We start from the raw sequence: 43,651 nt of genomic DNA on the forward strand, positions 1-43,651 counted from the left end.
GTGGAGCTTTTTCGGAGGAATTCCTTTCTCACAGTGTCGGGTGGAAAATAGACATTGCCTTCCAAAAGAATAACTTTGTCTCTTTTAGCCTCAGCAATAATTTCTCCATTCCAAATAGCTTTAATCATTTTATTCATCTCCAATGTAAACTTTGCATGAATTGTTAAGTAAGTTTTTATTCCCAAATGAGAAATTTAAGAAGAGACAGTTTACAACGTGAAAAAGATAATGGGCGAATCGCCCGAAATCACTCAAGACTTATTCCAGCCTGTTCAAGAGCAGCCTTAACAGCTTCGTCCTCAGCACCGCGTTCGATGGCAATCTTTTCTGGAAGAGGCTCAAGGTGCTTTATGTTCATCCTTCTTCTCTTAACCTTGTTAAAGCCAGCACCAGTCACAAGGACGAAGTTTTTGTCAATTATATCCACAACAACTACTTTTTGTCCAGCTCTTCTTCCAGCAATAACAACGGCTAATCTTCCAATGTCAATTGCAGGCATTCATCCCACCTCCACTATTTTTATTTCCCCGTGTCACCATCGGGGTACAGGTGGTCGATGGCGGCCTTCACAATTTTGAAGACCCCATCGGGACCCCATTTAGCGGTATTAATTGTTAAGTCATAAATCGAGAGGTCGTTAATGTCGACCCCATATAGGTTTAAATACCTTTTCCTATTCTGCATTTCCCTTTCAGCAATTTGCATGAAAGCTTCTTCAACACTTACACCTTCCCTTCTCGCTACGCGTTGGGCCCTCACTTGAATTGGTGCATCGAGCCATATTTTTAAGTCAGCTGTCTTTACCATCCACCCTGCTAGACGGCCTTCTATGACAACATTGCACTCTTTTGCTGCCTCTACTTGCCTCTTGTCAACTTCTCTATCTATTTCGGGGTGCATTTCTGCATATTCTTGGAATTCTTGCAGACTCATACCTCTCTCTTTTGCCATTTGGCGAAAGATCAAGCCTGCGTAAATATGCTTAAATCCATAATATCTAGCTAAGTTCTTGCATAGAGTGGTTGTACCGCTTCCCGCCAAGCCACTTACTGTTATTACTAGACATCCCTTTGGCATATTTCATCACTTATTCGACCTATAATTTTAAAGAGCAGCTCTTACCTGGGCTTTTATAACCCTACGCATACAGGTTGGACAAAGATTTGGCATTGGTCTCTCTGGTCTCTTCTTTGTTTTGGGCAATTTTCTGAGTTCACTAGGTCTTCCCCTAGGAACCCCATTGAGGGGCTTTCCACAAATTGCACAGTGTGCTACTTTTGGTTTCTTCCTCTCGAAGTGTATTACAGTCCTCCCTCCAGGAGTCCTAACATATTTCCTTCTCCATGATCTTGATCTGTACATTGGCTTCATATCTCTCCACCTCGCTTAGCTTTTTTGCAGAGTATTTTTAAATTTAACTATTTTTTGTTTATCCTCTAAGTACGATGCTAAACTTCTTTGAAAAGGTATCGAAGAGATGAAAAAGAAAGTTGAAAACTTTAATCATACTTCTTACGAGTCTTCTCATCACATATTATATGTTCTAAATATTCCTCCCACTCTTGAGAATCCCACGTGCCCAAAGCTTTATGAATCGTATAATACTTCTGGGGAACTGGATGGGTACCAAAAACGACTTTTAATCCATACTTTTCCTCAATAAAGTTCTTAAAATAATCTATCCATGGACATGGTGGGTAACCAACTAAGAATCCTGTTGCAAAGTGAACAACTTCTACTCCGTTGTTCTTCATTTCTGCTGGAGCGTATTCGATATTCCCTCCCGGGCAACCTCCACATGTAGTATACCCAACGACTTCAACATCTTCATCTTTGTAGAGGCTGAATGCCCCTTCCCTCTCTCTTATGGCTTTGAAGCATTTTCCTCCTGCACACGTTCTATAACGGTCACAAATTATAATTCCAATTTTCACCATTTCATTATCCCCTATATAATGTTCAACATTATTTACAATGTTTACCTAACCTTAAATTTTTTGGCAATCGTATAATAAGACTCAGAACCTTAAGACTTTCCCAGAGTGAAGCTTCTCAAAATTCTTCCCAAATTCCTTTAGAAACATTGCTTCAGCTTTGAGCCCTGTACAGTGCCCAGTATAAATTTTCTTAACCCCTAAATCCCTAAGTGCTTTTATCGTGTTTTGAATCCTCTCATCATTAGCACTTATTAAATGAAATCCACCTATAACAGCGTATACATCAGTGGTTCCTGTTATTTCAATAGCTTTCTGCACCATGCTGACTATTCCCGGATGAGAGCATCCCCCAATAACCACTAATCCTTTTTCAGTTACTATTCCCAGTCCTATCTCATCTTCAACTTCATCCTGAACTACTCTGCCATTTTCAAGCTTTTGAAGGTCTATTGTAACCTCTCTCTCAAAATCAACCTTATTTTCTTTTTCAATTTCTCCAAGCGTGAAAATTCCCGACATTATTCTTATTGGGTCTCTGCTTAAAATCCATATTCCTCCAAGTTTTTCGATTTCTTTTTTTCTTATGGGTGGAATCCCTGCATATATGAATTCTGGTTCTGTAGCAAAGCTCACTTTAAAGATATTTGGATGAGCGAATATTGGTGCCTCCTTTCTTATTTTTTTCATAATGCCTAAAAGTCCCCCAGTATGGTCAAAATGACTGTGAGAAAGCACTATTAGGTCGATAGTTTTTGGATTAATTCCCATAAGCCTCATATTGAAAAGAATAGGTTCTGCATAGGATGCTGCATCAAATAATATTCTACGAACGATACCATCAGATTTTGCTTCGATCAGGAATGAAATACCATGTTGAGCCCAGAATTGACTGTTGTATCCGGCATAATCCTCTGCTAATATATAAATCTCTAATTCCTCAATCTCTCCAATCTCCATATAGCATCGCCTTCTTTTAGGAAAAAGAAAATTATAAAACAAGACTAAACCGAATCGAGGAGTTTTCTCAATACCTGACCAACAGCCATTGAAGTTAGGATATACCATCCAATGTAGCCAAGCTCATTGGCCTGAAGAGACGAGTGATAGAACCCATGGAACAAATCAAAGAGGAAAAAGTTGAAGGGTGACTTTACAATTGCAGTCTCAACGTACCATCTCCTCATCCAACCAAAGAAGATAAAGAATATCGGCATTGTGAAGAGCATTGGCTTAAACATCGAGTCTTTCATAACTTCGTTTTGGAGCTTTAGTAGTTCCATTTGTTTTTGCTGTAACTTTCTTAGTTTCTTTTCATCTTTTGCTTTTTGAGCTTCTTTCCACTCTTTTTGGAACTCCTTGCTCATCTTTTGAAGTCTCTTCATTTTCTCTTGGTCAATTAAAAAGTGATTTACTAAAGTGAAAAATCCTCCAAGTATGGCACCTGAAATTGTTACTACCCACATTGGATGAGCATTCATTACCAACGGCCCGAACAACTTATCCAGAGCCAAATAAATTCCCTCAAGCATCTTCTTCCACCGCCAGATCCAGTATTTTTACCAACTCATTAACAGCTTCTTCCAATCCTTTGTCTTCATGATTCTCAATTATCTTTATAAGTGCATTGGAATGCATTGCATAGCTGATTGCAGCAGCCCTATTTAAATCTTGGTGTCTTTGAATTTGCTCTTCAGTTTCAACATCCCTGTCTCTTTTTAGATCTCTCAAACGTCTGCCAAGTATCTCACTTGGATTAGCCTCTATTATGACCATAAACTTTGGATTTATGACCTCAATAACTTCCTTTGGAAATCCTAACATGTAACCTAAGGGAGTCTTAATTGTAGCATGTGTATCAAGTAGTACTGGTTCTTTTCGAGATATTTCCAAGATTCTTTGAGCCGCTTTTAATTGAAGTTCTCTCTGAGTTTTTAAACTTAATCTCCTCATTTCATCTCTATGGGAAACTAAATTAGCCCTAACTGCCTCCTCAAACATTATGTCTCCAAAGTTAATAACCCTAAACCTTGCTCGAGTCCTCTGCAAAGCCAGTCGTGTGATTGTACTTTTTCCTACTCCCGGAATCCCTGTAATAACCACCACAAACGGCATTTTATATCACCTTGATGAAAACTCGCGCTCCAAACACTACAAAGAGAAATTGGTTTATAAGGTTTTTTGGGAATAAGATGGAAAAAAGAAAATCATCCAAAGAATCTACGCAATGCTGGGAACATCTCAGTTGCCTGTTCTCTTGCTATTTCTTCGTAGAATCTATAGAGAATACCAACGGTAAGCAATATACCAGTTCCAGTTCCCAGGGCACCAAGGAAATCTGCCAATACTGCCACGACCCCTAATGTAAAAGCTCCCCAGAACGTGACATAAGGAATATATCTTTGGAGAACCCTTTCAAGTATTCTTGGATCCCTTCTGAATCCAGGGATCTGGAGTCCAGCCCTTTGAAGCTGTCTTGCAATGCTTCTTGCGTCTAACCCTGTGAGCTCAACCCATAGAAATCCAAAGAACAATGAAAACGTTATTGTCAACAAGGCATAAACCAGAGCCCTTATTGGGTCTGCCATTACGCTGAATATATCTCTAGGTGGTAAGACATATCTAACAACTCCTGAAATTACAGCTCCACTTTCATCAAATGTTCCAAGTATTGGATAGCCTATTCTCTGAAGAAGCCTGGCCCAGAGTTGTATATTTGCATAGAGAGCAAAAGTAAGGATAATTGGGATATTACTAACATACATGAATCTAATTGGATATCTTCCCCTTACAGTTACTCTTCCATAGCTAAGAGGTATCTCCACGCGCATGCTCTCGAGATAAACAACTATTAGAAATATCACTACGGTAGCTAGAACGCTAAGCATGTCTGGCATTCCCCTTCTATAAAGAGCTCCCATGAGATCTCCTTGAATTATATGTTGAATAAAAGCAGGTATAGCTCCAATTATTGCAGGTTCACCTGTAAGGGGATCAATTGCAGCACTAGTTGTGAGAGGATTAAGAGATTGAGTCACAATTGTCTGAGAAACTCCAGCAGCAATGAAAAGACTTATACCACTCCCAATTCCCCATTTGCTTACAAGTTCATCCATGATCATGACCATTATTCCACCAAATGCAAGCTGAAGCATTAAGAGTAGCTTAATTGTAAGTGTTGGGTTTCCAAAAGCTCCTGCAAATACATACACTCCAGCTTCAAAGAAACACATGAAAACTGCAAAAACCTTCTGGAGTGCCTGATAGAACCTTCTATCGTCTGGGTTTGAGAGGTCAAGTTTTATGATCTCTGAACCAACTAGGAGTTGCATGATAATTCCAGCTGTGACTATAGGTCCAATACCCAATGTCAAAAGGCTACCATTTCTACCTGCAAGAACAACTCTTAATGTTTGGAAGTAATCCTGAACTGTTTCTGGTATTCCAAAAAGAGGAATCTCCGCCATAGCAAAATACAACAGTAATGCAACTACAGTCCAAGCAAATTTCTCTTTCAACGGAACATGTCTTTTTGGTCGATCAATTTCTGGAAACGCATGTTCTATTTTATAGATTATATCCCTTGCTCCCATGGATTACACCCCAAAAATATTAATAATAAAAAATCAGGCAAGGAGGGCCTCTCCACCAGCTTGAACAATCTTTTCTTCAGCTTTGGGGGAGAATGCCCTGGCCTTGATAACGAGAGGTTTAGTTAACTTTCCGCTTCCAAGGACTTTGTCTGCAAACTGGGTTGTGTCAACAACTATTTTTCCTTCTTCCTCATAAGCAATGCCAAGCTGCATAAGTTCATCCAAGTGTTCTTCTATAAATCTAAGATTAACTGCCATTATCTCCCTCTGTGCCTCAACAGGTCTTTTAAACCCTCTCTTACCTAGGTGATCTGGCATATACTTGATGACCCATGTCCACTTCGTCTTCTTTCTCTTTCCTGTTCCTGCCATACCTCTACCGCCTTTGTGTCCTCCACCACGGTGCTTCTTTTTACAACCCCATCCGTGAGTGTGGGAACCGCGAAGCTTTCTCACTTTTTTCTTTCTTCTAATCATCTCGCACACCTCATAGCATTCTCTCTATAAGCTCGTTAATAGCCTCTCCTCTATAACCTAAAGCGCCACCCTCTTTGAAGGTCCTCTTCTTGCTCTTGAATCCTCCTCTTGGTGGGTGCATCCTGAAGACTGGCTTAAGACCTGGTAAATCACTAAGCTTCATTTCCCCTGCTATAACTTTTTCTGCAAATTCCTTGATGCTCATTCCAAGTTTTTCTTGAACATATTCTTCTGTTACACGTCTGTTTCCAGATAATCTTCCTCTTTTCTCAATAAGCTTTGCTAAAGTTTCTGCAGTTATCTCTCCCCAAGTTATGTAGTCCTTGACTTTCTGGATCATCCCAGTATACGCGGGAGTTTCATCTATTATCACTAAGTGGTTTATCTTATGGAGTCTAAGCATGCCTAATGTATCCTTTACAGGTCTCTTTACATTTACTCTGCCTCTTACCCTAATCAATGCAAGTTTTGCCATTTAGCTCACCTCACAGTTCAAAGTTCTGTGGCATCTCTCTACCTATAACTATACCATAGCGCTCAATCATTTCAGGTTTTACAGCGACACTATTAGTGTTGTATAATGCCTCAAAAACTGCTTTTGCAAAGTTGACTGTTGTTCTTGTCTCACCAAGAGTCTGTGACCAAACATCTTTAACTCCTGCCAAGGCAAGTATCTTTTTACCTACATCACCAATAACAAGTCCAAGTCCTCTTGGTCCAGGCATGAGTCTGACTTTTACGCTACTGCTTTTACCTTCAACTGCAAATGGAATTGAGTGTGGTCTTCTGCACCTGCATTCCCATGAACCGCAACCTCTTTTTATTTCAATGATGTTCATCTTAGCATAGTTTATTGCCTTCCTAATTGCAATACCTACTTCCTTTCCATGACCGATTCCAAGTCCTACATAACCATCTTTGTTACCTACTGCCGCTAATACTCTAAATCTAACTCTCCTACCACTGTCAGTCATTCTCACTGTTAGAGCTATATCAAGCACTTCCTGGTTCTCCCTTGTGTTAACCTCTGGGAGGAGCACATCAACTATTTCTGGTTCTTTTATCTGGTAACCTCTCCTAAAGACTTCATGAATGTCAGTAATTTGGCCTTCCTTAACGAGCATACCTAGTTTTGTCCTTGGTTGCCATTCTTCTAAAACCCTTTGAGCGTACTCTTTCCACTCCTGGCTCATGCTCTCACCTTCTCAAATTTCTCAACGATTCTCGCTTTAACCTCTTCAAAGTGTTCAGGAAGCTTTTCAGGTTCAAGCCCTTTAACAAGGTATCCTCCAAATTGCTTTCTGTACTTTTCTTCATCCTCTTCTTTGAGCATCTTTGCATATCTAGCTATGTGTTCACCATTTACTCTATCTTCTCCAGGATAAATTTCTTCGCTATGAGGAACGTTAAGACCAGCATCAACTGCTCCTTTAAGCACGGCGAAGATGCTTGAACCTTTTGTAGGTGGGTGGAGCCCTATATCAAGTATTGCCTCTTCAATGCCCTTTTCTAATGCTTTATATCCAATCAATAGTCCAAGGAGATAGGCACTTGGAGTGTTCCCCCCATGACCTTTCCATCCAAAGTCTCTCATGAGTTCTCTTGTGTGAGCTGAAACAACCGTTTTGTCACCTTCTGGACCATAAAGGACTATCTGAGCGATATGATGATTAAGTGTTTTTCTCACGACTAATCTAGGCTTGCCCGATTTTAAGAGTGCAAGCCTCTTGTGATAGTTAGTCTTACCTTCCCTTCTTCTCCTAAATGGAACTCTATATCTTGGTCCGTGAGCCATTTATATCACCTCTTTAATATACCTCTCTCTTCCATGAACAGGTAAAGCTGGTGTTTGTTCTTAAACTGGCCACCTTTAGCCCTTATGTAAAGATTGCGGTATGTATGTTCATCAATTTTTTTCTCAGCTTTGAGCTTCCTGAGCTCTTTTCTAAGTGCTCTTATAGTCATTATCCACTTCTCCTTCTTACCCATTCTTGCTGTCTTTTTACCTTTTCTATTTCCATGTCCCCTGTGTCTACCTTTCTTCTTTGCCTCTTGCCTAACTTTTGCTCTGTATCTGCTTTGTCCCTTAAGGGGTTTTTTCTTGACAACCCCTTCATTTATCAATCTCCTAATGTCCTCCCTAGTGATTGCGGATTTAACGTCCTCAATCCTCTCAGGATCAATCCAAATTCTATTCTCGCCACACTTCAACAGTTCAGCTGCAATTCTTCTCTGCATCTTAAGCATGACATTCACCTCGCATTGAGCACCTTAATCCCCAATTCCTTAGCCCTCTCAATTATCATGATTCTCTTCTTCTTCCCAACGGTACTTGCGATCCTAGCTGCTTGTCTTGTTGGATCAACAGATTCAAGTTCTTTAACATTGTGGACAAGCACTTCTTCATATCCACTTGGATGAAGTCCTCTAACAGCCTTTGGTGAGCTCCATCCAATACTTGGAGATCTTGCTTTACCTTTCAGTTTAACTCTCATCTTGCTGTCAGTTCCTTTTGGCCTTCTCCATTTAGGATCATTTTTGAACTTTGGAAACCTCCACCACTCCTGTCTAAGGAATTTGGGTTTCTTTCTCTTGAGTTTAGCCCTTATTCTCAACAGTCTCGCTTTTTCGTTCATCTCTCACACCTCAGAACTTTATAGGTTTACCAGCTTTTTCCACAATGTAGATACCATCTTGGAATACTCTTCTATCTCTACCAACCACCTTAGTTGCTTGCTCGATGTTTGCTGCGGTTTGTCCTACCTTCTCTTTGTCGATTCCTTCTACAAGAATTTCTCCGCCTCTAACCTTCACAGTGACTCCCGGAAGTATCTTGGCGACCCTAGGAGCCTTTTCACCAAGGAAATTCTCAATGTAAACTTTGTCACCTTGCACTTTTACTGTTATTGGAAAGTGACTGTAAACCACCTTAAGCTTGTAAGTAAGGCCCTCCGTGACTCCCTTAACCATGTTTGTTATGTGTGCCTTGAAGGTTCTTGCGATTGCAATATCTTTTCTCCTTGGAAAGTCCTTGTAGATGACAACCTTATTGTCCTCTGCAAAGAGCTTAAAGCCAGGATAACTGAGTTCTCGTTCAACTTCTCCTTTTGGTCCTTTCACTTTTACAAGGTTACCATTTATTTCAACTGTAACTCCTTCTGGAATTTCAACTTCTTCCCTCACCCATGCATCAACTGGCATTTCTCTCACCTCAGTAGATGTAAGCTATTAATCTTCCACCAATGCCCTTCTCCAGGGCCTCTTTGTGAGTCATAACTCCTTGAGAGGTTGATACTACCAGTATACCAAATTCGAATGCAGGAAGGAACCTCTTTTCCCATTTCTCGTATTCTTTAGCCTTTACTGAGAATCTTGGCTTTATTGCGCCTGCTCTGTTTACTTTTCCTAAGAGTTGAACTCTGTAAATTCCCGCTCTACCATCATCAATAAACTCAAACTCTCCAATATAGCCGTTCTCTTGCATAACTCTTAGTACTTCTCCAATAAGCTTTGAAGCTGGTTTTATGTATACCTCTTTCTTACCAACTCTCTCGCTATTTGTGATATGTGACAATGCATTTGCCAAAGGGTCTAACAAAGTCATCTCATCTCACCTCAGTCGTATTTCTTAAATCCTAATTTTGGAGCTACCTCTCTAAAGCAGTGTCTGCAAAGCATCAGTCCATGAATTCTAACTATTGGTCCAAATTGCCCGCATCTAACGCATCTTCTCGCGCCTTTACCAAACTTCCTTGATTTTCTTTTATTGTAATCAGCCTTTGCCATAATCATCCCTCCACAATCTGGACTCCAAACTCTTCCTGCATAAAAACCATCCCTTCTTCTTTAGTAAGCTTGTGCTTTGTTGGAATGTGGTGTCTCCTTCTCTTCCTTATTGCTATTCTATATCCTGGCCTCTCTAGTGTTACACAAACGTCCATACCGAAGATACCTATCTCTGGGTCATACTCAACTCCGGGTATGTTTATGTGCTCGTCAATTCCAAAGCATACATTTCCATGTTCATCGAAACTTGAGGCTTTGAGTCTGTTATCAACGGCAGCGAGCAATCTCTTTAAGAGGTCGTAGGCTTTTTGTCCTCTGAGAGTTACTTTGACTGCAATTGGTTCTCCTCTTCTTATTCCGAAGTCCCTATTTGTTTTCTTGGCCTTCCTTCTTATTGGCTTCTGGCCTACCAGAGCTTCTAACATTGTCTCTGCCTTTGTCAATCTCTCACCACTCTCTCCCACACCAATGTTTATTGTTATTTTTCCAATTCTCGGTCTCCTCATGGGATGAGCTTCCCAATCAGCCAAGATTGCCTCTCTGTTAGTTATCATTCTCTTTCACCTCACGGTAATGAAATCTTTGGCTCTTCCTTACCCAAAACGAATGCATAATCTTTCAATGTATCGAATAGTTCTCCTTCTTTGTCTTCAATTGTGACCACATCGGGCCATCCGCCTGGGAATTGTCTCACTTCAACTATTTTCCCCATTCTTGCAACGTTTTTACCTTGTACAACAAAGACAAAAGCCCCTACATCAAATGGCAGGACTTCAACTATTTCTCTCTCTGGGACTTTTACTAGAACTGTATCTGCAGTTCTAAAGGCATCCTTGGTCTCATCTGTGAGTGAGCTGAGCTTAACTAAGTGGTTTGTACCATCATGGAAGTTAAGTTGCAGATTACCTCCTTTCACCATCCTCTTATTGCTTATCCTGAGAGGTTTTATCTTAGCCTCTTCTTCAGTTATTGGATGGAGAATTAATTTTCCAATTCTATTTGGAAGCACTCTGTAGTATTCTCCAGTTTCTGGAATTGAAACGACATCCATTATACCTACTGGGAATTTGTAGTCCTTTCTTACTTTTCCATCAACAAGTACTTTGCCTTCATTGAGGACTTTCCTAGCCTCTCTTCCTGTTCTAGCGTAGCCCAAGTAATCCCTAATTATGTAAATGAGAGGTATTGAAGTCCTCATAGTGTGAGGCCCTGGTGACGGTCTAACTGCCCATTTGAAAACTTTTCTTTCGATATACCATTGAGTTGGGGCAGCAAGTCTTTTAAGGTGTCTCTTAGCACCCTTCCTCGCCATGTTCAAGCCCTCCTCTCAATTATTTTCTTTCTTCTCTCATCTTCAAGGTTAAGATCAACAATCATAACATTTGATGGATGGATCGGATAGAATACTTCAGTTCCACTTACTTTCTTTACAGTAACTCCCTCGATATGAAGTCTATACCTCTTAAGATCTACTTCAATCACTTTTCCTTCATGACCCTTGAAGTCTCCTCTAAGTATCTTTACCTTGTCTCCACTCCTTATTGGCAAACTTCTAATACCGTACTTTTGTCTGAGTTCCCTTGAGAGTGTGGCACTAACGATTTTGTGCCTCAAATGAAGAGGAGCATTGTACAAAAACTTTCTTTGTTTTCTCGGTTGTTTACTTTTCAATCTCATTTATCTCACCTCACAATACTATGCTCGCAATACTTCCAACTCTAACCCACTTTTCAGCAGCCTCTCTTGCCACAGGACCTCTAATTTCAGTCCCTCTTGGAACACCTTCTGGTGTTGTTATAATTGCTGCATTGTCTTCAAACTTAACTCTCATTCCATCAAGCCTTTTGTATTCCTTTCTTTGTCTGACTATAACTGCCCTAACTACTTGATGTCTTATGTCAGGTCTTCCTTTCTTCACTGTTGCGATGACCATGTCTCCAACGCCTGCTGAAGCTAGTCTTCTTCTAACTCCCTTGTATCCAACTACTCCAATAATTTGGATAACTTTTGCTCCAGAGTTGTCTGCTACAGTGAGGTAAGCCCCAATAGGAAGAGCCCTTGTTGGTCTTACAGGAGATATACCTCTTGTAGCACCAGCACCCTTCTTTGCCATGTCTTATCACCTCTCCTCTGCCTTTTGCGTGACTGCAACTACTACAAAACTCTTTGTCTTACTAAGTGGCCTGGTTTCAGCTATAATTACTTTGTCCCCAGCCTTTGCATTAATGCATGGTGGATTGTGAGCATGAACTTTGCTTCTTCTAAGTTCATAACGCTCGTATTTTTTTAGATAGTGATAGTACTGTCTCTCAACAGTAACTGTATGTCTTGGCTTATCGCTAACCACTATTCCTTCGAATACTCTACCGTGCACTTTTATATGGCCATGCCAAGGGCATTTTGGGTCATCACACTTTTCCGCAGGAGGCTGTATTCTCAATCCAATGTCTCTCATGTCTTTCACCTCTTTTTCAATCTCATCTCGGGCCTTCCAACCAGTTCTTCTCCCTTTATTCGAATTTTTTTATCATCAACCTCAAATTCAAACTCCGCAACGATTTTGGGAATTTTCCATACTTTCCTTCCAAGGATTGTGAGGGTATTTTTAGTCTCGTCAATCACATATCCTTCAATTCCTATCAACCCTGGATGAGAGCTCTTCACCACTTTAACTTTCAGTCCTATGAGTTCATGGAGGAGTAGTGTTTTCCTTGTCATTCTACTTCTATTAAGTCCTCTGAAAATCCAAGTTCTGCCAATAAGCGCTTCACCTTTTCTCTGTGATCTCCTTGAAGCTCTATTCTTCCGTTTTTCGCTGTCCCACCGCATGCCAACTTCGCCTTGAGTTTTTTTGCTATTTCATCAAGGTTAAACTCTTTCTCATCAATACCCTCAATTATAGTCTTGAGTTTTCCATATCGGGCTTTTTCAATATAGACCCTTATTCTTTGTTGCTCCTTTAACACTTCTTTAAACAACATCTCATCCAGGGGATTCACAATCCTAGGCACTAACCATCACCTTTTACTCCTCAACTTTTCCTTCTTTATTGTTAGTAGGCGGGCAATATCCCTCCTAAGGTTCCTAATAACCATAGGGTTCTCCAAGGAGGTGCCCATAGTAAGCATTCCTCTCTCCTTCGCGAGTTCAAGTCTAAGTTCCCTAATTTTTGCTTCGATCTCTTCTACGCTCATCTCTCTAATCTCACTTGGTTTCATTGCTCGCTCACCTCTTCTTCAATTGGCTTCTCCACGATCTCAATTTCATCGGGAAGTCTTGCGTCCGGAGGCATGATTGATACTTTCACGCCAAGCACGCCAAGCTTTAGTAGTGCTTGTGCATATCCTCTTGAAACTAATGTCTCAGCTGGATTTCCAACCTTTGCAATGTATCCCTGATAAAATCTAACACTCTTAGCTCTTTCTCCTGTTAATTTACCACTAATTCTGATCTCTACTCCTCTTGCTCCGTTGTTCATTATGGCTCTTATTGCAGCATATGCTGCCCTTCTGAAGTGAACTCCTCTCTCTAATGCTTGAGCAAGTCTGGTTGCCTGAACTTTAGCATTAAAGTACGGATTTTTGATTTCTTCAACTTCTATTTGTGGATTTTCTAGATTAAATCGTCTCTCAAGAATTCTCGTGAGTTCTCTAATCTTTCTACCTCCCCTTCCAATAACAAAACCCGGCCTTTCAACAAATATGACGACCTTAGTTCCAAGGGGAGTCTTTTTAATGTCGAGTCCACCGTATCCTGCTCTTCTCAACTCCTTCTCAAGATATTCATCGATGAGCATCTCTTTTATGCCTTCCCTTATGAAGTATCTCTCGATCGCCATAGGCTCACCTCCTAATTTCCTCCACAACTATCTCAATGTGTGTTGTCTGTTCGTTGAACTGGGTGGCTCTTCCGAATGCCCTTGGAATATAACCTCTCAATACTGGGCCCCTGTGAGCTGCTACATGGATTATTCTTAATCTATCTGGATCTAAGCCTTTCTGTTCTGCATTATTTCTTACATTTAAGAGCAACTTCTTGACTTCTTTAGCAACTTTAACTGGATATCTTCCAGGACCAAAGCCTTCGCCTCTCTTGTGTCCCTGTGAGTCGTTGAACCTCCTTAAGTGGATAGGTCTTTTCTTAGCAATTACATCATCAAGTAGTTTTATAGCATCATTAAGCATCATTCCTTTGATTTCTCTGCAAACTTCTATTGAAAGCTTTGGTGAGATCCTCAAATCTCTCCCACTTGCTTTTGCCATTCTCTCAGGGTCAAAATTTTGGAAAGAGTAGGAAAACTTTGCCATTCCTAATCACCTCACTTGATTGCCACGAACATTGATGATCTTGTAGCACCAACACCAGGTGATCCGTGTTGGACCCTTCTTCTTGTTAGAGCAAATTCTCCAAGGTAATGGCCAATCATTTCTTCCCTAATCTCTATTGGGACGAATTCTTTACCGTTGTGGACATGAATTGTCATTCCAACCATTTCTGGGAGGATGACCATGTCTCTGCTGTGGGTTCTTATTGGCTTTTTATACTTACCCTTCTTTGCAAGCCTAATTTTCCTAAGGAGTTTCTTCTGCTCTGGTGTTAAACCGCGTTTAAGACTTCTCCTCTGCCTTGAAGGAAAGAGCTTGGCTAAATCCTCAAGAGACATGTTCGCAAGTTCCTCAAATGTGTAACCGCGATATTTAAATTCCTTTTTTCTTGCCATTCAAACCACCTCACTTCCTTCTCCCAGTTCTTCTCGCTCCTATGTGACCAACTTTTCTTCCAGGTGGAGCTCTCTTTGAAACAGTGCTTGGTTTACCAATGTGATGTTCCTTACCACCGTGTGGGTGGTTAACGGCGTTCATCTTGACACCTCTTGGCTTTGGCCAGAACCTGTTTCTAGCCTTCATGATGTAGTAAGCCTTACCAGCTTTAACTATTGGTTTCTCAAGCCTTCCTCCACCAGCAACTACACCTATTGTTGCCCTGCATCTGGGGTTAAATCCTTTAAGCTCACCACTTGGAAGTTGGACAATAACTCTATTCTTCTCCCTTGAGACTACTAAAGCATAGCTCCCTCCAGCTCTCACGTACTTTCCACCATCGCCAGGCGCTCCTTCAAGGTTGTAAACATAGGTTCCTTCTGGGATCTTTGCAAGGGGGAGTGTGTTTCCGATTGCAATTGGTGCTTCTGGACCAATATAGATCTCCTGGTCAACTAAAAGGCCTTCTGGAGCAAGGATAAGTTTCTCCAATCCATTATCAAACTTAACCCTAGCAACAGGGGCTGTTCTTCCTGGGTCATGCAGTATTTCAACAACCTTCCCAGCAAGAGTTTTCTCTTTAGTAAAGCTTAGTGGAACGTACTTAACAGCACCCCTATACCTATGAGATGGAGCTCTAAATGTTGTTGTTCCTTTTCCTCTCCTTTGTTGAATTAAACTTTTACCCATTCTCACTCACCTCAGAATAATCCTATTCTAGCAGCAACCTCACTTGCACTGTATTCAGGCTTCAATTTTACGTAAGCTTTCTTTTCTCCCTTCATAGTTATAATGATATTCACTTTTTCTACTTTTACATCATAAATTGTTTCAACTGCTTTCTTTATTTCCGGCTTTGTTGCTCTCTTGTCCACTATGAAAGTGAGTTTATTCTCCCTCTCTACCATTGAAATTGCTTTTTCTGTGACTACCGGCCTTACAATAACTTTATAGGGATCCATGTCTCATCACCCATAAATCTCCCTTAATCTCTCTATGGCTCCTTTTGTCCAGATAGTAAGTCTTCCAGGATGGGCACCTGGTGCTAATAGCTCTACACCTAAGTTATCAACTACAACTACATCGACACCTGGATGATTCCTTGCACCTTGAATTATTCCCTCATTCTTTGCAACTACAATAAGTGGACCCTTTGCCTTTTTGTATCTTCTGCCTCTCATCTTACCCTTTCCTGCTCTCACTTTGGTGTTTTTCTTTGCCCTTTCAATGTCGTTCCATACACCAAGCTTTTTGAAGATCTCTCTTGTCTGTGCTGTTTTGTATATCTTCTCAAGTTCATCCTCAACCACAAGAGGAACTTGAGGCAGGTTATCAACCATGTGCCCTCTAGCTTTTACAAGGTCATAGTTAGCAGTGGCAGCAATTGCACTCATCAAAGCAAGTCTCTTCTCCTTTTTGTTTATCCCTTCCCAGATTATTTTCTCAACTTTTGGTGGGTGTGCTCTTCTTCCACCTCTTGCAAAGGGGACAAATGCAGCAAACCTAGGGGAAGTCTTTATTCTCTCTACCCTTGCCATACCATGACCTTTTCCTATGTTCTCCGTAACTCTCCTCTTACCTGCCAAGGGATCTCTACCCTGTGGCTGGATTCTGTGTGTCCATGAAGCAATGACCGCTCTTTTAATAAGATCTGGTCTAAAGGGAGTGCGAAATACTCTTGGAAGTTCTATTTCCTCAATTGGCTCGCCATTGAGTGAAAATACCTTAACTTTCATAAATCCTCACCTCATTGCTTTGATTCTCTACTAATGTATGTGATTTGTGGAGCTTCAACAGGTGGTCTTTTTGCAGGTGGCCTTATTGCGGGCCTTACTCTAACGATCCTCTTTATTGCCCCTGGGATAGTACCAGCTACCATGAGGAAGTCATTTCTGACTATTCCATAGTGTGGGAATCCACCTTTTGGTGTGATCTCAATTTCCTCTCCATTGATAGAAAGCTTGCCGTTCTCTCCTATTCTCAAGAGTCTCTTGTTAAACTCTGTCCTGTGGTGGAAACCCATTTGACCAGCTCTTGGTACTGTCCACATGACTCTTGCTGGATGCCAAGGACCTATTGTTGCCACCTTTCTCCTACCTTTGCTGTCCTTGTGAGAAGTCAACTTAACTCCCCATCTCTTAACTGGGCCTTGTGTTCCTTTTCCTTTGGTCACGGCCACTATATCAAGAAGCTCTCCTTCTTTGAGAATCTCTCTGACTCTAAGTTCTTTCCCAAGTTTGTCTTTAATGAAACCAAACTTTTCTTCAATGTTAGTTCCACCAACAGCGTATTCCATAACTTCCGGTTTCTTCTTTATGCGGGCGAGCCATGGTTGGGTTGCTACTAATGCCCTGACCTCAACTATTTCGCCAGACTTCACTAGGTCCTCAAGCTCTCCAAGTTTTTGCTGGAAGACCTCTTCAGTGTAGTTCTTTGGAAGAGTCTTAATTCTTCTTCCAAGGAGACTGTAGAATGTAACATTTTTTGCCTTCTTTGATGGGTAGTTTTCAAGCTTAAAGTCTGGAACGATGACTTCAGTTGCAGTTTCTAGTCCGAAGTAACCCTTTCTATATGCTCTGACGCCGTATACTATGAGTGGCGGAGCTTCAACTATGGTAACTGGCATGAAAACTTCTTTTCCATTTGTGAGTCCAGGAGTGTCGTCAATCATGAGTACATGGGTCATTCCAACTTTGTATCCTGCAAATCCAAGCATTCTAACTTCTTGCTCTTGAGGCCAAGTTCTAATCTTTGGTACTATACTCTTTGCTCTTTTCCTTGGGGAATATGCCAATGAACCTCTTCTTGGTCTGCTAATTTTTCCCATTTCAATCCCTCCTTATGAAATTAAATATCGCCAATGTCGCCAACACAGCTTCCTCCGTTCTAACGGTCTTTGTCTTTTGATTTGGAATAGTATTGAGGATTAGATCAAAGGAATAATCCTCATTGAAGTCTCTCAGGATTTCCATTATCCCTTTCCGGGGAGATCCAAATACAAATCCCACTTCCCCCTCCAACGGAGGAAGGTTCACTTTTCTCACATCCTCACCCATTCGTGAGGTCGCGATTGCAAGGTTAAGCTTTGCCTTTTTAAGTGTTTTTGCCAGAGACCCCCTTGTTAGATGGACCCGATACCCCCAATACTCTTTGGGTTTTGTCGGCATCACTTTGAGAGGCATTGTAGAGATAATTTCAAACGTCATACGACCTTCTCCAGTTCCTTCGACTAGAGCAAGGTCATCAAGGCCGATATCTGCATACAATCTTTTACCCCTTTTGACTATAACGCCCTCTCGAATTTCTCCGATCTTTGGTCTTCCTTTTAGTTTGTGATGGGGTGTTCTTAATGGAGGTAAAACACCAGCGTATTTGAGCTCCTTGGTGAGGGGGATTAAGGCCTTTCGTAGATATTGAGGGGTCTCCATATATTCCAAGATGAGTTTGATGAACTTACCGTCTTTCCCGCCTGCTTTGTAAATCCAGATGTGTTCTACACCAAAGATTGCCGCTGCCCTGCCAATCTGGCCAACTTTGTATGTCCTTATTTTTGGATCCGATGTCTCCTCAAGGAGTGAATCTGGAATAAAGATATGCCACGCCATTTTAGTCATCCTTTACATTCCTATACTTTAAAGCTGTAGGGGGGTAAAAAGAATGTATTTAAAAGGCTTTCGAACTCTTCCACCCTTCTAGGCTTCCAAAAGTATACAAAATTTTTGCAAACTATTTCACAATTGACTCTACTATATTAATAATATTAGGAATACTAGTTTTCACCTCTTCACTAAGCTCCATGCCAAGATCAATCTCCTTAGCAACAACCCCAATAAAGTGGATTTCTGCCCTAGCAAGTCGCTTATCAATAGCCATTAAAAGCTTAAGTCCATCAACAGCCCCCATAAAGTGAGCACTCCTTATCTCAGCTTTTAATTTCTCAAAGACTTCATCTCCTTTTAGGTAAATCACTTTACCTGGCCCATACTCATTACTCAAAACAGCATCTATTATAACAATTATGTCTTCTCCATTATAGTACCGCTGTAACTTGAATATATCAGTTCCAACCTCAATTACATTATAACCTCTTTCAGCCAATATTCTACCAGCTTTTAATCCTACACCATCATCTTTCATAAGTTCATTCCCAAGGGCAAGGATCAACACTTTCATGGTTCTTTATCATCATAAAAGAATGTAAAAACTTTTTGCTAGAGATAGAGATCAATTTTGTAAATCTTTATGTTCAATTTCTTGAAAAAAAACAATGCAAATATTGATTAATATAAAATAAAAAAGTATAAATATTTGAATAAATTCTAAAAATATTGGGTGTTTGTGAAATGAGAAAAGTAATTGGTTTTATAGCAGTGGTTTTATTCTTTGGGGGGTTAACTTTTCCTAACTTTGTATGTGCAAAAAATGAAGACCCCTTCGAGGAATGGGCAAATGAGCATTCTGTGAGAGTTTTAGTTATAGAGAGATTCAGTTATCACAATGGTCATTTATTACATGAAGTAGTATATACAGGAAATGAACTAAGGACAAAATTTAATGTTGATAAACTCTCAAAAGAGAAAAAGATAGCAATGAGCATATACACTCTAAAGCTTCTTTTTCCAAATGAAGTTTATACTCTAGCCAAGGGGAGGAGTATAGAAAAAAGCCACTATAAGACAACAATCTTGACAACAAGTTATGAGCCATACCCATGGTGGGAAAATGAACCATATCTGCCAAGATGGACATGGGAATACATAGGAAAGGGAATATACGAGAAAGCTGATCCAGTAGATCTAGTATGGGAGAATACAAGAAAATATCGTGTTAAAAGAGTTCTCCGCAATGTTGGATGGCTAGACTACGTATTGTCAACTCCACAATATATTTATGACCCTCCAGAATATGGAGGGAGAGGGTGGGAAAAAGGCGATGATATAGCAACAAGCTTTATTGGAATACCTAGTAGGTACCATATGAGACTCTGGGTAATTTATAACAAAAAAATTGTTGGTGCTGCCCATTATGAAGAGTGGAATTGGCTTGTTTTCACTCATGTAATAGACTCCTATGAAATTGCAGAAGACAAAGTTGCAAGTTATTACACTAATTCTTGGAACGTGAATTTCGATTTTTATGAACTTGACAACTATATCCAAATCCCATTTAATGATGGGAGTGCCACAAAGATCAGCAAGGGCTGAAAGACATTTTTATTATTTTTGGATTTACCTTAAAAAGAGCACTTAATTGACGAAAAATATAAAGAAAAAGCTACAATCTCACAACGTGAACTGAACAGGAGATACACGGATCGTATGCTCTAACAGTCATCTCTGCAAGTAATTTAAGCTTTTCAGGATCATCTTGCCAGTGTTTCTCTGCCATCATTCTCACGTGGCGCTCCATAATTGCAAGGTTCATTGCGGTTGGGGTTATGATATCTGCATAGTTGACTTTTCCATCTTTGACTTCAAGGGCATAAACCAGTAATCCTCTTGGAGCCTCAGTGATACTTACTCCAAAACCATCCTTTAACTCGACTTCGTCTCTTTCTTTTATAGGCCATTTTGCGAGAATGTCATCAATTAGGTCTATTGCTCTCTCTACAAAGTATACAAGCTCTAATGCTTGAGCAAAGTTGTTAGCAAAGCAGTTGTCGTATCTTAGGAGATCTTTATATTGGTTGTAGAGTTCCTTTGCTTTTCCATAGAGAAGGTCAGCATTATTGACTATTCTTGAGATCGCACCAACCATGAAGGGTTTGTCCTTGTAGAAGGAATGCTTTGCAAAGCTGTGTTCAACTACCTTTTCCACTATATACTCCTTATAATCCTCCACAGGGAACTCAAACCCATCACTAACTTTAATGTAATCTCCGTATATCCCATAAACATCGTTTCTTGGTTTCACAGCCATGTGGACCATTTCCTCATCTTTAACTTCCTTATATTGCTCAAGTTTTGCAAATAGTTCTACTGTGTACTCTGCCATTGGGAGAACTTCTTTTAATTCTCTCTTAAGCTCTTCGAATTGGCGTTTTGTTGGAAGTTTTCCAAAACCGCCTAAGATAGCATTTTCTTGGTGTATTGCCCTTGAACCTAAGTAATCCATTGTCTTTGAGCCTATGTTTTTGAGAGCCATAGCATATTCTATTTCTTTTTTATATTTGTCAATCATGGCGAGAGGATTTGAGTAACCAAGATAGTCAGGAAGGACTAAGAGGTAAAGATGCAGGGCATGGCTTTCTATCATATCCCCGATATATAATAGATCTCTCAAATCTTGTATCTCAGGCCTTGGTGTGAAACCTACGGCTTTCTCAGCAGCCTCTAAGGCGGTGAGCTTATGAGCTGCAGAACAAAAAGAACATACTCTTGGATAAATTGCTAATGCCTCGTCTAGTTTCTTGCCTATGGTTATGGCCTCAAAAAACCTAGGACCTTCTATTATGTTGAGCTTTACTTCTTTAACCCCCTCGTCACTTGTTACTATCTCGATTCCGCCCTTTCCTTCCACACGGGCTATATGATCAACTGTAATCGGAATGTACATCATTCTCCCTCCTCAAATATCTTGTTAACCATCTCCTCAAGCTTGGGATTGTGAGCGTTGAATATTTTCATTCTCTCTAGTATTTCCTCCTTTGTTAGGCCTTTTTTCTTGAACTCCAATGCGAGTGAGTCGAACCATGCAACATCGTATCCCACAGCACCCCTACATCCAATACATGCAACATTGAACCCTGGACACCTTGCATCACAGCCGGCTACTGTCAATGGACCTAAACATGGCTCACCTTTTTCTATAAGGATACAAGGATTGCCCTTAATCCTGCACTCCACACAAACGGGATAATCAATATCCTCAGGCCATGAACCTACGAGGAAAGTCCCCAAGGCATAGAGGAAGTCTTTCTTCTCTGGTGGACATCCGTAGAGCTTATAATCAACTTTAATGTATTTTTCTACTGGTTCGGCCATTTTAGGTTCAAATTTAACATGAGATTCGCCATAAACCCTCTTCCAAAGTTCATTAAGTCCCTTATCCTTACCCCAGCTTTGCACACCACCATGAATTGCACATGAACCCACTGCAATTACTATCTTTGCTTTTTCTCTGATCTTTTTCACGAGCTCCACTTCTTCCTCTGTGGAAACGCTCCCCTCTATGAAGGCTATATCAACTTCTCTATCTTCATCACTGTCTCTCTCTACCATAAACCAGCATTCTATGTTTGCTTTATCTAAAAGTTGGAGCACTTCATCCATCATGGCAAATTGAAGCTGACAGCCATAGCATGAAGTTAAAGCGTAAAATCCAATTTTAACTTTCTCGCTCATTCTTCTCACCTCAGTCAAGCAATCCAGGTGTTGAGATTATGTCAAAGTACCCAAATACAGGTCCATCTTTACATATGTATTTCCAAGATGTGCTTGTTCCCACATTACAGTGTCCACACTTGCCTATTCCACATTTCATTTTCCTCTCAAGTGTCACATAGATATTCTCTGGGCGGTAACCATAGTTTATAAGTGACTCAAAAACTGCTTTGTACATTCTTGGAGGCCCACACACAGCTACTGCAGTGTTCTTTGGATTTGTATTGGCCTCGACAATAAATTGCTGGGGTCTTCCTTTTAGTCCTGGCCAATCTGGATCCCTAGTAACACTCTGGATTATCTTGACATTTTCAGCTTCAGCAAGGTCTTTCATTGCCTCTAACTCTTTGTAAAACAGCAAGTCTTTTCCATACCTTGCAGTATTTATGAACGTAATATTTCCGTACTTCCATCTGTTGTCCATTGCATAGAGAAAGACACTTCTAAGAGGTGCAGTTCCAAGACCTGCTGCTATAAGGAGCAAATCCATCCCTTCCCACTCATCAACAGGGAACCCATTTCCATAGGGGCCTCTAACTAGAACAGTGTCTCCAGGCTTAAGCTTATGAATTACTGCGGTTACCCTACCTGCCTTTCTGATACATAACTCAAAGAATCCTTTTCTCATAGCTGATGAACATATACTAATTGGAACTTCTCCAACTCCTGGAATGGTGAGCTGGACGAATTGACCAGGTTTGAAAGTCCACTTTTCAGCTAATTCTGGGTCTTCAAAACGGAATAGGAAGAGTTTCTCTGTCTCGGTTAATGTGTAAAGCTTAAGCACTTTTGCCTTATGAAGGACATAAGGGTTCTCCTTAGGCATCATAATTTCCTTAGGGATGAGTTCTCCCGGAGTGCTCATCATTCTTCACCTCCCATAGAACTGCCATAGGCAAATCCTCTCTTTGGCATCTCCTCCGCAACCTCAGGTGGACATGAATTGTCTTTTACTCCCAGGATAGTCCTCAAGTTTTCTACAAAGCTTATCTCTGCTGGACAGAAGTAAGTACACCTTCCACATCCAACACAATAGCTTATGCCAAGCTTCTCGTTGTATGAGTTCTTACATAGATACCTGTTCATAAAACGAGATTTTTTCGTTGGTCTAAAGTTGTGATTTCCAGCTACAAGGCCGTGACTTCTTAACTGACAAGAATCCCATCTTCTAATTCTAACACCTGTATCTCCATCAAGATTTGGAATGTCTTGAACCTCATAGCATCTACAGGTTGGACAGGTTAAATTACAATTACCACAGGCCAAACAAAGTTCACTTTGTTCATCCCACATTGGGTGTTCCATCTCCATCTCAAGCAAATAGCGAAGGTTACCCCAATCCTCATGGTACTTAAACTGCTGGTGCTTCTTGTTTTCAAAGTCTCTAAAGTTGCATACATCTTGACTTGTTACTTCCTCAAAGAGCTTGATATTTTTATCCACTATTCTGTGTCCTTTTGGGCTTCCCACCCTTACAAGCCAGCCATCTGGAAGCTCATGGAAGAACAAATCAAAACCATCGTCTGCAAAGTCTGTTTCCCTTAAGTTACAAAAACAATATTCGTCTGGAATACAGCTTATTCCTATTATTATGCCTTTCTCTCTTCTAACCTTGTAGTACTTGTCCGGAAGATCATCAAGGTATATTGTATCCATTATCTTGAGTCCAAAGATATCACATGCATGCACTCCAAAAATAATAAACGGTTCCACATTTTCAATAACTTCGTTGTATTCTGCCTTTGAGATGCTGAACTCAAATATTTTCTCTCTAGGTAGGAAGAAGAACTTTTTCGGTGGCATTATTGTTCTATTGTACTTGAACTCTATCTTTTTAACATCATCAACTTCTCTGAAGTCATAGAACTTTTCTGATATCTTTATGGGAGCATAAAGTGTTCCCCAATCCTTCAAACGTTCTAGGAACTCATAAGTATTCTCCTTTGGTAACTTAACGTACCTCAACTTTATCACCCCACCAATGTACACAAATACTATTAATGAACATTTTTATTCATCCTCAATGAAGCCTTGTTTTGTGTATAAAAAAGGATTTCTAAACCCTTAGCTTTTTAACCAAAGGTTAAATACACCAAGCTTGCCTTTGTAAAGTTATATAATCAAGTATTTAACCAACAGAAGACTACAACATGGTTTAATACATTCCATCAATGTAGACTTTTGTTCCCGAATGTATTAGTTAAACACTGGAGAACACGAAATGAAATCCTAATATCGGATCTTTTCAAAGGCCAGTATCAACATACTCACTAAATACATCCCTGAAATCGAGTAAAAAGCCCCTTCGTAACCTATTTTATCGATTAGAAAGCCTACAAAATACGGACCAGTCGTCGCTCCAAAGAATCCCATCATATTAACAAACCCCATAACAGTTCCAAGATTCTCCGGGGTTGCATGCTCACTGGTGTAAGCTGTTACTGCAGGACCCACTGAATAAAAAAACAAACCTAAAGGCAGGACTAGTGGCGGATAAGACGTTTTTACCAGAATGAATGACAAAATAGCATTAAAGGACAGAATACATACCAAACTAGCTTCCCTAATTTTATCGTATACTGTTCCACCTGCAATGGATCCAAAAATTCCAACAATGGAAAGGATAGAAAAATAGAATGAGGCTTCCTCTAAACTTCTGCCCTTGCTAACAAAGAAGTCAGGAAGAAAAGTCAATATTCCAAAGAACGCAGCTAATAATAGAAAGTTCATTACACTTAAGCCAAAAATATTCTTGGGAATCTGGAACCTTGGTCTTTCAACCCGTTTTACTTCCCCTTTAATAACGAACATTAAAGCAACTCCTATTGTGGCACTCATTAGAGAAAGGACTAAAAATGAATATCTCCACTCCAAAGTTAAGGCTATTGGAACCGCAATAGCTGGAGCAATCGCACTTCCCACGGGAGGTCCGATCATGAAAATTCCCAATGCCGAGCCTTTTCTTTCTTTGTAAATTTCACTTATTAATGCAGTAGATGGAGCATAGTAGAGCCCTGCAAAAAGACCATAAAGTGCTCTAACAGCCAATAAATGCCAGTAATCCCTTGCAAATAGCATAAAAGCACTTGCCAGTGAGTATCCTAATATACTCATTACAACAAGCCGTTTTCTACCGAGTTTATCCCCAAAATATCCCGCAGGTACTTGAATTAATGCATAAGGAAGCAAAAGAGATGTCATTAACAACCCTGCCTGAGCATTTGTTATACTAAACTCCCCTTTAATAATAGGAATAAGAGGAGGAATAGCCATTCTATGAGCATAGTTAAATATCCACCCAAGAGATAGCAGTATGAGAAGCTTTTTACGCATGTTTTAGGTGAATAGTTAAACGCTTAAAAATTTATCGAAGAGTTAAGTATAAAAAGGGGAGAAAGTAGGGAGAATGGGAGGAACATGGTAAGCAAACTTCTCGCACTTGAAGTCTATCCAAACTTGAGAGATCTCGATTTTAAGGTATTAAGAGGAGTAGAGTTGAATATGCGCCATTACGAATGGGTACCTCTAGAGAATATTGCAAAATTTGCAAAAGTTGATATTGAAACTGCTTCTCATCGATTAGGAAAGCTTGACAACTGGGGGCTCGTGAGAAGAAGAAGTGATATAGGCTATATTGGCTATCAGCTGACAATTCATGGATATGATGCTTTAGTGATAAGGGCATTTGCCCAAAAAGGAGTCATCAAAGCAATAAGCCAAACCCAGATTGGCGTTGGAAAAGAGGCCGATGTATATATTGGGATAACTCCCAGCGAAGAAAAAGTTGCGGTTAAGTTTAACCGAATTGGAAGAACAAGTTATACAAGAATAAAACTTTACAGACCCGATTTTATAGATAAAAGACATATTTCATGGTTATATATTTCTAGACTTGTTGCCCAAAGAGAATACGAGGCACTCCAGCTTCTAAACCCAATAGCAAAAGTTCCAAAACCGATTGCATGGAACAGACACGCACTTGTCATGGAGTTCATAGAAGGCGTTGAGCTTATAGAACTGACAGACACAGACCTAACGAGAGAAGAAGCCCTTGAAATACTTAATAAAGTTCTAGAAGAATACAAAAAGATAGTGGAATTTGGCATAATACACTCCGATATGAGCCTTTACAACATAGTCCTTAAAAGTAATGGAGACATATTAATAATTGATTGGCCTCAATATCTAACAACAGAGTTTCCGGATGCCAAATATTATCTTGAAAGAGATTTACAAGTGCTTTTGAACTCATTTAAGAAAAAATGGGGAGTAAAATTAAATTGGGAAGAAGTCTGGGAAGAATTCGAAACAGCCTTTAAAATGAGCCTTAGAAGGGAGTAACAAAGATGAAAAAAGAAGAACTTGCAGTACTGGTATTTAAAGATGCCCAAAAGGCTTTAAATAATAAACAACTAGAAACAGCAAAAGAAAAATTTAGCACCGTTATGGAATTAGCAAAGGGTTCCTATCCATGGTTATATTTTGAAGCTTGTTTTGGCCTTGTGGAGACCTATATAGAAGAAGAAAACTATAAAAATGCAATAGATAATGCTTTTAAAGCTATTCTATACGCTCCAAACCAAGAAATGTATTTCTTAGGATTAGAAAGACTCAAAAGCATTTTCATAATAATAAAGAAAAACAATAAAATAAGTTCTTTAAGTAGCAATTTTGGGACTGTAATAGAGAAGAAAAATGAAGAGTTGTATGACTTCTCAAGGGCTATAAATGCCATCGCAAGAGGTAATTACAGAGAAGCCCAATCAATCATGAGTAGTTTAAAAACAAATGAACTCAAAAACATAATTCGTTTACTTTTGGAATAACCCTTCAAGAACTTTATTTAAGTATTCTTTCTCTGGTTTTATAGGAAAGTTGTAGGGTTCACTGCTTGGTTTTTCGTTATAATACGGCCTATTACATCCTGGACATCCATGAGTCATGAAGGCTCCTTCACTAAGCACTTTGAAAAGCTCTTGTCGTGAAAGGTCAAAACTAACGAGCTTTCCATCTTTAAACTTAAAATCTTCAATCCTTTTTATTCCGTTCTTAATTAAATGGAGGCCAATCTGCATCAATCTATATCTTTCAAGAGCTGGGGGAGATCTTCCCTCTAGAGTGGTCCCCTTAACTGGAGTAAACGCAAAAATGGAAACTTCCGCCCCAATATCATATGCCTTTTGAATTGTGCCTAAAAATTCCTCTTCACTTTCACCTAACCCAAAGATTAAATGGATAAACGCTCTTCTTTCTCCAAAAATCTGTATAATGTTCTTTGCAAACTCCCACATTTCATCCCAAGTGTACATAGAGTCTTTTATCATGTTATAAATTTCTTCACTTGCGGCATCTAAACCCACTCCCACATAATCGACACCAAATTTCTTAAATTGTCTAAGATACTCCCTATTTACAGGAGTAATTGAAAGAGAAACCGGCAGCTCAACTCCAGAAAATGCCTTAAGAAGTACTAACACATCTTTCACAAGATTTGGATAGTCTATAGTTTGAAGACATATCCTTGCAAATTTCGAGTCTCCGAGTCTAGATACTACGTCATTTAAATCAAAGGCAGGCCAAGTTATTCTTGAAAGTTTCTCTACATCTGCTCTGCTTTCTCTTGCCTGTACACAGAAAGCACAATTATTGAGACACTTTCCTTCGTAATACGTCATAAAATAGGCTGTCGTGGGCCTTGCTAACATTCTGCCTCTTTTTAACCCCAACATTACTGCAGTTCCATAGGAAACTCTGATTTTCATTTTTTACTCCTCCTTACTACCTTAAGAATTATGAGACTTAGGAGGGATAAAAAGGTTAGGATTGGGAGGAAGAGGAATATCCTCTCATACCCCTCAAGCTCTGCAACGTACCCTAAAATTAAGGGGCCTGAAAGATAACCAAGATCAAAAAACATTGTATAAACACTTGATCCCATTCCACGTATATTTTTAGGCAAATTTGCTAAAGCCAGCATCTGCAGAGAAGGAACCGTTAGACCAAACCCTGCTCCAAGGACAATAGCACTTAGATATGCCTTGGGAGGTAGTAAATACGAAAGTAAGGCTAAATATGCTGAAGTTATTAAAATGATTCCTATCGAAGCTACTGGTACAGGCCCTCTCTTATCAGCTTCTCTGCCTCCAAAAACTCTAGTTAAGAGACTGAAACCACCCATAATACTAGCGTAGATACCAAAAACGCTTGTCCCAAGACCTGAAATTTTGTAATATGCAGGAAGGAATGTGTACATCCCACTATATGCAAAAACCATGAAAAGGAGTGAAAAAGACGCAAAAATGAATGGAGCCGTTATTAAATCTCTGTAAGATCCTTTGATTTCCTCCTGCTCTCTTACCTCTACTTTAGTTCTAACCTCTCTATACGCCTTTAGAACAAACAGAAATCCGACTAAAGAAATGATGATGGTGAATAAAAACGCTGACTGGAACCCAAGATAATCAGCCATAAACCCTCCTAATGCGGGACCTATAAGTTGGCTTATAGAAAACATCGTTCCTCTCCATCCTAATGTCTCTCCCACCCTGCCCTTAGGTGCAAGGTCTATGGCTGTTGAGAGAGATGATGGGAAGAAAAACGCGGCGGCCATTCCATGAACTGCTCGTCCTACAGCAAAAATCACCAAGCTTTTCATGAAGAAGGAAAGTACATAAAACATGCCAGCTACTGCTCCAAAGAGAGTACCAAGCATCATGACTTCAAAACTCTTTCCCCTATCTCCCAAAATCCCCCCTACTGGTTTTAAGGCAAAAGCGAAAATTGATGAGACTGAAGCCACAGTTCCTACAACAAAGGGAGTTGCCCCAAGCTGAATAGCAAGCGGAGAAATTAGAGGAGCCACTAAAATATATCCTAAGAAGAAGAAAAATGTCGAAAAGTGAAGAAGCCAAAGATCTTTTCTTTCCATGGCCCTATCTCCTAAATGTCGGCAATTGGCTTTTCCATACCCTCTCTCAGATATGCAACACTCATATGTTTTGTATTTCTCGCAAAACCTATGTTGCCATTTCTATCCACCATTATTATTCCCATATTATCATTTCCAAAATACCGAGTAGCTAGCTCAATGGCAGCTTCACTAGCTTTTTGAGCATTCATACCAGATTTAACAAAATCTGTCGCTGTTTTAGCCAGGGTTAATTTCATAGCGACTTCCCCAAGGCCAGTACATGAGGCTCCTGCAAATTCATTAGCATAAGTTCCACTTCCAATTATTGGAGTATCACCAACTCTTCCAAACATTTTTAGGAATACTCCTCCTGTTGATGTGCCAGCCACAATTTCTTCTCCGTCAAATGCTACAGCTCCCACCGTGCTTCTAAGAAGTTCAGGATATTCCCTTATCAGCTCACTTATTCTTTTCCAGTGGGGGATAGAACCCTCGTTGAGAAGTTTCTCTTTGAGTTTTTTCCATTGTTCAAGCCTTTCTTCTGTTATTGGATCATACTCTTCAAACCCTACCAAACGAGCAAATTTAACGGCCCCCTCTCCCACAAGGAGTACATGATCTGTTTTTTCCATGACCTTTCTCGCAACACTTATTGGATTTTTAACACCCCATACACCAGCTACAGCCCCTGCTTCCAGATTAGAGGTCATAATAGCTGCATCCATCTCAACTTTACCATCCAAGGTTAAAACACTGCCAGTTCCAGCATTAAAGATGGGATTGTCTTCCAATACTTTAACAGCCTCCTCAACTGCATCAAGAGCTGAGCCTCTTTTTAATTCTCTCCAACCCGCTAAAACAGCCTCTCTTACTCCTTCAAGAATCTTTGGAATTCTCTCTTCATTTCTTATTGTACCCGCCCCACCATGAACAATAATCGCCTTCATGAATGCCACCATCAATTAATGTCTTCGAAAGGTTAAAAGCATTATGGAAACGGAAAGAGAGTAGCCTTAATACACTCATAGCCCTCATTAGCTTAGACTCATGTTGATTATGGTTTCCCCTATATTTTCAAGATACTCGAGTATCCTACGATAGCTATCCATAGCCAATGATTTTCTATAATCTATTGACTTTATATGTTCTTTTAATTCAAGCATTATTGCATCAATCTTCTTTAGGTCTTTTCTAGTCATCTGACTCATCACTTTTTGGATTATCTCTTTTAAGTATGCAATATTAAGATCTGGATCAAAATTTTCAGCAATTCGTACCATATGATCTCCTATCCTTTCAATATTACGAACTATAAACAGCACTCCAAGAAGATCGAAGTTTCGTTTAATTAACCCCCCATCCTTAACTATGCTTCCTCCAGAGAGAATTTTATTCACCGCCCTTAAAGTTAGAAAATAAAAGCGGTCAAGCTCATTTTCTAGTCCATTTATATCTCTAAGCACTTCCTTTTTCTCGAACTCACTTATAAGTGTCAAATCTTCAATCATGGAAATTAAAATTGAAGTTAATCTTTCTATGATCTCCCTCAGGTTTACCTCTTCATCAGCGAGCAAGCTTTTACTTGTAATTCTGAGTGGCTCTTCTAAGATTATCTCCAGTCCTGGAAGGTTTTGAATCGTTTGGCGTATTTTCACTTTATATATTGGCATGTCTTCTGTAAACTTCACGTCTATAATATCATAGCCTTGAATATAAGCAGAAATCAATAACCTCACAGCCATGTCCGAAGAAATTTCTTTAGAGATTAGAAGCTCTCTACTTTCACTTATTTCTCTTGGTTCCTTAGGAAATATCAAAAGCGATCCATCAGGGTTTATAGTTATAGGAACTACATCTCCTTGTTTCAGATTATTCTCTCTAACCCATTTTTTTGGAAGTGATATTATATATGAGCTTCTTCCCGTAAATTGTATCTTTCTAAACTCCATATATATCACCTGATCTATATAGAGAATCGTATAGAATATAAATATTATGATACCCTACTCTTCATCTATAATCCTCTTCATCCATGTTCTCCTTAAAAACCATGCAAAACCAAAAAGCCCGGCTATAACATTACTAAGCCCCATACCTAGGAAAACTCCTACAGAGGATCCAATAATAATATAACCAAGAAAGTAACTTAGAGGTATCCTTAAGCCCCAAAGTCTTAGGATTCCAAGCATCATGCTCTTCTTTGTATGTCCTGAGGCTCTAAAAACGTTATTGACTACAACAAAGAGACCATTAAAAAATGGAACCGATGTTAAGAAGTATCTCCAAACAATTGCACTTTCCTCAACAACCGCTTTATCATCGAGGAAAATTCTAAAAATCGGTACTCTTAAGGCCCCAATGACAATAACGGCTGTAGTTGCTATAGCAACGTTTACTATCATCGTCCTCTCGGCAATCTTCCTTGCCCTCTCATAATTCTCAGCTCCTACGTTTTGGGCTATCATAGTTCCCATCGCCATGCTTATCCCTCTAGAGATACTCGTGAGAAAGTTCACAAGGCGAGTTGTAATTGTATAAGCAGCGTATGTAACATCACCAAAGCCAAAGATTATACGAGTTAAGATAACAAATCCAAAACTGTTCGCAGATTGGCCAATTCCGGAAGGAAGTCCCACTCTAAAAATTTTCTTATAAAAGACAAAATCAGGTCTCAAAGAAGCAAAAGTAAGGTGTAAACCAGCTTTTCCTGTGAAAAGAAGATATGTACCAATTATTGATCCCAAAGTATTTGAAAAGACCGTAGCTATCGCAGCTCCAGCCACTCCCAGTCTGGGAACCCCAAAAAATCCAAATATTAAAATTGGATCAAGAATAACATTAAGCAACACTGTGAAGATATTTATCTTAACTGGGGTTTTTGTGTCTCCTGTAGCCCTCATAAGGGCACTAAACGCAAATCCCATGAATGAAAATGGTAAACCCAAAAAGATTATCCTAACATAAGTTAAGGCATAAGGATAGACATTGGGAGTAACCTTCATGAATTCCAAAGCCCTAGGTGTGATAAGAAACCCTACAACAGCAGTTAAAGAAGCAAAAAATAGAACCAGAGAATACAATGCCCCAGCAGCCTTATTGGCTTTTTGATACTCTTTCGCTCCTATATACTGCCCTACAAAAGCAAATCCTGCAATAGCAAATCCTTGTCCTAAATTCATAAGGGTTCCAATAAGAGGCCAAGATACTCCCGGAGCTGATAATGCCTCTCTTCCAATTTTTCCAAGCCAAAAAGTATCAGTTATGTTATAGAGCACATGAATAAGATTGTTGATTATTAATGGATAAGCTAGTCTGAAAAGTGTCTTTTCTATGTTGCCTTCTAGAATTTCTGCCCGCATCTGGTCTATCTTTGCCATATTAAATACTTATCGAAGCGTTAATATATAAACTTAATGGTCTATTATTCTTCTCATCCATGAACCTCTCAAGAACCACAAAAACCCAATTACAGCAGCTAGCACATTGCTTAACCCCATTCCAAGCCATACTCCTATTGTATCTGCAGTGAACTTCCCAAGAGAGTAGGCCAAAGGTATTCTAAGCATCCACAGTCTTAACATACCTAAAATCATACTCTTCTTTGTATGCCCTGAGCTCTGGAAAACATTACTTACGGCAGCAAAAATTCCAAAAAATGGCAAAGAGAATGCAAAATACCTCACAAATTTAACACTCTCATTTAACACTCTCTCATCTTTAATAAAGAAGCCAAATATCTGGGCTCTAAATACAACTACTATTATCGTTCCAATTCCCAGTACGACTAAATTGGTAAGCATGGCTCTCTCAGCAATCTTCTTTGCCCTCTCATATTTCTCAGCGCCAACGTTCTGTCCTACCATGGTTCCCATTGCTTGGCTTATTCCATTCGCTATAGCGAACATAAAATTCGTAAGTCTGTTTCCTATTGTATATGTAGCAAAGGCAACAGTTCCGTAGATGTAAATTATCCTCGTAAGGACTACAAATCCAAAAGCATCTGTAGAAAAGCCTACACTTGAAGGCAAACCGACTCTAAAAATGCGTTCATAAAAGCTCCATTCAGGCTTAAGGTTCTCAAGGGTCAAATGTATCCCTACCTTCCCCCTGAAGAGTAAATATCCTCCAATTAATGAACCAACACTATTTGAGAACATCGTAGCAACAGCAGCACCTATAACCCCCAACTTCGGAAATCCCAGCCATCCGAAGATAAGGAGAGGATCAAGAATAATATTAAGGAAAACCGTAAACATGTTAATTTTTACTGGTGTTTTTGTATCTCCAACTGCTCTTAAGAGGAAGTTGAAGGCGAATAATGTAAACGAGAAAGGTATTCCAATAAAAATTATTCTAATATAACTAAGAGCATAGGGGTAAACTTCTGGTGTAACCTTCATAAACTTGAGTGCAAAAGGCGCTATAATTAAACCAAATATGGCTACAAACGCTGAGAATATCATCATAAGTGAATATAAAGCACCAGCAGCTCGATTAGCTTTTTCATAATCTTTTGCCCCAACATACTGGCTTACAAAGGCAAATCCAGCAGTTGTAAATCCCATTCCAATGCTCATGAAGAACCATACAAGAGGCCAAGAAGTTCCTGGGGCAGAAAGTTCCTCTGTACCAAGCCTGCCAAGCCAAAACGTATCAGTTAAGTTGTAAAGAACTTGGACCATGTTATTAATAATCAATGGATAAGCTAACTTAAGCATAGTTCTCTCTATGTTTCCCTCTACGATTTCTTGTCGCATTGCTTGGAGTTTCTCCCCATCCAAGTTCTCCACCAACTGAGGATTTGATGATCATCTACTATATGTTCTTTCAAAATTGCACATCGAGATTAATTAAATGAAAATCGAAACGTTATTATAAAAAGCTTATTATGGATAAATTATCCGCAAAAAAGGCATTAAAATCCAAAACAAACAATTAAGAAGAAAAGAAATTAAAGGGCTCAGAATTCGAGCTCTTCTTCCTTGTATATCTGCTTTCTGGCAGCTTCAAGCATCATTCTTTGCTCTTCTCTTGCAACTACTTTCCTTATGAGCTCAACTGCATCTGGGTTGGCTGAGAGGCTGTCAATGCCAAGTCTAACGAGGATCTTTGCCATCTTTGGATCGCTGGCTGCTTGTCCACAAATGCTTGTCTCAACACCATACTTCTTACATACCTTGATGACATGCTTGATAAGCTTGACAACTGCTGGGTGTGTCTCGTCGTAAAGTTTGAAGACTCTCTCGTTGTCTCTGTCTATTGCAAGTGTATATTGAGTAAGGTCGTTTGTACCAAAGCTGATAAAGTCAATGCCCTCTTTACAGAGGTCTTCGATAATTAGAGCTGATGCTGGTGTTTCGACCATGACACCGAACTCAACATCCTTGTGTGGCTCAAGACCGACTTCTCTTGCGATTCTCTTTGCTTCTCTTACTTGCTCAACATGGCTGACAAGTGGAAGCATTACTCCTATGTTATCATAACCCTCATCAACGAGTCTCTTGATGGCCTTGAACTCAGCCTTGAGAAGCTCTGGTTGGTCAAGTCCTCTTCTAATTCCTCTCCATCCAAGCATTGGGTTTCTCTCTTCTGGTTCGTCTTCTCCGCCAGGAAGTTCTCTGAACTCATTAGTTGGGGCATCAAGAGTTCTGTACCAGACTCTTCTTGGATAGAATGCCTCAACTACTGTTCTAATACCTTCGACAAGCTTCTCAACGAGTTCTTCTTCCTTACCCTCGTTGATAAACTTGATTGGGTGTGCTCCAATACCTAAGATCATGTGCTCTGCTCTGAGTAATCCTACCCCATCAGCACCAGTAGCAGCTGCTCTCTCAGCGACTTCAGGCATTGAAACGTTTACCTTCACCTCTGTGGCTGTGACAAGTGGAGCTCCAGCCACTACAACTTGGCCAGCTGCTTTTTCCTCTTCCTTCTCTTTAACAAGGCTCTTAACGATACCTTCGTAAACGACACCTCTTGTACCATCAACTGTTATCATCATTCCATCCTTGAGAACCTTTGTAGCTTCCTTAGTACCAACGACAGCTGGAATACCAAGTTCTCTTGAGACAATGGCAGCGTGGCATGTTCTTCCACCCTCGTCGGTAACGATAGCTGCAGCCCTCTTCATTGCTGGAACCATATCTGGGTTGGTCATTGTGGTAACGAGGATGTCTCCTTCCTTAACCTTGTCAATCTCATCAGCTTCAAATATGATGACAACCTTACCTGCACCGATACCTGGTGAAGCACCAAGACCTTTGAGAAGAACCTTCATTTCTTCAGTCATTTCAGCTTCCTCCGTTTTAACTTCCTCTTTTAATGTTGTAACAGGTCTTGACTGGACGATATAAAGCTTGCCATCATCCTTATCATAGGCCCACTCAATGTCTTGTGGCCATCCGTAGTGTTCCTCAATCTTGGCACCTATTTGAGCAACTTCAATTATTTGTTCATCTGTAAGTACTTGCTTCTCAACATACTCTGGGCCAAGGTATTCAGCAGTTGAAACTTTAACAGTTCCCTTACCTGTCTCAGGGTCCCTGACAATCATTATCTCCTTCTTAGCGATGAATTTCTCTTTAATCTTCCATGTGCCCTTCTCAACGATATACTCATCAGGGCTTACAGCACCACTAACCACTGCTTCACCAAGTCCCCATGCGGCATTTATCATTATCTCGCTTCTATCACTTGTGACAGGGTTTGCAGTGAACATAACACCACTTGTCTCGCTGTTAACCATCTTTTGAACAACGGCACTCAAGTAAACCTTTGAGTGGTCAAATCCTTGTTTTGCTCTATAGAAGGTAGCTCTTGCAGTCCAAAGTGAAGCCCAGCATTTTTTAACCTTCTCTTTAACGTCATCAACACCAACAACATCAAGATATGTTTCCTGTTGACCTGCAAAAGAGGCCTCTGGAAGATCTTCAGCCGTAGCTGAGCTTCTAACAGCAACATAGACCTCTTCCTTACCAAATCTTTGTGAAAGCTCTTTATAAGCCTGCTCTATTTCTTTAGCTATCTCTTCAGGCATCTCCATTGAGATTATTTTTTCCCTAATCTTGGCAGTGTTCTCTTGGAGTTGTTTGCTGTCGTCAACATTTGTTTTGCTTACAACATCCATAATCCACTCTTGAAGAGTTCTTCCATCTTCAACCTTGACATTTTCAACAAAATACTTGTATGCCTCAGCTGTAACACAGAATCCCGGTGGGACTGGTATTCCTGCACTTGTCATTTCTCCAAGGTTTGCACCCTTCCCACCTACAAGTGGGACGTCTTCTTTTCTCAGTTCCTCAAACCACTTTATGAATCTATATTCCATCTCGATCCCTCCTTTTAGAATAACCGTGGGTGATATAGAGAGAGCCTATTTAAAATTAACTGTCCAAAAATGGCTTTTGAGTCCATAAAATACTCTTCAAAACGACCAAAAGAAAGAGAATATCAAAAAGATTGGGAAGAGATTATCCCTTCAACTAAATTGATAGCATCCCTAATGCCATATATGTACTCTAAAGCCCGAAAGATATCCAATGTGCTCTGTAATGGTCTCGGTTCTTTATTAAGATCATAAGTGGTTTTGATGATCTCAAGCATCTGCTCCTTTTCATGCTCCATCCCTGCAATGTGATAAACAAAAAGAACATTTGCATAAGTGGCTCTTGAATAACCATAACCTTTTTCGCCTTTAAATCTACCATTGTCCTCCTGCTGCTCTCTAATCCACTCTGCTGCCTTTTTAATTGCTGGCAAAACTCTCTCGTCTCCACTAAGTTGGTAATATCTGGCTAAGCCAAATGCTGTAACTATTGTACCTCCCAAGCTCTTTTTCCAGCTCCCATCACTTCTTTGTTCATCCAAGATCTTTGTTATTATATTATCCAACACAGTCTTGTTGAATAATCCATACTCATAGAGAATAGGCAACATCTGGGCTTCGGCAAATAAATCTCCCTTCTTATCTTTCGATGTCGTCATGATGTAATCCTCTTGAATCCTCTTTCTCAGATAAGTCATGGTTTTTTCCTGTCCTTCAAAGGGTAATCCTTTAAGGGGCTCTATCGTGAACGTAGTGTAGAGAGTAAAATCGTTCGGCGGCACTCCTTCTGGGAACCCTCCGTTTTCAAGTTGTTTATACGCGAGCCATCTGAGTAACCATTCATACCTCTCTTTAAACCATTCATTTCCGGTTTCTTGATAAAGGTATGAATAAATCCTAGCTATCCTAGCATTAAGGAAGTAATCACCTTTATATCCATCATCAAAGTCGGCATAGTTATAACCTGTCCAAAAACGCTCTAAGAATTCCACAAACTTCTCATGTTCTCCAGAATATAATATTTTATCCTGAGTAGGGGGTAGCAAGGGAGGGTTTGGAACAAACTCGTAAAGCTCTGAGTTTCCATTGACAAAGAGCGTCTTAAAGTGTGTATCATAAGGTGCGTACTCCATAAGCCCATACTTTATGAGACCGTAGGCTCTTCTGTATTTATCCACATACACATAGCTCACATTGTATGCTTTCATTAGAGTGTAAACTCTATCTTTCTGAGTAGAACTAAACATCACCACATGATCCGCGTATGCCTTCTTTGCCTCCTGAGGGTCAGGGGCTTTCTCAAAAAACCCCTGATAAACTTTCTTCCACATCACTACGTCTTTTCTATGAGTGTTACCAATTAATAAATATCCTAGGTCCCACCATACTAAGAATACCGCATTTTCCGGTGTGTTCTCTTTTATCCACTCAAAGGCCTCTTTATCTTTCACTGTCGGGGGTGTTATGTAAGCATAAGCTGAATATGCACCTTGAAAAACGGGCCCAAGGAAGAGTAAAGCTATCACAAGAGATACAACTCTTTTGTTTAACAGTAGCTTTCTAAATACTCCTGCCCCCCACCCACTCATGTCTGCGGTTATTTTCTCCAAGGCCCATTGAATCCGTGGAAATACTTCATCAACCAAAAATTCCGCTGCCATTATTGATAGGGGTAACGAAGCATAGGGATCTCTAAACCTAAAGGCAATACTCCCAAAAATCATAAAAGACCAAGCCCATAAAGCTAGTCCTTGCCTGATTGGCCCCCCTTCAAAGTATCTTTTAGTGGCTAGAACTCCAAAGATTAGTTGGATAATACCAATCCACTTGAGGTATCCTAAAGCTGTAACCTCTTCCCTTGGCATTCTTGAGATGAGACCTCTTATAAACTCACCACTAACAGGAGCATAGTAAAGTAACACACCAATCAAAGCCAACCCTACTAAATAATGAAGATGTTTCTTAACCCAAGGAACGAAGTATATAAATGCCATTAGAATCCCTACACCAACAAAAAATACCCATCCCCTGTGTGTAACCATGTAAATAGGTAGTAAAACTATTAAGGATGCTATATACTTTGGTTCTCCAGTTTTAAAGAACCTCACTAAGAGCCACAATCCAATTACAAATAACAATATTCCCAGATTTTCTGGAATGTAGAGACTCGTCCTGTAAACAAAATTTGGAGCAAAACCTACTAAAAGAGTCGCTAGAAAAGCCTTTTTCTCGTCTTCTAAAATCTCCTTGGATAGATAATAGAATGCAACTAGAGATAAAACCCCATAGATGGCTGGCAGGATGAAAAAGACATAATCAGTCTTGAAAATGGAATATATAAACGCGCCTATTACATGAAATAATGGAGGATAGCTATATGCTTTAAGCCCTAAAAGAGAACCCACATCCTTTGAAAGTACCCCTATTCCGTTGTTTACTATTCTCAAAGTAAGATCTCTGTGAAGATATTCATCATAAACAGCAAGTAACAAAGTTCTATGAGGAATCAGTCTCACGATGAAAGAGGTTATAAGTAATAATGCAAATTTGGACCTTTTCATCTTTTTCACCCCTAACTCTTTTAATATCCTTTTCACTTTATTAAAGTTGGTGGTTCAATGAAAGCTCTAAAGCTTTTCAGTCTTGCGTTCTTTACCCATCTACTTTTAATGGTTTATGCCAACACTTTTCTAAGTGAAAAACTTTATGCAACCGAGCTTCCTTTTAACCAGATTCTCATTGCTGTATTTATCTCACTGGCCTTCTTTGGAGTTTTCGTGTTTGGATATTTAAAACCAATAAAGCTACCAAAATCAGTATACTGGCTCATTCTCTTTCTCATCTCCTTTGCACTTCCTGGTTATGGACAATTTGCTGTTTTAATAATGTTCTTCCTTTCTAAGGAATACAATATTTTTGAAAAATATGCAAAATTTGTGCTCTTAGGCTCGATTCTCTCCATAATTTCCCTCTATGTCATTGAAGGGGTCCCCCTTTTCCATTGGGAATTAAGATTCAAACTTGTCAAACCACTTGTCCTTTTTGCATTTTTGGGAGGAATCTCTCTGACATACTGCACATTAAACTGGAAACTCAAGACATTAGTCTTTGTACTCTTTGAAATCCTATTCTTTGCTGGAACTTTTAGGTCTCTAATGCTTCTGGCATTTCTATTCTATTTTCTGCCTTACTATTACGACAACAAGCTGAGTTTTGAAAGAATTCTTATTGCCCTCCCAGTATTCTTGTTTGTAATATATTTAAGCGGAAACCTTGAGAGTCTCTTAACAAGAATGGGCTTTACATTCTTAGTGTTCCACAACATAGTCTCAGTTTCACTTCCATTTGGATTTTTCCATGGAAAGCTCTTGCTTCACAGTGACCCCAGATGGAGAATTGCCTTTATGTTCACTCTTAATGGGAGATACACATACTCTCTCTTTGGTCAGCCAATAGCAGACTTTGGAGTCTTCGGAGCACTAGAAGCTTATCTTCTTGGGACCCTGTTAAAGTTCTCAGAAAAGAATAAAGCGAGTGCAAGTGTTGTTTTAGCAACTTTAATCTATGCCCTTGAAAGTGGAATTGATGCATTTTTGCTCTCTGTGTTGTTGCTTTTTGGTGGTGTTTATTCGAGTGAGATCCAGACAAAACTTAGAGGTAGATAGGAATACACGTCTACCAAACCACTTTAAGGTGTCTATCTTTTCAATATACGCTCAATTGTTGTAAAGAATAGTATATTATTTAACAAAAATTTTATATATTGAATTGCACAAAAATTATTGTTATTGCTGCATATAATTCAAGCTTTTCTAAAATCAAGAAGTTACTTGATCCCACAAATAAGGGGGTCAGAAGACATGAGAAGGGTGACTCTGTTTTTAGTTGTAATATTGCTCTGGTCTATAGTACCAATAAGTGCAGTATCTGCCGTTACAGATCCAAACCACAACCCAATAGAGATTATCGGGGATGAAAGCTTTACTCCCGAAAACGGTGTCATCGGTGGTAGTGGCACCCCAGAAGACCCATATATAATCGCGAATTGGGTGATTAATGCAAGTGGTTCGGCATTTGGGATACATATTGCTAATACAAGAGCATACTTTGTTATCAGAAATGTTACCATTTATGGGGGAGTTCAAAGTATCTTGCTAGAAAATGTCAGCAATGCAATGATTGAAGCCTCTCAAATGTATAATGCTGAGTGGGACGGGATTGCAATAGTTGCCTCTTCAGGAGTTACAGTATACAGTACAATAATCCAAGATATCGGAGGTTCAGGAATACACGGATGGGACTCCACAGGGCTTATTCTCGAGCATAATGAAGTGACTAATACCGAAAAAGGAATAACTTTAGAAAGAAGCAAAGCTGTAGTTAGATACAACAATTTGACTTCTAACAGAGAAACAGGAACTACAATTTGGGAGACAGATGGCGTAGAAATTTACAACAATACAATTTCCTCAAACGGATGGGTTGGAATATTCCTATATCACTCCATCAATATAGTGATAGGGAACAACACCCTTTCAAACAATCAAGGAGATGGCATCCTTCTAGAATCCACAAACGAAACAGATATACTTGAGAATGTGTTCTCCGAGAATCAAGGAGCTGGAGTTTCAATTGGGGCATCAAAAGATAACATAGTAAGTGAAAACACTTTCGAGAGCAATAATAATGGGGTAACTATTGGAGACTCTCTTAATATCACAATAATAGACAACAGCTTTTTAAACAGTGAGTACCCTGCTATTGAAATTCATAACTCTGAGGGCCTGATAATACAGCTTAATTATGTGTATGCAACAAATCATACAGGGATATGGATTTGGAATGCTACAAGCATTACTATAGAAAACAATACTGTATTGAACAGTACGTACGAGGGAATATGGGCCCAATACATGTACAATTCGACAATATCAAACAATGATCTGCAGAATAATGAATATAGCGGAGTTACATTAGTAGATTCAGAAAATAGTGTTATCTCAGGTAATTTCCTCAAGAATAATAAGTACAGTGGAGTCTCTTTGGAGAGGACCAATAGCAGTTCGGTGATCAATAACACTATACTTAATGTAACTGAAGGGGATGGAATCTACCTTTGGAATGCCACTAAAAACGTCATTGCTAACAATTACATTAAAGGGACAGGAGAAGATGGCGTTCAACTCCAATACTCCCCAAATAACATGATAGTTGAGAATTATATAGATCATGGGGATGTGAGCACTGCTCAGGGAATAGACACTCATAATTCCCCGTACCTCCAGATCTCTGAAAACACGATAACCAATGCAAATAATGGAATTTATCTCTTTCTAAACTCCCACAATAGTAACATCACTAAGAACAATATCTTCAATAATGGGGCTGGAATAGTGATAGAAGGACTGATTAACATAACTATCTCAGAAAACAAAGTATCAAACAACTCTCGCCAAGGTATTGTAGTTCAGAGTTCTAGAGAAATAACTCTTACTAACAACTTTATAGAAGGGAGTGGGTATAATGGTGTCGAGTTCTATACTGTCACAAATGCCATTGTGATGGGTAATCAATTTATACACAATAATCATGGAGCATTTCAGGCAGATAATTCCATGAACCTCTACATTTCAGACAACCGAATGGAAGAAACAAACGCTGGTGTTGTCTTCAGGTATAATACTCAAGATTCCTTGGTAGAGAACAACTTTATTGCTAATAACGAGAAAGGATTCTGGATTTGGGAAGCTAATAATAACACTTTCGTGAACAATACTGTGGTAAATAACGCTTGGACGGGAGTATTCATATATAACTCCACTGACAACGTATTTTACCTGAATCACTTTGAAAACTCCCAAAACGTTATCCTCGAGAATTCAATAGCTCAATGGTACTCTCCAGAGCCAATTTCATACGACTACAACGGCACTACCATAATAATCCCCGGAACTCAGTTCACAAACTATCTAGGAAACTACTGGAGTGACTACATGGGAAGGGACACTAATGGAGACGGTATTGGAGAGGAGCCATATTATATAGATTCAAACAATTATGACCCATATCCGATTTCATATATGATAAAGCCTGTAGTATTAACCGACATAGCTAGAGAGATAACGAATACCTCAGCCGTCTTTAGAGGTACACTTCTTGATACTGGAGGAAGCACCTCCGTAGAAGTGTGGTTTGAATATGGACTATCTATGGACAATTTGACCCAAACAACATCACATCAAGTGTTATTAACTGAAGAATCTTTCGAAATTGGAGTTTTTGATTTGGTGCCAAATACCACCTATTACTTCAGAGCAGTCGCAAAGAATGAAATAGGAACTGCATATGGAAGAATACTAAGCTTTACAACGCCACTAACAGGGAACTATACTGTCCTACAAAAAGGCCCAGCGAGTGATTTGATAAGAATCACTCTTGCAAATTCTGAGGGTGATGGAATTACTAAAACCGCAGAGGGGAATTTAGACATCTTCCTTTGGAGTGTAAGTGGAAATATCATCCAAAGTCTCCCCAATGAGACAATCACTAAGCTGAAGTTAGTTAGAACCACAACAGGCTATAATGATATTGAACTTAACCCAGTGCACGATGACGACAGCCCATATTTGGTTACTGTGAATAATAAGACTTATTTCAATCCATTTGCAATAAGAGAGATTAGACATGCATTAAACTTCCTCCTAAACAGGCAGTACTTTGTCCAAGAATACCTCGGTGGCCATGGACAACCAATGTTTGGAGGAATACGACCAAGCTCAGGGGCAGGTATATACTTTGAACCAGTTTATAATGCTCTAGGTCTAACTCCTGAAGGAAACCAGAACAAAGCATTAATAATGATTGAGGAGGCCATGCAGAAAGCATCTCAGGACTTAGCAGTGCAGGGATACACGCTAGAAAAAATCAACGGCACATGGTACTTCGAAGGCGAACCAGTTATAATAAAAGGAGTGATCAGAATAGAGGATCATAGAAAAGAAATCGGCCTTTACGTTGCAGACATGCTTGAAAAAGCAGGCCTCAAAGTTGAGAGACTCTTATGGGATAGGAGTACAGCAGGCCGCATAGTATATGGAACTGATCCAAGAGAGTATAAATGGAGCTTCTACACTGCTGGTTGGGTTTCTACAGTTAACATTAAGTGGCCTGATGTTTACACCGCATGGTGGTATGCAAGCTGGTACGGATGGCTCCCAGGTGCAGTAGGATGGGAAATACCAAGAGAAGACTTGGTGACCTTTGGTGAGCTTGTAAATGAATTTGGAGGGCCTGATGCCACAATAGCTGCACTCCAGCTCAAATACTACAACACCACTGAAAAACTAACAGAACTCTATAACATGACTACAGAAGAAATCACCAAACTACTTGTTCTTAGAAACCTTGATTTCAACAACAAAACTTACACATTAGAAGAAAACAATGCCAACCAGTACTGGGACCTCCAGAAGATTTCAATGGCCC

At 39.7% G+C, this 43,651-nt stretch carries 53 protein-coding genes (1 of these 53 only partly in view); 5 read left to right on the forward strand and 48 right to left on the reverse strand.

The features are described from left to right. The 35 genes from EP1X_RS05370 to EP1X_RS05540 form a co-directional block, all read right to left on the reverse strand. Positions 1-128: the 5' end (the start) of a DUF427 domain-containing protein gene (locus EP1X_RS05370; RefSeq protein WP_055282430.1), read on the reverse strand. The gene continues 184 nt to the left of window position 1, outside the view; 128 of the gene's 312 nt are visible here — the first part of the coding sequence; its start codon is at positions 126-128; its stop codon lies beyond the left edge, outside the window. A 119-nt stretch (positions 129-247) separates the two neighbouring features. Further along, positions 248-499: a 50S ribosomal protein L14e gene (locus EP1X_RS05375; protein WP_055282432.1), complete on the reverse strand. Its 252-nt coding sequence runs from the start codon at positions 497-499 to the stop codon at positions 248-250. 20 nt (positions 500-519) lie between these two features. Beyond that, positions 520-1,077 carry a (d)CMP kinase gene (cmk, locus tag EP1X_RS05380; protein WP_055282434.1) on the reverse strand — a complete coding sequence of 186 codons (558 nt, stop codon included), beginning with the start codon at positions 1,075-1,077 and terminating at the stop codon, positions 520-522. Positions 1,078-1,104: 27 nt separating this feature from the next. Then, a complete protein-coding gene (locus tag EP1X_RS05385) occupies positions 1,105-1,371 on the reverse strand; it encodes a 50S ribosomal protein L34e (RefSeq protein WP_055282436.1) in 267 nt (88 codons plus the stop codon). 128 nt (positions 1,372-1,499) lie between these two features. Continuing rightward, entirely contained in the window at positions 1,500-1,937 is a 438-nt protein-coding gene (locus EP1X_RS05390) for a CGGC domain-containing protein (RefSeq protein WP_055282438.1), read from the reverse strand. 81 nt (positions 1,938-2,018) lie between these two features. Beyond that, positions 2,019-2,894 (reverse strand): MBL fold metallo-hydrolase, encoded by an 876-nt coding sequence (locus EP1X_RS05395; protein WP_055282440.1) that lies wholly within the window; start codon positions 2,892-2,894, stop codon positions 2,019-2,021. Between the two features lie 44 nt (positions 2,895-2,938). Beyond that, complete coding sequence (locus tag EP1X_RS05400; RefSeq protein ID WP_055282443.1) at positions 2,939-3,466, reverse strand: DUF106 domain-containing protein; 528 nt, start codon at positions 3,464-3,466, stop codon at positions 2,939-2,941. Further along, entirely contained in the window at positions 3,459-4,049 is a 591-nt protein-coding gene (locus EP1X_RS05405) for an adenylate kinase (protein ID WP_055282445.1), read from the reverse strand. The genes EP1X_RS05400 and EP1X_RS05405 overlap by 8 nt, the downstream gene beginning before the upstream one ends. 92 nt (positions 4,050-4,141) lie before the next feature. Further along, on the reverse strand, positions 4,142-5,527 hold the full coding sequence (secY, locus tag EP1X_RS05410; protein WP_055282447.1) for a preprotein translocase subunit SecY: 1,386 nt from the start codon (positions 5,525-5,527) through the stop codon (positions 4,142-4,144). A gap of 33 nt (positions 5,528-5,560) precedes the next feature. Beyond that, positions 5,561-6,004, reverse strand: a complete 444-nt coding sequence (locus EP1X_RS05415; RefSeq protein ID WP_055282449.1) for an uL15m family ribosomal protein — start codon at positions 6,002-6,004, stop codon at positions 5,561-5,563. 10 nt (positions 6,005-6,014) lie between these two features. After that, positions 6,015-6,479 carry a 50S ribosomal protein L30 gene (locus EP1X_RS05420; RefSeq protein ID WP_055282451.1) on the reverse strand — a complete coding sequence of 155 codons (465 nt, stop codon included), beginning with the start codon at positions 6,477-6,479 and terminating at the stop codon, positions 6,015-6,017. Between the two features lie 10 nt (positions 6,480-6,489). Beyond that, positions 6,490-7,197 (reverse strand): 30S ribosomal protein S5, encoded by a 708-nt coding sequence (gene rpsE / locus EP1X_RS05425; RefSeq protein WP_055282452.1) that lies wholly within the window; start codon positions 7,195-7,197, stop codon positions 6,490-6,492. Then, on the reverse strand, positions 7,194-7,799 hold the full coding sequence (locus EP1X_RS05430) for a 50S ribosomal protein L18 (RefSeq protein WP_055282454.1): 606 nt from the start codon (positions 7,797-7,799) through the stop codon (positions 7,194-7,196). Before EP1X_RS05430 ends, rpsE begins: the two co-directional genes overlap by 4 nt. A gap of 5 nt (positions 7,800-7,804) precedes the next feature. Beyond that, positions 7,805-8,251 (reverse strand): 50S ribosomal protein L19e, encoded by a 447-nt coding sequence (locus EP1X_RS05435; RefSeq protein ID WP_055282456.1) that lies wholly within the window; start codon positions 8,249-8,251, stop codon positions 7,805-7,807. A 5-nt stretch (positions 8,252-8,256) separates the two neighbouring features. After that, on the reverse strand, positions 8,257-8,640 hold the full coding sequence (locus EP1X_RS05440) for a 50S ribosomal protein L32e (protein WP_055282458.1): 384 nt from the start codon (positions 8,638-8,640) through the stop codon (positions 8,257-8,259). A 10-nt stretch (positions 8,641-8,650) separates the two neighbouring features. Beyond that, positions 8,651-9,205, reverse strand: coding sequence for a 50S ribosomal protein L6 (locus EP1X_RS05445; RefSeq protein WP_055282461.1), 555 nt, complete (start codon positions 9,203-9,205; stop codon positions 8,651-8,653). Between the two features lie 10 nt (positions 9,206-9,215). Continuing rightward, entirely contained in the window at positions 9,216-9,608 is a 393-nt protein-coding gene (locus EP1X_RS05450; RefSeq protein ID WP_055282463.1) for a 30S ribosomal protein S8, read from the reverse strand. Between the two features lie 11 nt (positions 9,609-9,619). Continuing rightward, positions 9,620-9,790, reverse strand: coding sequence for a 30S ribosomal protein S14 (locus tag EP1X_RS05455; protein WP_055282465.1), 171 nt, complete (start codon positions 9,788-9,790; stop codon positions 9,620-9,622). A gap of 2 nt (positions 9,791-9,792) precedes the next feature. After that, positions 9,793-10,344 carry a 50S ribosomal protein L5 gene (locus EP1X_RS05460; protein WP_055282467.1) on the reverse strand — a complete coding sequence of 184 codons (552 nt, stop codon included), beginning with the start codon at positions 10,342-10,344 and terminating at the stop codon, positions 9,793-9,795. Between the two features lie 11 nt (positions 10,345-10,355). After that, on the reverse strand, positions 10,356-11,102 hold the full coding sequence (locus tag EP1X_RS05465) for a 30S ribosomal protein S4e (RefSeq protein WP_055282469.1): 747 nt from the start codon (positions 11,100-11,102) through the stop codon (positions 10,356-10,358). Between the two features lie 2 nt (positions 11,103-11,104). Beyond that, positions 11,105-11,467: a 50S ribosomal protein L24 gene (rplX, locus tag EP1X_RS05470; RefSeq protein WP_055282471.1), complete on the reverse strand. Its 363-nt coding sequence runs from the start codon at positions 11,465-11,467 to the stop codon at positions 11,105-11,107. A 10-nt stretch (positions 11,468-11,477) separates the two neighbouring features. Continuing rightward, the gene (locus EP1X_RS05475; protein ID WP_055282472.1) at positions 11,478-11,903 is read right to left on the reverse strand and encodes a 50S ribosomal protein L14; all 426 of its coding nucleotides are present in this window, start codon (positions 11,901-11,903) and stop codon (positions 11,478-11,480) included. Between the two features lie 6 nt (positions 11,904-11,909). Further along, a complete protein-coding gene (locus EP1X_RS05480) occupies positions 11,910-12,245 on the reverse strand; it encodes a 30S ribosomal protein S17 (protein ID WP_055282474.1) in 336 nt (111 codons plus the stop codon). 5 nt (positions 12,246-12,250) lie between these two features. After that, positions 12,251-12,619 (reverse strand): ribonuclease P protein component 1, encoded by a 369-nt coding sequence (locus EP1X_RS05485; RefSeq protein WP_156300711.1) that lies wholly within the window; start codon positions 12,617-12,619, stop codon positions 12,251-12,253. Beyond that, on the reverse strand, positions 12,505-12,771 hold the full coding sequence (gene yciH / locus EP1X_RS05490; protein ID WP_206205434.1) for a stress response translation initiation inhibitor YciH: 267 nt from the start codon (positions 12,769-12,771) through the stop codon (positions 12,505-12,507). Before yciH ends, EP1X_RS05485 begins: the two co-directional genes overlap by 115 nt. Positions 12,772-12,807: 36 nt before the next feature. Next, positions 12,808-13,008 carry a 50S ribosomal protein L29 gene (gene rpmC, locus EP1X_RS05495; protein ID WP_055282479.1) on the reverse strand — a complete coding sequence of 67 codons (201 nt, stop codon included), beginning with the start codon at positions 13,006-13,008 and terminating at the stop codon, positions 12,808-12,810. Then, positions 13,005-13,628 carry a 30S ribosomal protein S3 gene (locus tag EP1X_RS05500; RefSeq protein ID WP_055282481.1) on the reverse strand — a complete coding sequence of 208 codons (624 nt, stop codon included), beginning with the start codon at positions 13,626-13,628 and terminating at the stop codon, positions 13,005-13,007. Before EP1X_RS05500 ends, rpmC begins: the two co-directional genes overlap by 4 nt. Positions 13,629-13,632: 4 nt before the next feature. Continuing rightward, positions 13,633-14,097 carry a 50S ribosomal protein L22 gene (gene rplV, locus EP1X_RS05505; protein WP_055282483.1) on the reverse strand — a complete coding sequence of 155 codons (465 nt, stop codon included), beginning with the start codon at positions 14,095-14,097 and terminating at the stop codon, positions 13,633-13,635. Between the two features lie 11 nt (positions 14,098-14,108). Further along, on the reverse strand, positions 14,109-14,510 hold the full coding sequence (locus EP1X_RS05510) for a 30S ribosomal protein S19 (protein WP_055282485.1): 402 nt from the start codon (positions 14,508-14,510) through the stop codon (positions 14,109-14,111). A gap of 10 nt (positions 14,511-14,520) precedes the next feature. Next, complete coding sequence (locus EP1X_RS05515; RefSeq protein ID WP_055282487.1) at positions 14,521-15,240, reverse strand: 50S ribosomal protein L2; 720 nt, start codon at positions 15,238-15,240, stop codon at positions 14,521-14,523. Positions 15,241-15,251: 11 nt separating this feature from the next. Continuing rightward, positions 15,252-15,512: a 50S ribosomal protein L23 gene (locus tag EP1X_RS05520; RefSeq protein WP_055282489.1), complete on the reverse strand. Its 261-nt coding sequence runs from the start codon at positions 15,510-15,512 to the stop codon at positions 15,252-15,254. A gap of 6 nt (positions 15,513-15,518) precedes the next feature. Beyond that, complete coding sequence (rpl4p, locus tag EP1X_RS05525) at positions 15,519-16,286, reverse strand: 50S ribosomal protein L4 (protein WP_055282491.1); 768 nt, start codon at positions 16,284-16,286, stop codon at positions 15,519-15,521. Positions 16,287-16,297: 11 nt separating this feature from the next. Further along, a complete protein-coding gene (locus tag EP1X_RS05530) occupies positions 16,298-17,377 on the reverse strand; it encodes a 50S ribosomal protein L3 (RefSeq protein WP_055282493.1) in 1,080 nt (359 codons plus the stop codon). Between the two features lies 1 nt (position 17,378). Beyond that, positions 17,379-18,155, reverse strand: a complete 777-nt coding sequence (locus EP1X_RS05535; RefSeq protein WP_055282495.1) for a putative RNA uridine N3 methyltransferase — start codon at positions 18,153-18,155, stop codon at positions 17,379-17,381. Positions 18,156-18,276: 121 nt separating this feature from the next. After that, entirely contained in the window at positions 18,277-18,723 is a 447-nt protein-coding gene (locus EP1X_RS05540) for a hydrogenase maturation protease (RefSeq protein WP_055282497.1), read from the reverse strand. Positions 18,724-18,893: 170 nt separating this feature from the next. On the opposite strand from EP1X_RS05540, the gene EP1X_RS05545 reads away from it, so the two are divergent. Further along, positions 18,894-19,754, forward strand: a complete 861-nt coding sequence (locus EP1X_RS05545) for a hypothetical protein (protein ID WP_055282499.1) — start codon at positions 18,894-18,896, stop codon at positions 19,752-19,754. Positions 19,755-19,824: 70 nt separating this feature from the next. Here the strand turns inward: EP1X_RS05545 and hydA are convergent, their stop codons facing one another. The 5 genes from hydA to EP1X_RS05570 form a co-directional block, all read right to left on the reverse strand. Next, positions 19,825-21,105: an NADPH-dependent hydrogenase/sulfhydrogenase 1 subunit alpha gene (gene hydA / locus EP1X_RS05550; protein ID WP_082391492.1), complete on the reverse strand. Its 1,281-nt coding sequence runs from the start codon at positions 21,103-21,105 to the stop codon at positions 19,825-19,827. After that, the gene (hydD, locus tag EP1X_RS05555; RefSeq protein WP_055282503.1) at positions 21,105-21,893 is read right to left on the reverse strand and encodes an NADPH-dependent hydrogenase/sulfhydrogenase 1 subunit delta; all 789 of its coding nucleotides are present in this window, start codon (positions 21,891-21,893) and stop codon (positions 21,105-21,107) included. Before hydD ends, hydA begins: the two co-directional genes overlap by 1 nt. Before the next feature lie 10 nt (positions 21,894-21,903). Then, a complete protein-coding gene (hydG, locus tag EP1X_RS05560) occupies positions 21,904-22,797 on the reverse strand; it encodes an NADPH-dependent hydrogenase/sulfhydrogenase 1 subunit gamma (protein WP_055282543.1) in 894 nt (297 codons plus the stop codon). Then, entirely contained in the window at positions 22,797-23,897 is a 1,101-nt protein-coding gene (gene hydB / locus EP1X_RS05565; protein WP_055282504.1) for an NADPH-dependent hydrogenase/sulfhydrogenase 1 subunit beta, read from the reverse strand. The genes hydG and hydB overlap by 1 nt, the downstream gene beginning before the upstream one ends. A 264-nt stretch (positions 23,898-24,161) precedes the next feature. After that, entirely contained in the window at positions 24,162-25,265 is a 1,104-nt protein-coding gene (locus tag EP1X_RS05570; RefSeq protein ID WP_055282506.1) for an MFS transporter, read from the reverse strand. An 84-nt stretch (positions 25,266-25,349) separates the two neighbouring features. Between EP1X_RS05570 and EP1X_RS05575 the strand changes: the two genes are divergently transcribed. Continuing rightward, entirely contained in the window at positions 25,350-26,273 is a 924-nt protein-coding gene (locus tag EP1X_RS05575; protein ID WP_055282508.1) for a serine/threonine-protein kinase RIO2, read from the forward strand. Between the two features lie 5 nt (positions 26,274-26,278). Further along, positions 26,279-26,758 carry a hypothetical protein gene (locus tag EP1X_RS05580; protein WP_055282510.1) on the forward strand — a complete coding sequence of 160 codons (480 nt, stop codon included), beginning with the start codon at positions 26,279-26,281 and terminating at the stop codon, positions 26,756-26,758. Here the strand turns inward: EP1X_RS05580 and EP1X_RS05585 are convergent. From EP1X_RS05585 to EP1X_RS05620, 8 genes are all read right to left on the reverse strand, one after another. Beyond that, a complete protein-coding gene (locus EP1X_RS05585; RefSeq protein ID WP_055282512.1) occupies positions 26,744-27,694 on the reverse strand; it encodes a radical SAM protein in 951 nt (316 codons plus the stop codon). The two genes, EP1X_RS05580 and EP1X_RS05585, sit on opposite strands and share 15 nt — an antisense overlap. Beyond that, a complete protein-coding gene (locus EP1X_RS05590; protein ID WP_055282514.1) occupies positions 27,691-28,860 on the reverse strand; it encodes an MFS transporter in 1,170 nt (389 codons plus the stop codon). The genes EP1X_RS05585 and EP1X_RS05590 overlap by 4 nt, the downstream gene beginning before the upstream one ends. Before the next feature lie 11 nt (positions 28,861-28,871). Continuing rightward, positions 28,872-29,789, reverse strand: a complete 918-nt coding sequence (locus EP1X_RS05595) for an isoaspartyl peptidase/L-asparaginase family protein (protein ID WP_055282516.1) — start codon at positions 29,787-29,789, stop codon at positions 28,872-28,874. Between the two features lie 87 nt (positions 29,790-29,876). Continuing rightward, positions 29,877-30,791, reverse strand: coding sequence for a phosphate uptake regulator PhoU (locus EP1X_RS05600; protein WP_055282518.1), 915 nt, complete (start codon positions 30,789-30,791; stop codon positions 29,877-29,879). Positions 30,792-30,845: 54 nt separating this feature from the next. Further along, entirely contained in the window at positions 30,846-32,219 is a 1,374-nt protein-coding gene (locus tag EP1X_RS05605; protein WP_253276543.1) for an MATE family efflux transporter, read from the reverse strand. 33 nt (positions 32,220-32,252) lie between these two features. Next, positions 32,253-33,623: an MATE family efflux transporter gene (locus EP1X_RS05610; protein ID WP_156300712.1), complete on the reverse strand. Its 1,371-nt coding sequence runs from the start codon at positions 33,621-33,623 to the stop codon at positions 32,253-32,255. 179 nt (positions 33,624-33,802) lie between these two features. After that, complete coding sequence (ppsA, locus tag EP1X_RS05615) at positions 33,803-36,169, reverse strand: phosphoenolpyruvate synthase (protein WP_055282520.1); 2,367 nt, start codon at positions 36,167-36,169, stop codon at positions 33,803-33,805. 122 nt (positions 36,170-36,291) lie between these two features. Further along, entirely contained in the window at positions 36,292-38,727 is a 2,436-nt protein-coding gene (locus EP1X_RS05620) for a glycosyltransferase family 39 protein (protein WP_055282522.1), read from the reverse strand. Between the two features lie 57 nt (positions 38,728-38,784). Between EP1X_RS05620 and EP1X_RS05625 the strand changes: the two genes are divergently transcribed. Further along, on the forward strand, positions 38,785-39,831 hold the full coding sequence (locus EP1X_RS05625) for a hypothetical protein (RefSeq protein ID WP_055282523.1): 1,047 nt from the start codon (positions 38,785-38,787) through the stop codon (positions 39,829-39,831). 195 nt (positions 39,832-40,026) lie between these two features. Then, positions 40,027-43,651: right-handed parallel beta-helix repeat-containing protein (locus EP1X_RS05630; protein WP_172672601.1), on the forward strand; the 3,625-nt coding region annotated here is incomplete at its 3' end.

The organism is Thermococcus sp. EP1 (genome assembly GCF_001317345.1).
In the GTDB taxonomy this organism is placed as follows: Archaea; Methanobacteriota_B; Thermococci; order Thermococcales; family Thermococcaceae; genus Thermococcus_A.

Coding starts and splice junctions, on each gene's coding strand:
- EP1X_RS05590 (WP_055282514.1), bottom strand. CDS start 28,860: ATGGAAAGAAAAGATCTTTGGCTTCTTCACTTTTCGACATTTTTCTTC.
- EP1X_RS05595 (WP_055282516.1), bottom strand. CDS start 29,789: ATGAAGGCGATTATTGTTCATGGTGGGGCGGGTACAATAAGAAATGAA.
- EP1X_RS05385 (WP_055282436.1), bottom strand. CDS start 1,371: ATGAAGCCAATGTACAGATCAAGATCATGGAGAAGGAAATATGTTAGG.
- EP1X_RS05570 (WP_055282506.1), bottom strand. CDS start 25,265: ATGCGTAAAAAGCTTCTCATACTGCTATCTCTTGGGTGGATATTTAAC.
- EP1X_RS05450 (WP_055282463.1), bottom strand. CDS start 9,608: ATGACTTTGTTAGACCCTTTGGCAAATGCATTGTCACATATCACAAAT.
- EP1X_RS05420 (WP_055282451.1), bottom strand. CDS start 6,479: ATGGCAAAACTTGCATTGATTAGGGTAAGAGGCAGAGTAAATGTAAAG.
- EP1X_RS05485 (WP_156300711.1), bottom strand. CDS start 12,619: ATGCGGTGGGACAGCGAAAAACGGAAGAATAGAGCTTCAAGGAGATCA.
- EP1X_RS05520 (WP_055282489.1), bottom strand. CDS start 15,512: ATGGATCCCTATAAAGTTATTGTAAGGCCGGTAGTCACAGAAAAAGCA.
- EP1X_RS05605 (WP_253276543.1), bottom strand. CDS start 32,219: ATGGCAAAGATAGACCAGATGCGGGCAGAAATTCTAGAAGGCAACATA.
- EP1X_RS05390 (WP_055282438.1), bottom strand. CDS start 1,937: ATGGTGAAAATTGGAATTATAATTTGTGACCGTTATAGAACGTGTGCA.
- EP1X_RS05600 (WP_055282518.1), bottom strand. CDS start 30,791: ATGGAGTTTAGAAAGATACAATTTACGGGAAGAAGCTCATATATAATA.
- rplV (WP_055282483.1), bottom strand. CDS start 14,097: ATGGCAAAGTTTTCCTACTCTTTCCAAAATTTTGACCCTGAGAGAATG.
- EP1X_RS05375 (WP_055282432.1), bottom strand. CDS start 499: ATGCCTGCAATTGACATTGGAAGATTAGCCGTTGTTATTGCTGGAAGA.
- EP1X_RS05475 (WP_055282472.1), bottom strand. CDS start 11,903: ATGGCAAAGAAGGGTGCTGGTGCTACAAGAGGTATATCTCCTGTAAGA.
- EP1X_RS05515 (WP_055282487.1), bottom strand. CDS start 15,240: ATGGGTAAAAGTTTAATTCAACAAAGGAGAGGAAAAGGAACAACAACA.
- EP1X_RS05445 (WP_055282461.1), bottom strand. CDS start 9,205: ATGCCAGTTGATGCATGGGTGAGGGAAGAAGTTGAAATTCCAGAAGGA.
- EP1X_RS05415 (WP_055282449.1), bottom strand. CDS start 6,004: ATGATTAGAAGAAAGAAAAAAGTGAGAAAGCTTCGCGGTTCCCACACT.
- secY (WP_055282447.1), bottom strand. CDS start 5,527: ATGGGAGCAAGGGATATAATCTATAAAATAGAACATGCGTTTCCAGAA.
- EP1X_RS05510 (WP_055282485.1), bottom strand. CDS start 14,510: ATGGCAAGAAAAAAGGAATTTAAATATCGCGGTTACACATTTGAGGAA.
- hydD (WP_055282503.1), bottom strand. CDS start 21,893: ATGAGCGAGAAAGTTAAAATTGGATTTTACGCTTTAACTTCATGCTAT.
- EP1X_RS05465 (WP_055282469.1), bottom strand. CDS start 11,102: ATGGCGAGGAAGGGTGCTAAGAGACACCTTAAAAGACTTGCTGCCCCA.
- hydG (WP_055282543.1), bottom strand. CDS start 22,797: ATGAGCACTCCGGGAGAACTCATCCCTAAGGAAATTATGATGCCTAAG.
- EP1X_RS05455 (WP_055282465.1), bottom strand. CDS start 9,790: ATGGCAAAGGCTGATTACAATAAAAGAAAATCAAGGAAGTTTGGTAAA.
- EP1X_RS05405 (WP_055282445.1), bottom strand. CDS start 4,049: ATGCCGTTTGTGGTGGTTATTACAGGGATTCCGGGAGTAGGAAAAAGT.
- EP1X_RS05400 (WP_055282443.1), bottom strand. CDS start 3,466: ATGCTTGAGGGAATTTATTTGGCTCTGGATAAGTTGTTCGGGCCGTTG.
- EP1X_RS05395 (WP_055282440.1), bottom strand. CDS start 2,894: ATGGAGATTGGAGAGATTGAGGAATTAGAGATTTATATATTAGCAGAG.
- EP1X_RS05535 (WP_055282495.1), bottom strand. CDS start 18,155: ATGGCGTGGCATATCTTTATTCCAGATTCACTCCTTGAGGAGACATCG.
- yciH (WP_206205434.1), bottom strand. CDS start 12,771: ATGTTGTTTAAAGAAGTGTTAAAGGAGCAACAAAGAATAAGGGTCTAT.
- EP1X_RS05430 (WP_055282454.1), bottom strand. CDS start 7,799: ATGGCTCACGGACCAAGATATAGAGTTCCATTTAGGAGAAGAAGGGAA.
- EP1X_RS05575 (WP_055282508.1), top strand. CDS start 25,350: ATGGTAAGCAAACTTCTCGCACTTGAAGTCTATCCAAACTTGAGAGAT.
- ppsA (WP_055282520.1), bottom strand. CDS start 36,169: ATGGAATATAGATTCATAAAGTGGTTTGAGGAACTGAGAAAAGAAGAC.
- EP1X_RS05625 (WP_055282523.1), top strand. CDS start 38,785: ATGAAAGCTCTAAAGCTTTTCAGTCTTGCGTTCTTTACCCATCTACTT.
- EP1X_RS05500 (WP_055282481.1), bottom strand. CDS start 13,628: ATGGCGATCGAGAGATACTTCATAAGGGAAGGCATAAAAGAGATGCTC.
- EP1X_RS05440 (WP_055282458.1), bottom strand. CDS start 8,640: ATGAACGAAAAAGCGAGACTGTTGAGAATAAGGGCTAAACTCAAGAGA.
- EP1X_RS05460 (WP_055282467.1), bottom strand. CDS start 10,344: ATGATAACTAACAGAGAGGCAATCTTGGCTGATTGGGAAGCTCATCCC.
- rpl4p (WP_055282491.1), bottom strand. CDS start 16,286: ATGAAAGTTAAGGTATTTTCACTCAATGGCGAGCCAATTGAGGAAATA.
- EP1X_RS05530 (WP_055282493.1), bottom strand. CDS start 17,377: ATGGGAAAAATTAGCAGACCAAGAAGAGGTTCATTGGCATATTCCCCA.
- EP1X_RS05580 (WP_055282510.1), top strand. CDS start 26,279: ATGAAAAAAGAAGAACTTGCAGTACTGGTATTTAAAGATGCCCAAAAG.
- EP1X_RS05585 (WP_055282512.1), bottom strand. CDS start 27,694: ATGAAAATCAGAGTTTCCTATGGAACTGCAGTAATGTTGGGGTTAAAA.
- cmk (WP_055282434.1), bottom strand. CDS start 1,077: ATGCCAAAGGGATGTCTAGTAATAACAGTAAGTGGCTTGGCGGGAAGC.
- EP1X_RS05540 (WP_055282497.1), bottom strand. CDS start 18,723: ATGAAAGTGTTGATCCTTGCCCTTGGGAATGAACTTATGAAAGATGAT.
- rpsE (WP_055282452.1), bottom strand. CDS start 7,197: ATGAGCCAGGAGTGGAAAGAGTACGCTCAAAGGGTTTTAGAAGAATGG.
- EP1X_RS05480 (WP_055282474.1), bottom strand. CDS start 12,245: ATGAGAGACATTGGATTGAGAATACAGCCTCCTGCGGAAAAGTGTGAT.
- rplX (WP_055282471.1), bottom strand. CDS start 11,467: ATGAGATTGAAAAGTAAACAACCGAGAAAACAAAGAAAGTTTTTGTAC.
- rpmC (WP_055282479.1), bottom strand. CDS start 13,008: ATGAAACCAAGTGAGATTAGAGAGATGAGCGTAGAAGAGATCGAAGCA.
- hydA (WP_082391492.1), bottom strand. CDS start 21,105: ATGTACATTCCGATTACAGTTGATCATATAGCCCGTGTGGAAGGAAAG.
- EP1X_RS05435 (WP_055282456.1), bottom strand. CDS start 8,251: ATGCTTAAGATGCAGAGAAGAATTGCAGCTGAACTGTTGAAGTGTGGC.
- EP1X_RS05620 (WP_055282522.1), bottom strand. CDS start 38,727: ATGAAAAGGTCCAAATTTGCATTATTACTTATAACCTCTTTCATCGTG.
- EP1X_RS05545 (WP_055282499.1), top strand. CDS start 18,894: ATGAGAAAAGTAATTGGTTTTATAGCAGTGGTTTTATTCTTTGGGGGG.